Source organism: Pseudomonas sp. 43(2021), from assembly GCF_017490805.1.
GTDB lineage: Bacteria > Pseudomonadota > Gammaproteobacteria > Pseudomonadales > Pseudomonadaceae > Aquipseudomonas.
Genome location: NZ_JAFGYJ010000010.1, coordinates 30058 through 74268 on the forward strand (window position 1 = coordinate 30058; position 44211 = coordinate 74268).

General features: G+C 63.7%; 40 protein-coding genes, 7 tRNA genes and 1 pseudogene. 6 read left to right on the forward strand and 42 right to left on the reverse strand.

Annotated features, from left to right (window positions below; all coding sequences use genetic code 11):
• Nucleotides 1-51: 51 nt before the first annotated feature.
• The 12 genes from J5M71_RS10860 to leuC form a co-directional block, all read right to left on the reverse strand.
• Nucleotides 52-711 carry an SPOR domain-containing protein gene (locus tag J5M71_RS10860; RefSeq protein ID WP_207832166.1) on the reverse strand — a complete coding sequence of 220 codons (660 nt, stop codon included), beginning with the start codon at nucleotides 709-711 and terminating at the stop codon, nucleotides 52-54.
• Nucleotides 695-2002: a bifunctional tetrahydrofolate synthase/dihydrofolate synthase gene (gene folC / locus J5M71_RS10865; RefSeq protein WP_207832168.1), complete on the reverse strand. Its 1308-nt coding sequence runs from the start codon at nucleotides 2000-2002 to the stop codon at nucleotides 695-697. The genes J5M71_RS10860 and folC overlap by 17 nt, the downstream gene beginning before the upstream one ends.
• Nucleotides 2002-2895 (reverse strand): acetyl-CoA carboxylase, carboxyltransferase subunit beta, encoded by an 894-nt coding sequence (accD, locus tag J5M71_RS10870; RefSeq protein WP_063913799.1) that lies wholly within the window; start codon nucleotides 2893-2895, stop codon nucleotides 2002-2004. Before accD ends, folC begins: the two co-directional genes overlap by 1 nt.
• 222 nt (nucleotides 2896-3117) lie before the next feature.
• Entirely contained in the window at nucleotides 3118-3738 is a 621-nt protein-coding gene (locus tag J5M71_RS10875; protein WP_207832170.1) for a phosphoribosylanthranilate isomerase, read from the reverse strand.
• A gap of 61 nt (nucleotides 3739-3799) precedes the next feature.
• Nucleotides 3800-4657 (reverse strand): tRNA pseudouridine(38-40) synthase TruA, encoded by an 858-nt coding sequence (gene truA, locus J5M71_RS10880; RefSeq protein ID WP_063913798.1) that lies wholly within the window; start codon nucleotides 4655-4657, stop codon nucleotides 3800-3802.
• A gap of 212 nt (nucleotides 4658-4869) precedes the next feature.
• The gene (locus J5M71_RS10885; RefSeq protein ID WP_207832172.1) at nucleotides 4870-7566 is read right to left on the reverse strand and encodes a FimV/HubP family polar landmark protein; all 2697 of its coding nucleotides are present in this window, start codon (nucleotides 7564-7566) and stop codon (nucleotides 4870-4872) included.
• A 71-nt stretch (nucleotides 7567-7637) separates the two neighbouring features.
• Nucleotides 7638-8642 (reverse strand): aspartate-semialdehyde dehydrogenase, encoded by a 1005-nt coding sequence (locus J5M71_RS10890; protein WP_207832175.1) that lies wholly within the window; start codon nucleotides 8640-8642, stop codon nucleotides 7638-7640.
• Nucleotides 8643-9122: 480 nt separating this feature from the next.
• Nucleotides 9123-10235: an aspartate-semialdehyde dehydrogenase gene (gene asd / locus J5M71_RS10895; RefSeq protein WP_087502434.1), complete on the reverse strand. Its 1113-nt coding sequence runs from the start codon at nucleotides 10233-10235 to the stop codon at nucleotides 9123-9125.
• Nucleotides 10236-10298: 63 nt separating this feature from the next.
• Nucleotides 10299-11381, reverse strand: coding sequence for a 3-isopropylmalate dehydrogenase (leuB, locus tag J5M71_RS10900; protein WP_015269433.1), 1083 nt, complete (start codon nucleotides 11379-11381; stop codon nucleotides 10299-10301).
• 54 nt (nucleotides 11382-11435) lie between these two features.
• Nucleotides 11436-12200: a class I SAM-dependent methyltransferase gene (locus J5M71_RS10905; protein WP_063913794.1), complete on the reverse strand. Its 765-nt coding sequence runs from the start codon at nucleotides 12198-12200 to the stop codon at nucleotides 11436-11438.
• Between the two features lie 147 nt (nucleotides 12201-12347).
• Nucleotides 12348-12992 carry a 3-isopropylmalate dehydratase small subunit gene (gene leuD / locus J5M71_RS10910; RefSeq protein WP_054901139.1) on the reverse strand — a complete coding sequence of 215 codons (645 nt, stop codon included), beginning with the start codon at nucleotides 12990-12992 and terminating at the stop codon, nucleotides 12348-12350.
• Nucleotides 12989-14422, reverse strand: coding sequence for a 3-isopropylmalate dehydratase large subunit (leuC, locus tag J5M71_RS10915; protein ID WP_013971600.1), 1434 nt, complete (start codon nucleotides 14420-14422; stop codon nucleotides 12989-12991). Before leuC ends, leuD begins: the two co-directional genes overlap by 4 nt.
• Before the next feature lie 130 nt (nucleotides 14423-14552).
• Here leuC and J5M71_RS10920 point away from each other — a divergent pair, with 130 nt between their 5' ends.
• Together J5M71_RS10920 and J5M71_RS10925 are read left to right on the forward strand one after the other, a co-directional pair.
• On the forward strand, nucleotides 14553-15431 hold the full coding sequence (locus J5M71_RS10920) for a LysR family transcriptional regulator (protein WP_063913792.1): 879 nt from the start codon (nucleotides 14553-14555) through the stop codon (nucleotides 15429-15431).
• A 62-nt stretch (nucleotides 15432-15493) separates the two neighbouring features.
• Nucleotides 15494-18790: a bifunctional diguanylate cyclase/phosphodiesterase gene (locus tag J5M71_RS10925; protein ID WP_207832177.1), complete on the forward strand. Its 3297-nt coding sequence runs from the start codon at nucleotides 15494-15496 to the stop codon at nucleotides 18788-18790.
• A gap of 97 nt (nucleotides 18791-18887) precedes the next feature.
• Here J5M71_RS10925 and J5M71_RS10930 read toward each other — a convergent pair whose 3' ends face one another.
• The 12 genes from J5M71_RS10930 to gltX all read right to left on the reverse strand — a co-directional run bounded on the left by J5M71_RS10930 (nucleotide 18888) and on the right by gltX (nucleotide 25150).
• A complete protein-coding gene (locus J5M71_RS10930; RefSeq protein WP_085625304.1) occupies nucleotides 18888-19331 on the reverse strand; it encodes an Hsp20 family protein in 444 nt (147 codons plus the stop codon).
• Nucleotides 19332-19565: 234 nt separating this feature from the next.
• Nucleotides 19566-20537: a tRNA-dihydrouridine synthase gene (locus tag J5M71_RS10935; protein ID WP_063913789.1), complete on the reverse strand. Its 972-nt coding sequence runs from the start codon at nucleotides 20535-20537 to the stop codon at nucleotides 19566-19568.
• 50 nt (nucleotides 20538-20587) lie between these two features.
• Nucleotides 20588-21022, reverse strand: coding sequence for a thioesterase family protein (locus J5M71_RS10940; protein ID WP_207832180.1), 435 nt, complete (start codon nucleotides 21020-21022; stop codon nucleotides 20588-20590).
• Between the two features lie 70 nt (nucleotides 21023-21092).
• Nucleotides 21093-21926, reverse strand: coding sequence for an alpha/beta fold hydrolase (locus J5M71_RS10945; protein WP_207832182.1), 834 nt, complete (start codon nucleotides 21924-21926; stop codon nucleotides 21093-21095).
• 15 nt (nucleotides 21927-21941) lie between these two features.
• Nucleotides 21942-22481, reverse strand: a complete 540-nt coding sequence (locus J5M71_RS10950; RefSeq protein ID WP_207832184.1) for a TetR/AcrR family transcriptional regulator — start codon at nucleotides 22479-22481, stop codon at nucleotides 21942-21944.
• 173 nt (nucleotides 22482-22654) lie between these two features.
• Nucleotides 22655-22730 (reverse strand) — tRNA-Glu (locus J5M71_RS10955).
• A 42-nt stretch (nucleotides 22731-22772) separates the two neighbouring features.
• A tRNA-Ala gene (locus J5M71_RS10960) sits at nucleotides 22773-22848 on the reverse strand.
• Nucleotides 22849-22908: 60 nt separating this feature from the next.
• Nucleotides 22909-22984, reverse strand: a tRNA-Glu gene (locus J5M71_RS10965).
• A 42-nt stretch (nucleotides 22985-23026) separates the two neighbouring features.
• Nucleotides 23027-23102, reverse strand: a tRNA-Ala gene (locus tag J5M71_RS10970).
• Between the two features lie 53 nt (nucleotides 23103-23155).
• Nucleotides 23156-23231: transfer RNA gene (locus J5M71_RS10975), tRNA-Glu, on the reverse strand.
• 72 nt (nucleotides 23232-23303) lie between these two features.
• A tRNA-Ala gene (locus J5M71_RS10980) sits at nucleotides 23304-23379 on the reverse strand.
• Nucleotides 23380-23668: 289 nt separating this feature from the next.
• Complete coding sequence (gltX, locus tag J5M71_RS10985) at nucleotides 23669-25150, reverse strand: glutamate--tRNA ligase (RefSeq protein ID WP_025338230.1); 1482 nt, start codon at nucleotides 25148-25150, stop codon at nucleotides 23669-23671.
• A 105-nt stretch (nucleotides 25151-25255) separates the two neighbouring features.
• Here gltX and J5M71_RS10990 point away from each other — a divergent pair.
• Nucleotides 25256-25414 (forward strand): annotated as a pseudogene (locus tag J5M71_RS10990) (EmrB/QacA family drug resistance transporter); the annotation flags it as partial.
• Nucleotides 25415-25541: 127 nt separating this feature from the next.
• On the opposite strand, the gene uvrB reads toward J5M71_RS10990, so the two are convergent.
• Nucleotides 25542-27557 carry an excinuclease ABC subunit UvrB gene (uvrB, locus tag J5M71_RS10995; RefSeq protein ID WP_207832186.1) on the reverse strand — a complete coding sequence of 672 codons (2016 nt, stop codon included), beginning with the start codon at nucleotides 27555-27557 and terminating at the stop codon, nucleotides 25542-25544.
• Nucleotides 27558-27845: 288 nt separating this feature from the next.
• On the opposite strand from uvrB, the gene J5M71_RS11000 reads away from it, so the two are divergent.
• Both J5M71_RS11000 and J5M71_RS11005 read left to right on the forward strand, forming a co-directional pair.
• On the forward strand, nucleotides 27846-29042 hold the full coding sequence (locus J5M71_RS11000) for an amino acid aminotransferase (protein WP_207832188.1): 1197 nt from the start codon (nucleotides 27846-27848) through the stop codon (nucleotides 29040-29042).
• A 62-nt stretch (nucleotides 29043-29104) separates the two neighbouring features.
• A tRNA-Asn gene (locus J5M71_RS11005) sits at nucleotides 29105-29180 on the forward strand.
• A 59-nt stretch (nucleotides 29181-29239) separates the two neighbouring features.
• Here J5M71_RS11005 and J5M71_RS11010 read toward each other — a convergent pair.
• The 17 genes from J5M71_RS11010 to J5M71_RS11090 form a co-directional block, all read right to left on the reverse strand.
• Nucleotides 29240-29641 (reverse strand): cupin domain-containing protein, encoded by a 402-nt coding sequence (locus tag J5M71_RS11010; protein WP_207832190.1) that lies wholly within the window; start codon nucleotides 29639-29641, stop codon nucleotides 29240-29242.
• 136 nt (nucleotides 29642-29777) lie between these two features.
• Complete coding sequence (locus tag J5M71_RS11015) at nucleotides 29778-30338, reverse strand: DUF1285 domain-containing protein (RefSeq protein ID WP_207832192.1); 561 nt, start codon at nucleotides 30336-30338, stop codon at nucleotides 29778-29780.
• Between the two features lie 10 nt (nucleotides 30339-30348).
• Entirely contained in the window at nucleotides 30349-30954 is a 606-nt protein-coding gene (locus J5M71_RS11020) for a DUF4823 domain-containing protein (protein WP_063911729.1), read from the reverse strand.
• A gap of 66 nt (nucleotides 30955-31020) precedes the next feature.
• Nucleotides 31021-31989 (reverse strand): radical SAM protein, encoded by a 969-nt coding sequence (locus tag J5M71_RS11025; RefSeq protein ID WP_207832194.1) that lies wholly within the window; start codon nucleotides 31987-31989, stop codon nucleotides 31021-31023.
• 188 nt (nucleotides 31990-32177) lie between these two features.
• Entirely contained in the window at nucleotides 32178-32813 is a 636-nt protein-coding gene (locus tag J5M71_RS11030) for a TetR/AcrR family transcriptional regulator (RefSeq protein ID WP_003260720.1), read from the reverse strand.
• Nucleotides 32814-33484: 671 nt separating this feature from the next.
• Nucleotides 33485-34267, reverse strand: coding sequence for a TatD family hydrolase (locus J5M71_RS11035; RefSeq protein WP_207832196.1), 783 nt, complete (start codon nucleotides 34265-34267; stop codon nucleotides 33485-33487).
• 30 nt (nucleotides 34268-34297) lie between these two features.
• Complete coding sequence (locus J5M71_RS11040; protein ID WP_207832198.1) at nucleotides 34298-35284, reverse strand: DNA polymerase III subunit delta'; 987 nt, start codon at nucleotides 35282-35284, stop codon at nucleotides 34298-34300.
• Nucleotides 35277-35909 carry a dTMP kinase gene (gene tmk, locus J5M71_RS11045; RefSeq protein WP_063911726.1) on the reverse strand — a complete coding sequence of 211 codons (633 nt, stop codon included), beginning with the start codon at nucleotides 35907-35909 and terminating at the stop codon, nucleotides 35277-35279. The genes J5M71_RS11040 and tmk overlap by 8 nt, the downstream gene beginning before the upstream one ends.
• 9 nt (nucleotides 35910-35918) lie before the next feature.
• Nucleotides 35919-37115: an endolytic transglycosylase MltG gene (gene mltG / locus J5M71_RS11050; RefSeq protein WP_063911725.1), complete on the reverse strand. Its 1197-nt coding sequence runs from the start codon at nucleotides 37113-37115 to the stop codon at nucleotides 35919-35921.
• A 4-nt stretch (nucleotides 37116-37119) separates the two neighbouring features.
• Complete coding sequence (gene pabC, locus J5M71_RS11055; RefSeq protein ID WP_207832200.1) at nucleotides 37120-37935, reverse strand: aminodeoxychorismate lyase; 816 nt, start codon at nucleotides 37933-37935, stop codon at nucleotides 37120-37122.
• Nucleotides 37935-39179 (reverse strand): beta-ketoacyl-ACP synthase II, encoded by a 1245-nt coding sequence (gene fabF, locus J5M71_RS11060; protein WP_063911723.1) that lies wholly within the window; start codon nucleotides 39177-39179, stop codon nucleotides 37935-37937. The genes pabC and fabF overlap by 1 nt, the downstream gene beginning before the upstream one ends.
• 190 nt (nucleotides 39180-39369) lie before the next feature.
• Nucleotides 39370-39606: an acyl carrier protein gene (gene acpP / locus J5M71_RS11065; RefSeq protein ID WP_063911722.1), complete on the reverse strand. Its 237-nt coding sequence runs from the start codon at nucleotides 39604-39606 to the stop codon at nucleotides 39370-39372.
• A gap of 203 nt (nucleotides 39607-39809) precedes the next feature.
• A complete protein-coding gene (gene fabG / locus J5M71_RS11070) occupies nucleotides 39810-40550 on the reverse strand; it encodes a 3-oxoacyl-ACP reductase FabG (RefSeq protein ID WP_063911721.1) in 741 nt (246 codons plus the stop codon).
• A gap of 15 nt (nucleotides 40551-40565) precedes the next feature.
• Nucleotides 40566-41504, reverse strand: coding sequence for an ACP S-malonyltransferase (gene fabD, locus J5M71_RS11075; RefSeq protein WP_082888261.1), 939 nt, complete (start codon nucleotides 41502-41504; stop codon nucleotides 40566-40568).
• Nucleotides 41505-41757: 253 nt separating this feature from the next.
• Nucleotides 41758-42738 carry a phosphate acyltransferase PlsX gene (plsX, locus tag J5M71_RS11080; protein ID WP_015269409.1) on the reverse strand — a complete coding sequence of 327 codons (981 nt, stop codon included), beginning with the start codon at nucleotides 42736-42738 and terminating at the stop codon, nucleotides 41758-41760.
• A 33-nt stretch (nucleotides 42739-42771) separates the two neighbouring features.
• Complete coding sequence (rpmF, locus tag J5M71_RS11085) at nucleotides 42772-42954, reverse strand: 50S ribosomal protein L32 (protein WP_003247154.1); 183 nt, start codon at nucleotides 42952-42954, stop codon at nucleotides 42772-42774.
• A gap of 13 nt (nucleotides 42955-42967) precedes the next feature.
• Nucleotides 42968-43495: a YceD family protein gene (locus J5M71_RS11090; protein ID WP_114170339.1), complete on the reverse strand. Its 528-nt coding sequence runs from the start codon at nucleotides 43493-43495 to the stop codon at nucleotides 42968-42970.
• Between the two features lie 96 nt (nucleotides 43496-43591).
• Between J5M71_RS11090 and J5M71_RS11095 the strand changes: the two genes are divergently transcribed.
• Entirely contained in the window at nucleotides 43592-44170 is a 579-nt protein-coding gene (locus tag J5M71_RS11095) for a nucleoside triphosphate pyrophosphatase (RefSeq protein ID WP_207832202.1), read from the forward strand.
• Nucleotides 44171-44211 lie beyond the last annotated feature (41 nt).

Consider the following 44211-nt stretch of genomic DNA (forward strand, 5'->3'; position numbering starts at 1 on the left):
CTGTGGGAGCGGGTTTACCCGCGAATGGGCGGCAAAGCCGCCCCGGGGGTATCAGCTGCGTTCAGGCTGGAAGCGCACCACGAAGCCCTTGAGGCTGTTCTGGCGGTTGATGGCGTCACGCACGCGCTCGGCCTCGGCGCGCTCGATCAGCGGCCCGACGTACACCCGGTTCATGCCACCCGCCGAGCGGATATAGGCGTTGTAACCCTGGCTACGCAAGGTTTGCTGGAGTTTTTCGGCACCGGCACGGTTGGACAGGCTGGCCAACTGGATCGCCCAGCTGACCGGCAGGCCATTGACATCGATCTTCGACGGCGCCGCTGGCGCGGCCGGCTTGGCTGCCGGCTGAGGCTCGACCTTGGCCACGGGCGCCTGCGGCTTGGCCGGCTGGGGCTGCACTTGTACCTGGGGCTGGGTCTGCGGCGACGGTGTAATCGGCTGGCTGGGCGTGCTCGCCGGTGCCGTGGACTCGTCCACCACCACCGGTGGCTGTTGCGGCTCAGCCGGAATAGCCTGCGGTTCCGGCACGGCGACCGGCTCCACCTTCACTTCCGGCAAGTTTGGCATGGCCGGTGCCTGCGGGGCCTCGACGTGCACCTGGCGCATCTCGTCCTCGCGGGTGAACAGCATCGGCAGGAAGATAACCGCCAGCGCCACCAGCACCAACGCACCCACCATGCGCTGTTTCATCCCTTTATCCAGCACTGCCATCTACTCCACCCTCCTGGGCGTGCCGCTCCAGCCATTCCAGCGCCTGGGCAACACAGAAAAACGAACCGAACAGCAAGATCTGGTCATCCGCCGTCGCCTGCGCGCATTGCCCTTCAAGGGCGGCGCCGACGCTGGCATAAGACTTCACCGCTGCGCCGACGTTCGTCAAGGCCGTTACCAGTTCCGCAGCCGGGCGGCTGCGCGGGGTATCCAGTGGCGCTACCGCCCAATCGTCGACCAGGCCCTGCAGCGGCGCGACAACGCCACCCAGGTCCTTGTCGGCGAGCAGACCGAACACCGCCAGGCGGCGCCCCTTGAGCGGCCGGGCCGCCAGGCGCCGGGCCAGGTACTCTGCAGCATGCGGGTTGTGCCCGACATCCAGCAACAGCTCCACCGGCTTGCCCTGCCAGCTCAGCAGGCGACGGTCGAGGCGGCCAGTGATGCGCGTATCCAGCAGCGCCTGGCGAATCTGCCCGGCGTCCCAGGGCAGGCCCATCAGCAGGTAGGCCTGCAGGGCCAGCGTGGCGTTTTCCATGGGCAGGTCGAGCAAAGGCAGGTCATGCAGCTCTACCTGCGCACCATCGGCCGCAGTACCCCGCCAGCTCCAGTGGCCATCGGCACTGGCCAGGTCGAAGTCACGCCCACGCAGGAACAGCGGCGCAGCCAGTTCGGCAGCCTTGTCCAGCAGCGGCTGAGGCGGATCCAGGTCACCGCACAGTGCCGGCTTGCCCTGACGGAAGATGCCGGCCTTCTCGAAGGCCACCAACTCGCGGGTATCCCCCAGGTAATCGACATGGTCGACACCGATGCTGGTCACCAGAGCCAGGTCGGCATCCACCACGTTCACGGTGTCCAGACGGCCACCAAGACCCACTTCCAGTACCACGGCATCCAGTTGCGACTGGTAGAACAACCAGAACGCGGCCAGGGTGCCCATCTCGAAATAGGTCAGGGAAATTTCGCCCCGTGCCGCCTCGACGGCGGCGAAGGCTTCGCACAGGCGCTCATCGCTGGCTTCCTGGCCGTCGATCAGCACCCGCTCGTTGTAACGCAACAGGTGCGGCGAGCTGTACACGCCCACCTTGAGCCCCTGGGCTTGCAGTAGCGAGGCCACGAAGGCGCAGGTCGAGCCCTTGCCGTTGGTGCCGGTCACCGTCACCACGCGCTGCGCCAGCTTGCCCAGCGCCAGCCGGGCAAGCACCTTCTGCGACCGCTCCAGGCCCATGTCGATGGCCGAGGGGTGCAACTGCTCGAGGTAGGCGAGCCATTCGCCCAGGGATCGTTGTTTCATCACGCGACGGCAGCCGCCTCACGCGCTTGCTCCGGGGTTTCCTGGCCGGTCATCTGCGCCAGCAGACGGGCCAGACGCGGGCGCAGTTCGCCACGGGCGATGATCAGATCGATGGCGCCGTGTTCCAGCAGGAACTCGCTGCGCTGGAAGCCTTCCGGCAGCTTTTCGCGCACGGTCTGCTCGATCACGCGCGGGCCGGCGAAGCCGATCAGTGCCTTCGGCTCGCCAACGATCACGTCACCGAGCATGGCCAGGCTGGCGGAAACACCACCGTACACCGGGTCGGTCAGTACCGAGATGAACGGGATGCCTTCTTCGCGCAGGCGTGCCAGCACGGCCGAGGTCTTGGCCATCTGCATCAGCGAGATCAGCGCTTCCTGCATGCGCGCACCGCCAGAGGCGGAGAAGCACACCATCGGGCAGCGGTGCTCCAGGGCGTAGTTGGCCGCGCGCACGAAGCGCTCGCCGACGATGGCGCCCATGGAGCCGCCCATGAACGAGAACTCGAAGGCGCTGACCACGATCGGCATACCCATCAAGGTGCCGCTCATGGAGATCAGGGCGTCCTTCTCGCCGGTCTGCTTCTGCGCGGCAGTCAGGCGGTCCTTGTACTTCTTGCCATCACGGAACTTCAGGCGGTCGACCGGCTCCAGGTCGGCGCCCAGTTCGGCACGGCCATCGGCGTCGAGGAAGATGTCGATGCGCGCACGTGCGCCGATGCGCATGTGGTGGTTGCACTTGGGGCAGACATCCAGGGTCTTTTCCAGCTCCGGACGATACAGCACGGCCTCGCAGGCCGGGCACTTGTGCCACAGGCCTTCAGGCACCGAGCTCTTCTTCACCTCGGAACGCATGATCGAAGGGATCAGTTTGTCGACTAACCAGTTGCTCATGCTTTCTTTCTCCAGTATTGGCAGGCATGGGCCGGTGTCGCCGGCCCTGCCCTGCCCTTGAGCTCAAAATCTTTTATGAAACGATGATGGACCGGCCGCCGGGACTTCCAGCGCGCCACCCCACCGCTAATGTATTGTTCTGCCGCCACAGGCTCGGGCGGCTGCCCCGCAGGGCTGCGAAAGCTATGGACGATGGCGCGCAGCCAGCCGTCACATCTGCCATCACGCCTGTTTCACCGCACGCATGAAGGCCTCGATCTTCGCCGCGTCCTTGATGCCCTTGGCTTGCTCCACGCCGCCACTGACATCCACTGCATACGGCCGCACCTGGGCGATGGCCTGGCCAACGTTGTCGGCAGACAGCCCGCCCGCCAGAATGATCGGCTTGCTCAGGCGCGCCGGCACCAGCGACCAGTCGAACGCTTCACCGGTGCCTCCGGGCACACCCGGCACATAGGTGTCCAGCAGGATGCCGCGGGCACCGGCGTAAAGCTGGCAGGCCGCCTCCAGGTCGTCGCCCGGGCGCACGCGCAGGGCCTTGATCCAGGGGCGGTGGTAGCCTTCGCAGTCCTGCGGGGCTTCGTCGCCGTGGAACTGTAGCAGGTCCAGCGGAACCACTTCGAGGATCTCGTTCAGCTCGCAACGCGAGGCGTTGACGAACAGCCCGACCGTGGTCACGAACGGCGGCAGCTCGGCGATGATCGCGCGCGCCTGGCGCACGTCCACGGCGCGCGGGCTCTTGGCATAGAAGACCAGGCCGATGGCATCGGCACCCGCTTCAGCAGCGGCAAGTGCGTCTTCGATGCGGGTAATCCCGCAGATCTTGCTGCGAACATTGCTCATGGACAGCGAACCCTGCTTGTTACGGTGAAAGGCCGGATGTTAGCAAATGACTTTTCGCCCGTCAGTCTGCCAATGCCTCGTAGCCGGTCAAAAAGTGTGGGCCGATGTAACGCTTGGGCAGCGCGTACTCCTCGGGGTACTCCACCTGCACCAGGTAGAGGCCGTACGGGTGCGCCGTGACCCCGCCTTCGCGGCGGTTGCGCCCCTCCAGCACCTCACGCGCCCAGGTGACCGGGCGCTCGCCGGCACCAATGGTCATCAGTACACCGGCAATGTTACGCACCATGTGGTGCAGGAAGGCCGTGGCGCGCACGTCCAGCACGATCATCTGGCCATGGCGGGTGACGCGCAGGTGATAGATGTGCTTGATCGGCGATTTGGCCTGGCACTGGCTGGCGCGGAAGGCACTGAAGTCATGGGTACCGAGCAGAAACTGCGCGGCTTCGGCCATGCGCTCGACATCCAGCGGTCGGTGGTTCCAGGTGACTTCCTCGGCCAGGTGCGCCGGGCGGATCGGGTCGTTGTAGATGACGTAGCGGTAACGCCGGGCGCAGGCCTTGAAACGGGCATGGAAGTCGGCCGGCATCGGCCGCGACCAGACCACGCTGATGTCATGGGGCAGGTTGAAGTTGGTGCCCATGGTCCAGGCGCGTTCGTCGCGCACGGCGCGGGTGTCGAAGTGCACGATCTGCCCGCAGCCATGCACACCGGCGTCGGTGCGCCCGGCGCAGATGACCGAGATCGGCTCGTTGGCCACCTTGGACAGCGCCTGCTCCAGGGCCTGCTGGACACTGGGCACGCCACTGGCCTGGCGCTGCCAGCCACGGTAGCGCGCGCCCTTGTATTCCACGCCCAGGGCGATGCGGGAGTAGCCTTCGGCCGCGGACTCGGCGGCGGTGTCGATGATGTCCAAGAGCATGAAACCTGTGGGGGTGTACGGAATGGCGGGGATTATAACGACAACGGCAGCCGTGTAGGGCTGTGGGAGCGGCCTTGTGTCGCGAAAGGGCCGCATAGCGGCCCCGGCGATATCGGCGGTATGACTGAAATCCTGGGGCCGCTTTGCGGCCCTTTCGCGACACAAGGCCGCTCCCACAATGACCGCGCTGGAGCCAATATTGGCTCCAACTTTCAGACCAACCGGGAGAGCATGTCCTCGGCTTCCTGGCGCTGGCTGTCGTCGCCATCCTTGACCACTTCATCGAGGATGTCGCGCGCCCCCTGGTTGTCGCCCATGTCGATATAGGCGCGAGCCAGGTCAAGCTTGGTGGCCACTTCGTCGCTGCCGGAGAAGAAGTCGAAGTCCAGGTCGTCCAGTGGCTCAGGCTCGGGCTGGGCAGCCGCGTCTTCGCTGGTGAAGTGTGGCTCCAGCGACGGCGACTCGAGGCTCTGCGACAGCTTGTCCAGTTCGGCGTTGACGTCGTCCAGTTCCGAGGCAAAGCTCTTGGCCGCCGGCGAATCGTCTTCCAGCGACAACGACAGGTCGAAGTCGGATGGCAGGTCGAACTCGGAAAGCGGATCGAACGCTGGTTCGCTGTCGAAGGCAGCCAGCTCGGCAGCGACATCCACCGGGGTTTCGTTGACCGCAGCCGGGGCGGCCGGGGCAACCGGTTCGCTGATATCGAGGTCGAAATCGGACAGATCCACAGCAGGCTGTGGCTCGGCCTGGGCCAGCATGGCCTCGAAATCGGCGTCGGCATCGGCCTGTAGCTCGGCATCCACGGCAAACGGCGCTTCTTCCGACTGGGCTGCTCCCAGCGCGGGTTCATCCAGTACCGGCTCGTCGAGTACAGGTTGCTGCGTCACCGGTTCGTCCAGCAGCGGCGCTGCCAGCGGGTCTTCGTCAGGCAGGTCTTCACCCAGGCTCAGGTCGAAGGCACTGTCCAGGCCCTGCTCGTCCAGGCCCGGCGCATCGAGGGTCGGCGCTTCGTCGAAGGCATCCAGCTCAGCATCCAATTCAACTTCAGGCTCGAGCACGGCCTCAGGTTCGGCCTGCGCGACGGCCTCTGGCTCGAACGCCGGCAGTTCCTCGGGCGCCGCCTCGGCAACCACGGGCGTTTCAGGCTGATCCAGCAGCAGTTCCTGCACGTACTGCTCATCCATCTCGGCAGCCAGGGCCGCCGCACCCAAGCCGGCTGCGGCCAGGCCAAGCATGGCCGGGTAGCGCTCTTTCAGCCCGGCAACCGCTGCGCTGTTCTGCTCGCTGGCAGGCAGCTTGCGCTCCTGCTCGACGAACGCGCTCTGGTCACCCTGGCGGGCGTACACGTCCATCAGTTTCAGGCGCAGATCGTCACGCTGTGGCGCGGCGGCAACGGCAGGCTCCAGCAGGTCGGTAGCGCGGTTCAGGCGGCCTTCGGCCACGCATTGCTCGACCTCCGCCAACAGCGCGGCGTGGGGGTCGGCTTGCGCTTCAGGCTGCGCTTCGACGGCGGGTGCCGCCGGTTTTTCCGCGGCGGCTGCAGCGGCAACCGAAGCAGCGACCACGGCCGGCGACAGGGTCACACTCGGGGCCGAGACCTCGACCCCATCGAGGCTTGCGCTATCGCTGTCGAAGCCTGCGCCTTGCTCTTCTTCGAGCGCCCGCGCCATGCGCAGGTGCTTTTCAGCCTCCTGCTGAGCCTTGCGCTTGCGCGCCAGCAACAACAGCAGAAGCAGCAGCACGAGGAAGGCACTACCGGCGATCAGCCCAAGCAACAGCGGGTTGCCCATGATTTCGTCGACCACGCTGCCGGCAGGTGCAACCTCGGCGGCTGGCACCGGCTTGGGTGCGCTATCGACGGCAGCGGGCGCAGGCTTGACCACCGGCTGGACCGGGGCAGCCGCACCCTGGGCTTCAAGGCGGGCCAGCTGGTTGTTCTTCAGCTCGATCAGACGCTGCAGCTTGTCCAGCTGGCTCTGCAGATCGGCCATGCGGCTCTTGAGTTCTTCGTTGTCGCGACGGCTGGTGTCCAGGCTTTCCTGGGCCACCGCCAGTTTGTCGCTGAGGGCCTTGGCCTGGTCGGCACCGGCCTGGTTGCCCGGGCTGACCAGGCGCAGGTTGTCGCCCTGGGCGATACGCGCAGGCGCTGCCTCGGCCGCCCCGCGACGGGTGGCGTCCAACTGGCGGGCCCGCGGCCCCAGGCGGCGGCCTTCACGCCAAGCGGCATACTGCTCGGCCACCTCAGCGGTCGCCTCGCCCTGCGGGATATTCTGGATCTGCTGCTGGTCGGGCAGGCGCAGCACCTGGCCAACCTTCAGCTGGTTGATGTTGTTGCCGATGAAGGCGTCCGGGTTCAGCGCCTGGATCGCGATCATGGTCTGCTGGATCGAGCCACCCTGGGTGTTGCGCGCGGCAATCTGCCACAAGGTGTCACGGCGCTGGGTGGTATAGCTGCCGGCACCGGTCACCGCCGGCGCGACGTTGCCAGCCGCCGGCTTGTCGCCCTGGGCCTTGGCCTGGTCGAGCAACACACTGTAGTCACGCAGCAGGCGCCCCTGCGGCCACATCACCTGGACCAGGAACTTTACCACCGGCCCCGGCAGCGGCTGGCTGGAGGTAACCCGCAGCACGCTCTTGCCGTTGGGGTTGATCACCGGTGTGAAGGTGAGGTCTTCGAGGTAAGTCGGCAGCGCCACCCCGGCCTTGCTGAACTCTTCCGGCGGTGCCAGGCTCGGCGCCACTTCGGCGGCGGTGAGGTCGCGCACGTCGAGCAGCTCGATCTCGGCGTCCAGCGGCTGATTCTGTGCCGACTTGAGAGTCAGCTCCCCCAGGCCCAGGGCATTCGCCATGCCCGACGACAGCGCCGATGCTGCAGCCATGGCCAGAACCAGTTTGCGAATTCGAAGCATGACCTCTTCCCTTGTATGAAGCGTCCTGAAACCTGCATGCGGAGCAGGACAAAAGTGCTCGCCAGTATCTTTTACGGCATGTGTTTAATCAACAATTGCGCCACTTGCACGGCATTGAGCGCGGCGCCTTTTCGTACGTTGTCGGTGGTCAGCCAGAGGTTGAGCTGCTGGTCTTCATCAACACCGTGCCGTACACGACCAACATAGACCACGTCTTGGCCCACTGCGTCGCCAACCGGGGTCGGATAATCATCGCGCTCCACCAGCTCGACGCTGTCGGCCGCCTCGAGGGCCTGGTTGACCGCATCCAGGTCTACCGGGCGACGGCTCTGCACCGCCACACTGAAGCTATCGCCAAAAAACACCGGGACTTGAACGCAGCTCACGGAAATCTTCAGCTCAGGCAGGCCCAGCAGCATACGCAGTTCGCTGACCAGGCGGTGCTCCAGCGCCGTGTGGCCGTGCTCATCGGCGGTGCCGACCTGGGCCAACAGGTTGAACGCCACCTGGCGGTCGAAGAAGCGCGGCTCCAGCGGTCGGGCATTGAGCAGCTCGGCGGTTTGCCGGGCCAGTTCGTTGACCGCTTCACGGCCTTGCGCGGACACCGCCAGCGCGGCCATTACCTGCACCCGTTCGATATCCAGCAGCCCCTTGAGCGGTGCCAGCGCCACGGCCAGGGCAACCGCAGCCGAGCACGGGCTGACGATGCGGGCGGGCAATGCCAGGCCAGCCAGGCGTTCGGCGTTGGCTTCAGGCACCAGGGCCAGGGCGTCGTCCAGGCCAGCGGACAGGTCGATGACCGTGCAGCCTGCCTGCAGCGCCTTGCTGGCAAAGCTGCGGCTGACCGCGGCGCCTGCGGCGAAGAAGGCCAGCTTGACCTGGGCGAAGTCGAAGCTGTCCACTTCGCGCACCTTCAGCTTCTTGCCGGCGAACATCACGCTGCTGCCCGCCGATTCCATGCTGGCCAGCAGGTGCAGGGTGGCGACCGGGAAATCCAGCTCTTCGAGGATCTGCACCAGGGCTTCACCGACGCTGCCGGTGGCGCCGACGACGGCGATGTCCAAAGGGTGTGTCATGGAAGGGATCCTTTTGCTGAAAACGGCGGGGGCGGCACTTTACTTGGATTGTAGGCGTTTGTCTTCGTTGACCCTATGGCGGGTATGACAGGCCCCGCATTTGAATGGGTGATGGCCGCTGGGGGGCGTGAGATATTTGGCGCCTGTTAGATCGAGCGCCGCCCGCGCGGCGCATCGCGAGCGAAGCTCGCTCCTACATTTGTTTCGGGCCAATTTATCCTGTGGGATTTGCGCGCGAATGCTTTGGGCATGACGCGAAATTGTGTCGTACAAACAAGGCGGTCGCGCGCACCTGCCACAGGCTTGACTGGCCCGAAACAAATGTAGGAGCGAGCTTCGCTCGCGATGCGCCGCGCGGGCGGCGCTCGATCTAACAGGCGCTGAAAATGCCGTGGCGAGCACCTTGCAGCCAAAACACTTCCCCAGACCAAAAAAAACCCGCGCTGTCACCAGCGCGGGTTTTCGGTCAAACCGGAACGATCAACGCTCCAGCAGAATCCGCAGCATGCGGCGCAGCGGTTCGGCCGCGCCCCACAGCAGCTGGTCACCGACGGTGAACGCGCCCAGATACTGCGAACCCATGTTCAGCTTGCGCAGGCGGCCAACCGGAATGTTCAGGGTACCGGTAACCTTGGTCGGGCTCAGCTCCTGCATGCTGATTTCACGCTGGTTCGGCACCAGCTTCACCCAAGGGTTGTGCTGGCTGATCATGCCTTCGATGTCGGCCAGTGGCACGTCCTTGTTCAGCTTGATGGTCAGCGCCTGGCTGTGGCAACGCATGGCGCCGATGCGCACGCAGATACCGTCGACCGGGATCGGGCTCTTGAAGCGGCCGAGGATCTTGTTGGTCTCGGCCTGGGCCTTCCACTCTTCACGGCTCTGGCCGTTCGGCAGTTCCTTGTCGATCCACGGGATCAGGCTGCCAGCCAGCGGTACGCCGAAGTTCTCGGTCGGGAACGCTTCGCTGCGCATGGCCTCGGCAACCTTGCGGTCGATGTCGAGGATGGCGCTGGCCGGGTTGGCCAGGTCATCGGCAACGGCAGCATGGGTAGCCCCCATCTGCTTGATCAGCTCGCGCATGTTCTGTGCGCCGGCACCCGAGGCCGCCTGGTAGGTCATGGCGCTCATCCACTCGACCAGGCCGGCTTCGAACAGGCCGCCCAGGCCCATCAGCATCAGGCTGACGGTGCAGTTGCCGCCGATGTAGTTCTTGGTACCGGCGTCCAGCTGCTGGTCGATGACCTTGCGGTTGACCGGGTCGAGGATGATCACCGCGTCATCCTGCATGCGCAGGGACGAAGCGGCGTCGATCCAGTAGCCCTGCCAGCCGGCTTCACGCAGCTTGGGGAAGACCTCGTTGGTGTAGTCGCCGCCCTGGCAGGTCAGGATCACGTCGAGGGTCTTGAGTTCTTCAATCGAATAAGCGTCCTTGAGCGGAGCTGTATCCTTGCCCACGTTCGGGCCCTGGCCGCCAACATTGGAGGTGGTGAAGAACACCGGCTCGATAAGGTCGAAATCCTGCTCCTCCAGCATCCGCTGCATGAGCACGGAACCGACCATACCGCGCCAACCGATCAGACCTACACGTTTCATCGCAACTACACCTTTGCTAAAAGTGGGCCGCCACCGGGAATTTTGGGTGGCGGGCCAGAGAGATTACAGATTCCGCAGCGCTGCGACTACTGCGTCGCCCATTTCCTGCGTACCAACTTTGCGACAGCCTTCGGAGAAGATGTCGCCGGTGCGCAAGCCCTGGTCCAGGACCAGGCTCACGGCCTTCTCGATTGCCTCGGCGGCAGCCGACTGATTGAAGCTGTAACGCAGCATCATCGACACCGACAGGATGGTCGCCAGCGGGTTGGCAATGCCAAGGCCGGCGATGTCCGGCGCCGAGCCGTGGCACGGCTCGTACATGCCCTTGTTGTCGGCATCCAGCGACGCCGAAGGCAGCATGCCGATGGAACCGGTCAGCATGGAAGCCTCATCCGACAGAATGTCACCGAACATGTTGTCGGTCACCATCACATCGAACTGCTTGGGCGCACGCACCAGCTGCATGGCAGCGTTGTCGACGTACATGTGGCTCAGTTCCACATCCGGGTAGTCCTTGGCCACGTCCTCGACCACTTCACGCCACAGCTGGCTGGAAGCCAGGACGTTGGCCTTGTCCACCGAGCACAGCTTCTTGCCACGCACGCGGGCCATGTCGAAGCCGACACGGGCAATGCGGCGCACTTCGCTTTCGCTGTACGGCAGGGTGTCGTAGGCCTGGCGCTCGCCGCCTTCCAGCTCGCGCTGGCCACGCGGGGCACCGAAGTAGATACCGCCGGTCAGCTCACGGACGATGAGGATGTCCAGGCCCGAAACGATCTCTGGCTTGAGCGACGAGGCATCGGCCAGTTGCGGATAGAGGATGGCCGGGCGCAGGTTGGCGAACAGGCCCAGTTGCGAACGGATTTTCAGCAGGCCGCGCTCCGGGCGGATGTCACGCTCGATCTTGTCCCACTTCGGCCCGCCCACGGCGCCCAGCAGCACGGCATCGGCCTTGCGCGCACGCTCCAGGGTCTCGTCGGCCAGCGGCACGCCGTGCTTGTCGATGGCGGCGCCACCGATCACGTCGTGCTCCAGGTTGAAGCCGAGCTGGAACTTGTCGTTGGCCAGCTCCAGCACCTTGACCGCCTCGGCCATGATTTCCGGACCGATACCGTCACCTGGGAGAATCAGAATCTGCTTGCTCATGCTTTCCTCTATCCATTCACGCGGTGCGGCCAAACGGGCCCCACCGAAAAGTTCTTAACGCTCGGCCCACAACACCAGCACATCGGTGCTGAACGAGCCATCGGCCTCGATCTGGTAATACTGCCGTACTTCTTCGCCCATGGCTTGCTGCAATTGGCGGATGGCCACGCGCATAGGCTCGGGGGTACGCATGCGCTCGACCCAACTGCCGAACTCCAGGCGCAGCGGCTGGCGGGTGTGGCTACGTACGTGCAGGCCGGCTTCGCTGACCTGGCGTTGCCATTCGGCGGCGGAGTAGTCGCGCACGTGGCTGGTGTCGCGCAGCACTTCGACCGTTTGCAGGTAGGTGTCGAGCAGCGGGCTGCCCGGCGACATGACGTCGATGAACGCTGCCACGCCACCCGGCTTGAGCACCCGACGCACCTCGCGCAGGGCCAGGCCCAGGTCGCTCCAGTGGTGGGCAGAGTAGCGGCTGAAGACAAAATCGAACGAAGCGTCGGCGAACGGCAGGCGTTCGGCGGCACCGCGTTCGGTGCTGATATTGGCCAGGCCGCGCTCGGCGGCGGCACTGGCGACCACGTCGAGCATGGCTTGCGAGAGGTCGTAGGCGACCACTTCGGCGACCAGCGGGGCGACATGGAAGCTGACATGACCGGCACCGCAGCCCAGGTCGAGCACGCGGGCATCGCCCTGCCCCGCCAGCGCGGCCTGCAGCAGGGCGAATTCACTGCCCTGGGCGTGCACGGCGCTGCTGAGGTAGGCGTTGGCCTGTTCGCCGAACTGGCGTTGGACCACATCGGTGTGCTGGGTGCTGGTCATGTCTCGATCCTTTGTTTTTTTGCTGCCTGTACCGGCCCTTTCGCGGGCGTGCCCGCTCCCACAGGTACAGCGCTGCTCTCAGGGCTGGTGATATCCCTGTGGGAGCGGGCGTGCCCGCGAAGAGGCCGGTACTGTTACCTGCACACTTCAGGCATCACGGAACAGCCAAGGCTGCCCGGCGCGGTGCTTGCCTTCGAAGGCCTTGATCGCATCGCTGTCCTGCAGGGTCAGACCGATGTCGTCCAGACCGTTGAGCAGGCAGTGCTTGCGGAACGCATCGATCTCGAAGTGCAGTACCTTGCCATCCGGGCGGGTCACCGCCTGCGCCTGCAGGTCGATGGTCAGCTGGTAGCCCGGGTTGGCTTCGACCTGCTTGAACAGCTCGTCGACTTCCTCGTCACTGAGGATGATCGGCAGCAAGCCGTTCTTGAAGCTGTTGTTGAAGAAGATGTCGGCAAAGCTTGGCGCGATGACGCTGCGGAAGCCGTACTCGTCCAGCGCCCATGGGGCGTGCTCACGGCTGGAGCCGCAACCGAAGTTCTCCCGTGCCAGCAACACGCTGGCACCCTGGTAGCGTTCGTGGTTGAGCACGAACTCCTTGTTCAGCGGGCGCTTGCTGTTGTCCTGGTAAGGCTGGCCCACGTCCAGGTAACGCCACTCGTCGAACAGATTGGGGCCGAAGCCGGTGCGCTTGATCGACTTGAGAAACTGCTTGGGGATGATCTGGTCGGTGTCGACGTTGGCACGGTCCAACGGCGCGACAAGGCCAGTGTGCTGGGTAAAGGCTTTCATGCTGCGCTCCCTTGGATCAACTCGCGGACATCGATGAAGTGGCCGGTCACCGCGGCGGCGGCGGCCATGGCCGGGCTGACCAGGTGGGTACGGCCACCGGCGCCCTGACGGCCTTCGAAGTTGCGGTTGGAGGTGGACGCGCAGTGCTCGCCGCTCTCCAGGCGGTCCGGGTTCATCGCCAGGCACATCGAGCAGCCTGGTTCACGCCATTCGAAACCGGCTTCGAGGAAGATCTTGTCCAGGCCTTCACGCTCGGCCTGGGCCTTGACCAGGCCCGAGCCCGGTACCACCAGCGCCTGCTTGACGTTGGCAGCAACCTTGCGGCCCTTGGCGATTTCGGCGGCAGCGCGCAGGTCTTCGATGCGCGAGTTGGTGCACGAGCCGATGAATACGCGGTCGAGCTTGATATCGGTGATCGCCTGGTTGGCGGCCAGCCCCATGTACTTGAGGGCACGCTCGATCGAACCACGCTTGATCAGGTCAGGCTCGGCAGCCGGGTCCGGCACGCGCTGGTCGACGGCGAGGACCATCTCCGGCGAGGTGCCCCAGCTGACCTGCGGCTTGATTTGCGCAGCGTCGAGCTCGACCACGGTGTCGAACACCGCGTCAGCGTCGGAAACCAGGCCTTTCCAGGCTTCGACCGCCTGCTTCCACTGCTCGCCCTTCGGCGCGTACGGGCGGCCTTCGACGTAGGCAACGGTGGTGTCGTCCACCGCCACCAGGCCAACGCGGGCGCCAGCCTCGATGGACATGTTGCAGATGGTCATGCGGCCTTCCATCGACAATTCGCGGATGGCGCTGCCAGCAAATTCCATGGCGTGGCCGTTACCACCGGCGGTACCGATCTTGCCGATCACGGCCAGTACGATGTCCTTGGCGGTAACGCCGGCAGGCAACTGGCCTTCCACGCGTACCAGCATGTTCTTCATCTTCTTGGCGACCAGGCACTGGGTAGCGAGCACATGCTCGACCTCGGAGGTGCCGATGCCATGGGCCAAGGCACCGAAGGCGCCGTGGGTGGAGGTGTGCGAGTCACCGCAGACCACGGTCATGCCAGGCAAGGTGGCACCCTGCTCCGGGCTGATGACGTGGACGATACCCTGACGCTCGTCGTTCATCTTGAATTCGACGATGCCATATTCGTCACAGTTCTCGTCGAGGGTCTGCACCTGCAGGCGCGACACCTGGTCGACGATGGCTTCGATACCACCCTTGCGCTCTGGCGTGGTCGGTACGTTGTGGTCTGGCGTGGCGATGTTGGCGTCGATGCGCCAGGGTTTGCGGTTGGCCAGGCGCAGGCCTTCGAAGGCCTGGGGCGACGTCACTTCGTGGATGATGTGGCGGTCGATGTAGATCAAGGACGAGCCGTCATCACGGCGCTTGACCTCATGGGCTTCCCAGAGTTTGTCGTAGAGCGTTTTGCCAGCCATCAGACTGTTCCTCATCAGCGTCTTTCTATGCCAAAGACCCCTTGGCTTGTACGGACGATGCTATGGCGATAGATTGAATAACTCAAATTCATAATTTTCATGCTTTGCATAACCATCAGGAATTCAAGCAATGGACCTGGCCAACCTCAGCGCTTTCATCGCCATCGCCGAAACCGGCAGCTTCTCTGGCGCCGGCGAGCGGCTGCACCTGACCCAGCCGGCCATCAGCAAACGCATCGCCGGCCTGGAGCAGCAGCTGGATGTGCGCCTGTTCGACCGCCTGGGCCGTGAGGTAACCCTGACTGAAGCCGGGCGCGCCTTGTTGCCACGGGCCTACCAGATTCTCAATGTGCTCGATGATACCCGCCGGGCGCTGACCAACCTGACCGGGGAAGTGAGCGGTCGCCTGACCCTGGCCACCAGCCACCACATCGGCCTGCACCGCCTGCCGCCGCTGCTGCGAACCTTCACCCGTCAGTACCCGGCCGTGGCACTGGATATCCAGTTCATGGATTCGGAACAGGCCTACGACGAGATTCTGCATGGCCGCGCCGAGATTGCCGTGATCACCCTGGCGCCCGAGCCGCACCACCTGGTCAAGGCCGTGCCAGTATGGGACGACGCGCTGGACTTCGTCGCCGCCCCCGAGCACCCGCTGGCCAACAACCATGCGGTCAGCCTGGCCGATGTCGCCCGTCACCCGGCCGTGTTCCCCGGCGGCAACACCTTTACCCACCATATTGTCCAGCGCCTGTTCGAAAGCCAGGGCCTGACGCCGAACATCGCCATGAGTACCAATTATCTGGAAACCATCAAGATGATGGTGTCGATCGGCCTGGCCTGGAGCGTGCTGCCGCGCACCATGCTCGACGAACAGGTTGCACCCATCGCCTTGCCGGGCATACAGCTGTCGCGCCAGCTAGGCTACATTTTGCACACGGAGCGTACGCTATCGAACGCAGCCAGGGCATTCATGGCCCTGCTCGACAGCCACGCGGGGCCCGCCTGACCGGTCGTCAGCCCGGTATTGCCACCTCCAAGGACGCGTCATACGCCAAAGGTCTGGTACCGATGCCCAAATCAGTTAACCGCTTTTTGCGCCTGCCGCGTATACCAGCGGCCGACCCCCAGGAGTCGGAACAGGCCTGGCAGAACGCCCCGCAACTGCTGGCCGCGCTCAACGGCGCGCGGCTGGGTGCCTGGCTATGGGATATCGACAGCGGCCGGGTCAGCTGGTCGCGAGGCACCCAGGCCCTGTTCGGCTTCGACCCGCAGCGCCCGCTACCCGCCGATGTCGACTACCTCGACCTGTTGCCCGAGGAAGACCGCGCGCGCACACGCCAGGTGTTCCAGGCGGTGTTCAACGGCGAACCCGTGGAACAGGCCATGCGCCATCGCATCCGCTGGCCGGACGGTAGCCTGCACTGGCTGGAAATCAATGGCAGCCTGACCCACGACCCAAATGGTCGGCCCCAGATGATCGGGGTGATCCGCGAAATCACCCGTCAGCGCGAACGGGAAACGGCGCTGATCAATTCGGAAAAACGCTTCGCCACCCTGTTCCACCTCAGCCCTAATGCCATTTTGCTCACCCGCCGCCACGACGGCATGATCTTCGAGGTCAACCAGCACTTCGAAGACATGTTCGGCTGGCCCGGCAGCCAGGTGATCGGCAAGACCAGCCTGGAGCTGGGCCTGTGGGTCAACCCCGAACAGCGCCACCAGTTGCTGGAGTCGACCCGGGCCAATAGTGGCCCGCTGATCCTGGAAGTACAGTTCCGCGCCGTCAGCGGCAAGGTGCACGACGGCATTCTCTGCACCCAGGGCATCGAGCTGGAGGGTGTGACCTTCCTCCTCAGCACCTTTATCGACACCACCGATCGCAAACGCGCCGAGCAGGCCCTGAAGGACAGCCAGGAGCGCCTGGACCTGGCCCTGGACTCGGCACAGCTGGGGACCTGGGACTGGCATATCCCCAGCGGCATGCTCTACGGCTCGGCCCGCGCCGCGCAGTTGCACGGCCTGCCGCCCATCCCCTTTCACGAATCGTTCGACGCATTTTTCGAAGGGGTACCGGAGCAAGAACGCAACTCGATGCGCCAGGCCTACCGCAGCCTGCGCGAAGGGCCTGCCGGCAACTACCAGATCACCTACCGGGTGCAACTGGAAAACGGCATCTCGCGCTACATCGAAAGCCGCGCCCGACTGTACCGCGACGAGCAGGGCAACCCGCTGCGCATGGCCGGCACCTTGCTCGACATCACTGACCAGGTTGAGCGAGAACAGCGCCTGAGCGCCTCGGAAGAGAAGTTCGCCAGCCTGTTCCAGGTCAGCCCCGACCCGATCTGCGTCACCCGCCAGGACACCGGCCAGTTCATCGAGATCAACCCGGCGTTCACCCAGACCTTCGGCTGGAGCACCGACCAGGTGATCGGCCGCACCGCCGAGGAAATCGGCCTGTGGGCGGAGTCCATCGAGCGCGCACAACGCATCGAGCGGGTAATCCGCGAGCAGGCCCTGAGCAACGTCGCCGTGGTGGTCAACCACCGCAATGGCGCACCGCTGACCTGCGTGATTTCCAGCCGCCTCATCACCGTCGACGACCAGCCCTGCAGCGTCACCACCCTGCGCGACATCACCCAGCAGCAGCGCGCCGAGGCGGCGCTCAAGTCCAGCGAGGAGAAGTTTGCCAAGGCCTTCCACTCCAGCCCCGACGCCATCACCATCACCGAACGCCACAGCGGTCGTTACCTGGAAATCAACGACGGCTTCTGCCGCCTGACCGGCTACGACGCCACCGAAGTGGTCGGCCACACGGTGTACGAGATCGGCATCTGGGCCGACGACAAGCAGCGCGCCGCCCTGCTGGCCGAATTGCGCGAGCGTGGCCGGGTGCACCACCGCGAGATGCTCGGGCGCAACAAGCGTGGCGATATCCTCACCGTAGAGGTTTCGGTGGAGCCGATCACCCTCAACGAGGTGGACTGCCTGCTGCTGACCGCCCGCGATGTCAGCCAGCTGAAAAATGCCCAGGCGCAGATTCGCCACCTGGCCTACCACGACCCGCTGACCAACCTGCCCAACCGTGCCCTGCTGATGGACCGCCTGAGCCAGCAGATCGCCCTGCTCAAGCGCCACAACCTGCGCGGCGCCCTGCTGTTCCTCGACCTCGACCATTTCAAGCACATCAACGACTCGCTGGGCCACCCGGTGGGCGACACGGTGCTGAAGATCATCACTGCGCGCCTGGAAGCCAGCGTGCGCCTGGAAGACACCGTGGCGCGCCTGGGTGGCGACGAGTTCGTGGTATTGCTCAGCGGCCTGGAAGGCAGCCGCGAGCTGGTCGAAGAAAAAGTCCGCGGGCTGGCCGACACCCTGCGCGAACTGCTGGCCGAACCGATGTCGCTGGACGGCCAGCGCCTGCAGGTAACCCCCAGCATTGGCGTCGCGCTGATCCCTGACCACGGCGCCACCCCGGCCGACCTGCTCAAGCGTGCCGATATCGCCCTGTATCGGGCCAAGGATTCCGGGCGCAATACCACTCAGTTGTTCCACACCACCATGCAGAAGGCCGCCAGCGAGCGCCTGCGCATGGAAAACGACCTGCGCCTGGCCCTGGCCCGTGGCGAACTGGCGCTGCACTTCCAGCCACAGGTGGATGCCCGCGACAACCGCATCGTCGGCGCCGAGGTGCTGCTGCGCTGGCATCACCCGCAACTGGGTCAGCAGCCGCCTGCGCAATTCATTCAGGTACTGGAAGAAAGCGGCCTGATCCTTGAAGTTGGCAGCTGGATCCTTGACGAAGCTTGCGATGCCTGCGCGCGCATGCTCGGCGACGGGCTGATCGACGCCGACGATTTCAGCCTGTGCGTGAACATCAGTCCACGGCAGTTCCGCCAGAACGACTTTGTCGGGCGGGTGCTGCGCAGCCTGGACGATTACCGCCTGCCACGGCAGATGCTGAAGCTGGAAATTACCGAAGGGATCGTCATCCAGAACCTGGAAGACACCATCAGCAAGATGCGCGAGCTGAAGCGCTACGGGGTGAGCTTTGCCATGGATGATTTCGGCACCGGCTACTCCTCGCTTACCTACCTCAAGCGCCTGCCGGTGGATACGCTGAAGATCGACCAGACCTTCGTGCGCGATGCGCCGGTGGACCCCAACGACGCCGAAATCGTCCGCGCCATCGTCGCCATGGCCCGCAGCCTGGACCTGACGGTGATTGCCGAAGGGGTGGAGCTGACCGAACAACTGGAGTTCCTGGAGCGGCTGGGGTGCCACCTTTACCAGGGGTACTTGCACAGCCGGCCGCTGCCGCTGACGGAGTTTCGGCAGATGTTGCTGGAGGCGCCGGCGGATTACTGAAACCGATGCGGATGCGCTCCCACAAGGGAGGGGCAGCCTCAGGCGATGAGCACAAAAAAGGGCACCCCGAAGGGTGCCCTTTTTCACATCTGCACGATCAGTTCAGCGCTGGCTTGTCGCCGTTGATCGGAATGCGCTTGGCCTTGGCTTCTTCAGGCACGATGCGCAGCAGGTCGATGCTGAGCAGGCCATTGGCCAGGCCGGCGGCCTTGACCTCGATATGGTCGGCCAGGCGGAACGACAGTTTGAAGGCGCGTTGCGCGATCCCCTGATGCAGGTAGGTCACTTCAGCAGCGCTATTGTCGCGCTTGCCACCCGTCACGGTCAGGACGCCTTTTTCAACCTGCAGGTCGAGGTCGTCTTCCTGGAAACCGGCTGCGGCAACCACGATGCGGTAGTGGTCATCGCCATGCTTTTCAACGTTGTAGGGCGGGTAGCTGCTACCGGCCTCGTTACGTGCCGCGGACTCGAACAGGTCGTTGAAACGGTCGAAACCAACGGAATGGCGGAACAGTGGAGCGAGAGAGAAAGCGGTAGTCATGGTCATGAACTCCTGAGATTCAGCAAGTAAGTCATTACGCGACCCGACTTCGGCATCGCGTACTCAAGAGATATGGCCGAGGGAAATGCTTTCAAGGGGCGAGCAGAAAAAATCTGGATTTCTGCATTGGGCTTGTTGGCCTCTTCGCGGGCAAACCCGCTCCCACAGGGAGCTCACACATTCCAAAACCTGCACCGAACCTGTGGGAGCGGGTTCACCCGCGAAAGGGCCGGATCAGGCAACACAAGCTTCGAAGGAAGCCACCTCAACCCCCAGCAACCGGCTGATCCGCGCACAGTCATCCTCGCGCCGCAACTCGGCAAACAGCACCACCGCTTCGGGATAACTGCGGGTCAGCATCGCCAGCCACTGCTTCATCCGCCCCGGCGCATAGCGCGGCGACAACTTGGCCTGGGCCTGACGCCAGAACTCACGCAGCAACGGCAGCAGATCGTCCCAGCTCATCGGCTGGTACTCCCGCCCATCACGCGCCGCGGCAATCTGCAGTCCCAGGTCGGGGCGCGAGACCAGCCCACGGCCCAGCATGATGTCTTCGGCGCCGCTGACCTCACGACAGCGCCGCCAGTCGTCCACGGTCCAGATCTCACCATTGGCGAACACAGGTACCTTGACCACATCCTGCACCCGCGCCACCCACTCCCAGTGGGCCGGCGGCTTGTAGCCCTCGACCTTGGTCCGGGCATGCACCACCAGGTGTGCCGAGCCGCCTTCGGCCAGCGCCGTGGCGCACTCCAGGGCGCCATCGGGGCTGTCGAAGCCCAGGCGCATCTTCGAGGTGACCGGGATATCCGCCGGTACGGCACGGCGCACCTCACGCACAATGGCATGCAGCAGCTCCGGCTCCTTGAGCAGCACTGCGCCACCACGGGACTTGTTCACGGTCTTGGCCGGGCAACCGAAATTCAGGTCGATCACCGGCGCCCCCAGCTCGCAGGCCAGCGCGGCGTTTTCCGCCAGGCACACGGGGTCCGAGCCCAACAGCTGCACACGCATGGGCACCCCGGCGGCGGTGCGTGCGCCATTGCGCAACTCGGGCGCCAGCTTGTCGAACGAGGAAGGCGGCAGCAGGCGGTCGCACACGCGAATGAACTCGGTGACGCACCAGTCGATACCGCCGACGCGGGTCAGCACGTCGCGCAGGATGTTGTCGACCAGCCCCTCCATGGGGGCCAGGGCAATTTGCATGTCGGGGTCTCGGCGGAAAAGCCGGCAGTCTAACAAAAATTGCCGGTGTTTCAGGCGCCGATCAGCGCCGGGCCATAACCATCGAGGAACTCCGCCGGCATGCGCCTGGGCTTGCCGCTGGACAGCTCGATACAGGCAAAGGTGGTCTGGGCGCGCAGCAAGGTCACGCCGTCGCGCGGGCGCTTGAGCTGGAAGCGCCGGGTCATGCGCAGGCGCTGGTCCCAGTCGATGATCCAGGTGGCCAGTTGCAGCTCATCATCCTCATAGGCAGCGGCCAGGTAGTCGATTTCGTGGCGCACCACGGCCATGGCCCGGTCCAACCGGCGATATTCGGCCAGATCCAGGCCCAGGCGCTGGGAGTGGCGCCAGGCGCAGCGCTCCAGCCAGGTGACGTAGACCGCGTTGTTGGCGTGGCCAAGGCCGTCGATATCCTCGGTTCCAACGCGCAGGTCGATGACGAAGGGTGTTGCCAGGTCCCAACTCATGTTCGCTTCCTTGGAGCAAAAGTGGATTTAGCAGGGACCGCCGGGGGAAAGTCCAGCCCTTCTGCGTAAGTCAGGCACTTTGCCGGGCTGGTGCACCAGCCCGGGCCAGCAGCTCCAGCACCGCTTCACTCAGGCGTGGATCGGACAGCACCCGCTGGTGGCCACCCGCCTCCAGCAGCATCAGGCGGCTATCGAACCAGGCCTTGTGGATCAACTGGGCCTCATCGGCTGCCACCAAGGCATCATCGGCGGCATGCACTACCAGCCCTGGCAACTCCAGCTGGTAACCGGCTACATCCAGCCGCGCAATCGGCATGCCCACATCCCGCTCCACCTGACGAATGAACGCTGCCCGCGCCCGCGCTGGCAGCCCCAGGCGATGGGCAAAGCCCCGCAGTACGCCCAGCAGGCGCGCCGGGGCTGCAATGCTCACCGCCGCTTCCGTGCGCAAACCCATCTGCAGGGCCAGCAATACACTGGCACCGCCCATGGAATGGCCAATCACCGCACGCAGCGGCGGCAGCTCTGCGGCAGCCTCCAGCAGCGCCCGGGCAAACAGCACCACATTTGCCTGCTCGCCGGGCGAACGCCCATGCCCCGGCCCTTCCAGCGACACCACCGTGTGCCCGGCCTGGACCAAGGTTTCGATCAACGCGGCAAACTGGGTCGGGCGCCCTTCCCAGCCATGCATCAGCAGCACGGTCGGCCCCTTGCCCCAGCGCAGCGCCGACAAGCCGAAGCGCAGGGTAATGCGCTCGGCGCTGGCCAGCACGGGCAACTCCCAATCCCGCGGCGGCAGGTTGCGCGGGGTCATGAAGGCACGGCGCATCTTGCCCGCGACGTGCTCGGGGACCAGGTGGCCCAGGGTGCCATTGACACCACGAATCCAGCTCAGGGTAGTCATCGCCATGCTCCAGGGTTAAAGCACCGCCGATTTGGCGGCGCGCAGAATACGATCAGACAGCTCGCTGCTGCCCAGGGCACGGGCCAGCGCCAGGCCGCCAACCATCAGCGCCAGGTCGGCCAAGGCCTTGTCGGCGTCCTCGGGGCGGTCGACCATGGCGGCAGCCATCAGCTCGATGTGCTCGGCCAACACCTCGCGGAAGGCCTCCGGCAGGCGCTGCATCTCGCCCAGCGAGTTAGGCAGCGGGCAGGCGTGCACTTCGGCATCACGGTGCTTGCGCGACAGGTAGAAGGCACTGGCCAGCGCCCGCCGCCCTGCGCCATCGAGGCTCGGGTCGATCTGGGCGAGCAAGGCGCGGCGCTCGCTCAGCAACTGGCGGAATGCTTCGAGCATCAACTCGTCCTTGCTGTCGAAGTGGGCATAGAAACCGCCAACGGTCAGACCAGCCGCACCCATGACCTGACTGACGCTAGGCTCGGCCGGGCCGTGCTGGATCAGCGCACTTCGCGCCGCCTCGAGAATGCGTTCGCGGGTTCTGCTCTTCTTGTCGCTCATCAGGCCACTCGTCGATCAAAATATGATGATCGAAATATTATTCGCATAATATTTTTTGGCAAGCGGAATCTGCAGCCGCCTGTCGGTCGCTGAATTTTGCGGAGGGGAGAAAAACAAAAGGCCCATTCAATAATCGAATGAGCCTTCAAAGTCCCGCAAAACGCGGGTAAACGTGGCGTCCCCTAGGGGACTCGAACCCCTGTTACCGCCGTGAAAGGGCGGTGTCCTAGGCCACTAGACGAAGGGGACGTAACCTTCGTGCCGATCCGCTTGTGCGAACCGCGGCAGAAATGGTGGAGCTAAGCGGGATCGAACCGCTGACCTCCTGCATGCCATGCAGGCGCTCTCCCAGCTGAGCTATAGCCCCGAAACAAAAGGCTCATCAGTAATCGACGAGCCTTTAAAGCCCTGCAAAACGCAGGAAAAGTGGCGTCCCCTAGGGGACTCGAACCCCTGTTACCGCCGTGAAAGGGCGGTGTCCTAGGCCACTAGACGAAGGGGACGTAACCTTCGTGCCGATCCGCTTACGCGAACCGCGGCAGAAATGGTGGAGCTAAGCGGGATCGAACCGCTGACCTCCTGCATGCCATGCAGGCGCTCTCCCAGCTGAGCTATAGCCCCGGATTTATAGCCTCTCGGCCCAGCGACATCATGAAACATCGCTTGTGCAAAACTGGCGTCCCCTAGGGGACTCGAACCCCTGTTACCGCCGTGAAAGGGCGGTGTCCTAGGCCACTAGACGAAGGGGACGAACCTTCTTACCTTCAAGACCCGGTTGCTGGACCCGGTCTTGCCCGACAGCCTTGGCTGCCAAGCGGAATTTGGTGGAGCTAAGCGGGATCGAACCGCTGACCTCCTGCATGCCATGCAGGCGCTCTCCCAGCTGAGCTATAGCCCCACAATGTCGCTTTGAACCGAAGCGCTGGCTGGGTGCCTGGCGTTTCGTTTTCGTTCATCGCTGTGGACGGGGCGCATATTAAGATCGGATTGCAGGGCTGTCAAACGAATTTTTCAAAATATTCAAAAAAATTTTCACAGATAACAATCACTTACTGCCCTGCCCTTACCAAAACTGAACAGTGGGCCATGTGGGAGCGGGTTTACCCGCGAATGCGCCGTTACACGCACCATCGTATTCGCGGGTGAACCCGCTCCCACAAGTTCGGCTTATAGCCCCAGGACCACTGTCAGGCGATCGAAGCCAGCAGCTTTTCCCACTCTTTGTTTTCTTTCTTCGACACACCACCCAGCAGGTCCAGGGCCTGGCGCAGGCGGTAGCGGGTCAGGTCCGGGCCAAGGATTTCCATCGCGTCCAGTACCGAAACCGAACTGGCCTGGCCGGTAATGGCGGCAAACATCAGCGGCATGGCGTCACGCAGCTTCAGTTCCAGCGCCTCGACTACCGCCTGGATGCAACCGGTGATGCGCTCCTTTTCCCACTGACGCAGGCTTTCGAGCTTCCAAAGGATCAACTGGATCACCTGGCGCACCTGGTCGGCCGACAGTTTCTTGCTTTCGAACAGCTTGGCATCCAGCTTCAGCGCGCCTTCGAAGAAGAACCCGCCCAGCGGAGCAACCTGGCTGAAGGTTTCCACCCGGCCCTGCACGTGTGGGGCAATCTTCATCATGTAGTCGCTGTTGAACGCCCACTTCTGCAGGCGCGCGGCGAACTCCTCGACCGGCAGTTCACGCAGCCACTGGCCGTTCAGCCAGGACAGCTTCTCGATGTCGAAGATCGGGCCGCCCAGCGAGATACGCGACAGGTCGAAGTGCTCGACCATCTCGGCCAGCGAGAACTTCTCGCGCTCGTCCGGCATCGACCAGCCCATGCGGCCCAGGTAGTTGAGCATCGCCTCGGGCATGAAGCCCATGCGCTCGTAGAACGTCACCGAGGTCGGATTCTTGCGCTTGGACAGCTTGGACTTGTCCGGGTTACGCAGCAGCGGCATGTAGCACAGCTTGGGCTGCTCCCAGCCGAAGTATTCGTACAGCTTGATCAGCTTGGGTGCCGATGGCAGCCACTCTTCGCCGCGCAGCACGTGGGTGATACCCATCAGATGGTCGTCGACCACGTTGGCCAGGAAGTACGTCGGCAGGCCGTCGTTCTTCATCAGCACCTGCATGTCCATGCGGTCCCACGGGATCTCGACATCACCACGCAGCATGTCCGGCACCACGCACACGCCTTCGCTCGGCACTTTCATGCGGATCACGTGCGGCTCGCCAGCGTCCAGACGGCGCTGCACTTCCTCGGCGCTCAGCAGCAGTGCGCGGCCGTCGTAGCGCGGGGTTTCACCACGGGCTTGCTGTTCGGCGCGCATCTGCTCCAGCTCTTCGGCGGTGCAGAAGCAGTAGAAGGCATGGCCGGCGTCAACCAGTTCCTTGGCGTACCTGGCGTAGATTTCGCCACGTTCGCTCTGCCGGTACGGGCCGTGCGGGCCGCCGACGTCCGGCCCTTCGTTCCATTCGATGCCGAGCCAACGCAGGGCATCGAAGATCTGCTGTTCCGACTCGCGCGTGGAGCGCAGCTGGTCGGTGTCTTCGATGCGCAGGATGAACTCACCGCCGTGCTGCTTGGCAAAGCAGTAGTTGAACAGGGCGATGTAGGCGGTGCCGACATGGGGGTCGCCGGTAGGCGATGGCGCGATACGCGTGCGTACGGTGGTCATGGAGGGTCTCGAACGAAAGATGAAACAAAGGCGGGATGTTAGCAGGAGGCAGGCACCGGGCTCCAGCGATGGCGCGAACGTCACCTGTATCCAGATCATCCGTGCCTGGTGCCGAGCAACTCGCAGGTGGCGGAGCGGCTGGGTAATGACAATGCGGCGCTGGGCAAGTTGAGCGAGATTACTCACCAGCAGGCGCTGAGCATGGTGGCGGTGTTATTGACGCGGAAGTTGCCAGAGGGACTGAAAGCGGAAGAAGCACATTGAGGCTATTTCAGATTTTATGCGGTCCCTGTGGGAGCGGGCGCGCCCGCGAACACCGGCGCAGCCGGTGCCAGCCACCGCGTTGATTTCTTCGCGGGCACGCCCGCTCCCACAGGGCCCGCGTCAGCCTTCAGCTGGAAATCAACCGCTCGCGCAGCTGGGCAATTTCGTCGCGCAATTGCGCCGCGGCCTCGAACTCCAGGTCGCGGGCAAACTGCATCATCTTCTCTTCCAACTGCTTGATGCGCTTGGTGATTTCACCCGGCGTGCGCAGCTCGGCCTCGTAGCGGGCGCTCTCCTCCGCCGCCTTGGCCATGCCCTTGCGCTTCTTGCTGCGTGCGCCAGGCACGGTGGCGCCTTCCATGATGTCGGTGATGTCCTTCACCACGCCCTTGGGCACGATGCCATTGGCCTGGTTGAAGGCGATCTGCTTCTCGCGACGGCGCTCGGTCTCGTCGATGGCGCGCTGCATGGAACCGGTGATGTTGTCGGCATACAGGATGGCCCGGCCATTGAGGTTACGCGCCGCACGACCGATGGTCTGGATCAGCGAGCGCTCGGAGCGCAGGAAACCTTCCTTGTCGGCATCGAGGATCGCCACCAGCGACACCTCGGGCATGTCCAGGCCTTCACGTAGCAGGTTGATACCCACCAGCACGTCGAAAGTACCCAGGCGCAGGTCGCGGATGATCTCCACCCGCTCGACGGTGTCGATGTCCGAATGCAGGTAACGCACCCGCACGTCATGGTCGGCCAGGTAATCGGTCAGGTCCTCGGCCATGCGCTTGGTCAGCGTGGTCGCCAGCACCCGTTCGCCCTGCGCCACGCGCTTGCGGATTTCCGACAGCAGGTCATCCACCTGGGTAAGCGCCGGGCGCACCTCCACCTGTGGGTCGACCAGGCCGGTGGGGCGCACCACCTGCTCCACCACGCGCCCGGCGTGCTCAGCCTCATAGGGGCCCGGGGTGGCGGACACGAAGATGGTCTGCGGGCTGACATCTTCCCACTCGTCAAAACGCATCGGCCGGTTGTCCAGCGCCGAAGGCAGGCGGAAGCCGTATTCGACCAGGGTTTCCTTGCGCGAGCGGTCGCCCTTGTACATGGCGCCGACCTGCGGAACGCTGACGTGGGATTCATCGATCACCAGCAGCGCATCCGGCGGCAGGTAGTCGTACAGGGTGGGTGGCGGTGCCCCGGCCGGGCGCCCGGACAGGTAGCGCGAGTAGTTCTCGATGCCGTTGCAGTAACCCAGTTCCAGGATCATTTCCAGATCGAAGCGGGTGCGTTGCTCCAGGCGCTGGGCTTCGACCAGCTTGTTGGCCTTCTGCAGGTATTCCAGGCGGTCCTTGAGTTCCTCCTTGATGCCTTCCACCGCCTCCAGCAGGGTTTCCCGCGGGGTGACATAGTGGCTTTTGGGGTAGAAGGTGAAACGCGGCAGCTTGCGGAAGACCTCGCCGGTCAGCGGGTCGAAGGCAGCGATGTTCTCCACTTCGTCATCGAACAGTTCGATGCGGATGGCCTCAAGGTCCGATTCTGCCGGGAATATGTCGATCACATCGCCGCGCACGCGGAAGGTGGCGCGGGCGAAGTCCATCTCGTTGCGGGTGTATTGCAGGTCGGCCAGGCGGCGCAGTAGCGCACGCTGGTCGAGCTTGTCGCCGCGATCCACGTGCAGGACCATTTTCAGGTAGGTCTCCGGGCTACCCAGGCCGTAGATGCACGACACGGTGGTGACGATGATTGCGTCGCGCCGCTCCAGCAGCGCCTTGGTCGCCGACAGGCGCATCTGCTCGATGTGATCGTTGATCGACGCGTCCTTCTCGATGAAGGTGTCGGACGACGGTACGTAGGCTTCAGGCTGGTAGTAGTCGTAGTAGGAAACGAAGTACTCCACCGCATTGTTGGGGAAGAAAGCCTTGAATTCGCCATACAGCTGCGCGGCCAGGGTCTTGTTCGGCGCCAGCACCAGGGTCGGGCGCTGCACCTGCTGGATGACGTTGGCGATGCTGAAGGTCTTGCCCGAGCCCGTCACCCCGAGCAGTGTCTGGTGCGACAGCCCCGCCTCGATGCCTTCGACCATCTGCCGGATGGCCTCGGGCTGGTCGCCGGCCGGCTGGAAACGGGTGACGAGCTGGAACTCGGACATGACGGACCTCGCGGTGCTGCAGTAACTGTAAATTTAGCCAGTAGTCTATACCCAAATGCGCCTGTCGGGGGGCGCTTTCAAGGCACAGTCGTGAGCGCTTGTTACGGTGGACCCGGCATTTAGACCAATGGTAGAAAAATATTTGCGCAAATGACCGGAAAAGGTGCGCCAGACTGTCGCGGTGACCGGTCGGTATCACTATACTGACTCCCCGTTTGTGCACCGCTTCAGTGCATTCGGGCTGGAGCGGGTACGTCCTATCACACTCCAATCAGAGCCAAAGTAACAATGAGCCTGTTTTCCGCTGTCGAGCTGGCACCCCGCGACCCTATCCTGGGCCTCAACGAAGCATTCAACGCCGACCCACGTACCGACAAGGTCAACCTGGGCGTGGGCGTGTACTGCAATGAGGAAGGCCGCATTCCGCTGCTGCGCGCCGTGATCGAAGCCGAGACCCAGCGTGCCGCCCAGCACGCCTCGCGCGGCTACTTGCCGATCGACGGCATCGCCACCTACGACCAGGCTGTGCAAAAGCTGCTGTTCGGTGCCGAGTCGCCGCTGCTGGCCGCTGGCCGCGTGGTTACCGTGCAGGCCGTCGGCGGTACCGGTGCGCTGAAGATTGGTGCCGACTTCCTCAAGCGTGTGTCGCCGAACGCCGTGGTTGCCATCAGCGACCCTAGCTGGGAAAACCACCGCGCGCTGTTCGAGTCGGCCGGCTTCCCGGTGCAGAACTACCGCTACTACGACGCGCCGACCAACGACGTCAACCGCGCCGGCATGCTCGAAGACCTGAACAACCTGCCGTCCGGCTCGATCGTGGTGCTGCACGCCTGCTGCCACAACCCGACCGGCGTCGACCTGAGCCTGGATGACTGGAAAAACGTCCTGGAAGTGGTCAAGGCCAAGGGCCATGTGCCGTTCCTCGACATGGCCTACCAGGGCTTCGGTGACGGTATCGCCGAAGACGCCTTCGCCGTGCGCCTGTTTGCCGAGTCGGGCCTGGAATTCTTCGTTTCCAGCTCGTTCTCCAAGTCGTTCTCGCTGTACGGCGAACGCGTCGGTGCGCTGTCGATCGTCACCGCCTCCAAAGACGAGAGCACCCGTGTGCTGTCGCAGGTCAAGCGCGTGATCCGCACCACCTACTCCAACCCGCCGACCCACGGTGCAACCATCGTCGCCACCGTGCTGAACAGCGCCGAACTGCGCCAGATGTGGGAAAGCGAACTGGCCGAAATGCGCGAGCGCATCCACGGCATGCGCAAGCAGATGGTTTCGCTGCTGGCCGAATATGGCGCCAACCGCGACTTCAGCTTCGTTGGCCGCCAGGTCGGCATGTTCTCGTACTCGGGCCTGACCGTTGAGCAGGTCGCCCGCCTGAAGAACGACTTCGGCATCTATGCCCTGGACACCGGCCGCATCGCCGTTGCCGCGCTGAACCAGAGCAACATCCACGTGGTCACCAAGGCCATCGTCGAAGTACTGTAACTGCTTGATTTGTCAGGGGGTGGCTTGACTTCCCCCTGACAATCAGTAAGATACGCACAGATTCCGCGATAGCTCAGTCGGTAGAGCAAATGACTGTTAATCATTGGGTCCCTGGTTCGAGTCCAGGTCGCGGAGCCAAACATTGAAAAAGCCCCCGGGTGCGCAAGCAACCGGGGGCTTTTTCGTTATGTTCACAATCAGTTCTTCAGTGGCTCGGTCACGGGCTTGCCTTCCTCCACCAGGCTCCATACCAGCAGCTTGGCTGGCCGGGTCTGGCTGGCGTTGCGTGACACGCTGTGTACGGTGCCTGGCGCCTCGTACCAGTATTCGCCGGCCTTGTAGGTTTTCTCCGACTCGCCGTTGAGCTTCGATAGCACTGCCCCTTCCAGCACGTAGGCCATCACCGCGCCAGGATGTTGATGCGCGGGTGACGCCTGGCCGGGGGCGTAGCTGACGGTGAGCATCACGGCGTTCTTGCCGGGGGCGTTCGAGGGTTGTTGCTGCTGCAGGACCTTGACCTGGTCGGCAGCGTCGCCATGGGCCCAGACAGGGGATTGGGCGGCGAGCAGGGCAAAGAGGATGATGCTCAGGGGTTTCATGGTGGGCTTCTCCTGGATGGCAATTGCCTGCAGGTTAGGCCTGTGGGGCAGAGAGACAAATGGCCAATTCGGGGAAAAACCAAGAGGCCGATCGTTGCCTGTGCCCGCGAAGAGGCCGGCACAGGCAACAGGGAACTCAGCTGCTACGCCCGATCGGGTAAAACTCACCCTGGCTCCACACCCCAAGCCACTGCTCACCCTCGATCTCACGCGGTACCGCCAGTTCCACCAACTGGTAGAACACATTGCGATGAATCAGCGCTTCAAGGTTGCTGCGCATCAGCACATACGGCGATGGCTCCTGCGTCACCGGGTCGATCACCACGCGCAGGGGATTGGCCGGCCCGGCCTCGACCTGGTCCTCGACATTGCTGGTGAAGCGCAGCACCTGCTGCTCCCCCTCCCCCACCACGTCCAGCGCCACCGCTACGAACGGCGCATCATCAACGCGGATGCCCACCTTCTCCACCGGAGTAATCAGGAAGTAGTCATCGCCATCGCGGCGGATGATGGTGGAAAACAGCCGCACCATCGGCTTGCGGCCAATCGGCGTACCCAGGTAGTACCAGGTGCCATCACGGGCGATGCGCATATCGATGTCACCGCAGAAGTCCGGGTTCCACAGATGCACCGGCGGCAGGCCCTTGGCCTTGGGGATCTGCGCCAGAAGATCATTGGCCTTGCCGGAATCGCTCATCACGCTTGCCTCATTCACTCACACCCAGAAGGCTACGAGCGTACTCGCGCATCGGCGCGCCAAGCAAATCCTCCGGGGTGTTATCGTGGAACGTCAACAAACCGCCACGGCTCTTGATACGCGCTGTGTCGATCAGGTAGCGGGTGCTGGTTTCGATCAGCATCATCTGCACCACACCGGTGTCCCAGCCCAGGCGGTCGACCGCCTGTTCGTCATACCACTCGTCGCCATTGCCGATTCGGTCGTCGGTACGGGCAAAGCGGGTGTACAGCACGTAGTCGGCCCCCACCGAACGCGCCTGGGCGATGGCCTCTTCCAGACCCAGCGGGCCCTGGGCGCGACGCACCAGCGGGAAATACTCGACAAAACTCTTGAAGGCTTGCTCGGCCACCACGTTCTGCCGTGGCACCGGCCCCTTGCCCGGTGGCACGAACGCACCCTGGCCGATGAAGATGAACGAATCGGGCTGCAGGCGGATCGACAGGGTGCGACGGGTATCGCTGTGGTCCAGCAGACCGGCATCGCTCATGTGATAACGAACGCCCTCGCCCATGTCGCTGACATTCATGCAACCGCCCAGCGCCATCAGCGCCAGCAGCAAAACCAGGCTACGCATCTTTCCTCCAGTGGCCGGCGACGAAAAACCGGCGAATAGCCGGCGGATGCAGCTTTTGCGCCAGCTTCAGCCACCGATCACCTTCATCACCATCACACCACCGGAAAACGCCAGATCCTGCTTGTCTGCCAAGGCCTTCACCAGCAAGCGCTGCAGGGCCGGTAGCGCCTGATGACGCGGCTTTTCCAGCAGGTCGCCGACGAAATGGCGATTGCCCGACGACAGGCAGCCATGCAGCCAGCCCGTGGAGGACAGGCGCAGCCGCGAGCAGGTGCGGCAGAACGGTACGCTTTCGTTGGCGATCACGCCGAAGTGGCCTTTGCCAGGGATCTGATAACGCAAGGCGGTGGCGTCCAGCGGCGCGTCGACCTGGGCATAGGCATGCTTGCCAGCGATCAGTGCGAGCAACTGGTCGAGGCCGACGAACTGTTGCAGGAAGGCGTTGTGGTCACGGGCCAGGTGGCCCATGCGCATGAGTTCGATGAAGCGCAGTTCGAAGCCGCGCTCAAGGCAGTAATCCAGCAGTGGCAGCACCTGCTCGAGGTTGTGCCCGCGCATCGGCACCATGTTCACCTTGATTTGCATGCCCAGGGCACTGGCCTGCTCCATACCCGCCAGCACACTGGCCAGATCGCCACCCCGGGCAATGCGGCGGAAGGCCTGCGGGTCGAGGGTATCGAGGGAAACGTTCAGCCGGCGGATACCGGCCGCCTGCAACTGGGGCAGCTTGCGCGCCAGCAGCTGGCCATTGGTGGTCAGCGAGATATCCTCAAGGTCGAGCTTGGCCACGGCAGCCAGGAAGGCATCCAGGCGCGGGCTGACCAATGGCTCACCGCCGGTGATGCGCAAGCGCTCGATGCCGGCGGCTTCGATCAGGTAGGCCACGCCACGGGCCAGGGCATCCGCCGGCAGCTCGTCCTGCGCTGCCACCAGGCGCTTGCCGTCTGGTACGCAGTAGGTGCAGGCATAATTACAGGCAGCCGTCAGGCTGACGCGCAGGTTGCGAAAACGCCTGCCTTGACGATCGACGATCATGAATGACTCCGGCATGGATGATGAGGGCTGGCAAAACCTGACTCATAAATCAGGTTTTTGCAAGCCCCTATCCTTTTTGCCGCTGTCGGTGTCGCCGTGCCGTCACGGGAGCAGGCTTGTCAGTCATGGGGCTGCTGCACAGCCCCAATAACGCTGACTGGCAGGCTTCAGGGAGAGCCTGCACTATCTCAGTTGGAAGGTTCGGGATCGCGCTTGCGCTTGTTGCCCATGCGCACGCCAATGTCCATCAGGAACTGGAAGAAGCCTTCCTGATCCTCCAGCACATTGCTCCAGAACGGCGAGTGGTACAGCGCCACGGCACCGTGCACCAGCGCCCAGGCGGCGCAATAGTGGAAGTACGGCGGCACGTCTTCGAGCTTGCCTTCGCTGATACGGCCCTTGATCAACTGGGTCAGGCGGTCGAAGTTGGAGGCACGAATGCTGTGCAACTGCTCGACCATTTCCGGCACCTGGTTGCCCTTGACCACCTTTTCTTCCAGGCGGTCGAACAGCCGGTAACGCTGCGGGTCGCGCATGCGGAACTCGAAGTAGGCTCGCGACAGGGCTTCCTTGTCGCGGTCGACGTCGGCCGAATGCAACAGCGCGTTCAGGTCACGCTCGTAGTCGAGCATCAGGCGCAGGTAGATCTCCGCCTTGGACTTGAAGTGCTTGTAGATCGTGCCTTTGCCGATGCCCACGGCGTCAGCGATCATCTCGACGGTGACGCTGTCTTCACCCTGTTCGAGAAACAGCTTGAGCGCGGTGTCGAGGATTTCCTGTTCGCGGCGGCGAAACTCACGGACCTTACGAGGTTCTTTCTGCATAGGAAGGACTGGATGACAATCGAAGCGGTTTATTATGCCTAACTTGCGGGAAATTGCACGGATCATCCACGCATGTCTGTGTTTCACGATGCATACGGCCATGCGCTGCGGGAGGAATGAAACGTCGGCGTATTCCAAATCTGTTTAAAAAACGACCAATATGCACTGGCACTGCGCCAAACCTGACCAATACTTGAAGTGTTGGCGCGGCGCATCCCCCCCAAGTGGCGCGCCGATAAAGGTGCTCAGGGACCGCGTACCTTTGTTTTACTCCTAATGGTCTTAACCCGGATTCCCCCCCCAGAACCCGGGTTTTTTTTGGGTGTTTCGAGGAGGATTGCAGGCGGGCTACCAGGTGCCTGCCTCAAGTTTTGCAGCGCCTGTGAAATCGAGCGCCGCCCGCGCGGCGCATCGCGAGCGAAGCTCGCTCCTACATCTGTTTCGGGCCAGCATCGCCTGTGCCAGCGCGCGCGACCGCCTTGTTTGTACGACGCGATATCGAGCCATGCGCCAAGGCGTTCGCGCGCAAATCCCACAGGAATAATTGGCCCGAAAAAATGTAGGAGCGAGCTTCGCTCGCGATGCGCCGCGCGGGCGGCGCTCGATCTCACAGGCGCTAAAACTGCTATGGCGAGCCCCTGGTGGCCCTCACGCAATACCAACCCTGCGAATCAGCCCACCCGCGCCAACGGGAACAAGCGCTTGAAATTCGCCGTTGTCTGCTCAGCCAACTGCTCATAACTGGCCCCGCGCAACGAAGCGACGTACTCCGCCACCTCACGCACGTACTGTGGCAAATTCGGCTTGCCCCGGTGCGGAATCGGCGCCAGATACGGCGAATCCGTCTCCACCAGCAACCGATCTACCGGTACCTGCCGCGCCACTTCACGCAGGGCATCGGCATTGCGGAAGGTAACGATGCCAGACAACGAAATGTAATACCCCAGGTCAAGCGCCGCCTTGGCCATGTCCCAGTCTTCGGTGAAGCAGTGCAGCACGCCAGCCTGCGGCAGGTTGGCCTCGCGCAGCAGCGCCAAGGTATCGGCACGCGCCGCACGGGTGTGCACGATCACAGGCTTGCCGGTCTGTCGCGAGGCCTCCAGATGCAGGCGGAACGACGCCTGCTGCAGCTCTGCAGCCTCCGGCTCGTAGTGGTAATCCAGCCCGGTTTCACCAATGGCCACCACATGTGGGTGAGCCAGTTCGCGCAGCAGCCATTCCAGCGCCGGCGTTTCGCCCGGCGCCAGGTCCAGCGGGTGTACGCCCACCGAGCAATCGACATCGGCGTACCGCTCGCTCAGCGCCTTCACCGCGCCAGCATTCTCGGCACTGACGCCAATACACAGAAAATGCCCGACCCCGCGCTCACGCGCCGCCTGCAGGGCAGCATCAAGGGAGCCCTGATGGGCGCTCAGGTCAAGACGGTCGAGGTGGCAATGGGAATCTACGAGCATGGGATAACAACACACATGAAAAATGGGAAATCAGCGGGCGCCCGGCAGTTGCAGCCAATGGGCCAGCAACGATTCAAGCAACAACGCACGGTTGAGGTTGGCCTTGCCCAGCACCTTCTGGCGCTGTTCCAGTATCCACGCCTGCACCTCCAGCACCTTGGCCTGGCGGCTCTTCTGCGCCAGGTACTGCACCACCTTGCGCATATCGGCCAAGCCTAGCCCCTCCTCGTCCTGGGTCAATTGGTAGCGCAGGATCAGGTGCGCCCAATCGCAGAACCAGTCGAACAGCAGCAACAGCGGCACACCGCTCCAGGCATCGGCGAGCTGGCTGGGCGATTGCTGCTGCTTGAGCAGCTTCTTCACCCCGTCGGTGACCAGCGCGCGCTGCTCGCGCACGCCTTGCGCCTGCAGGCTGACGGCCATCAGCGGCGAACCGGCCGCCAGGGTCAGCAACTCGTCGCGCTCGGCCTCGTCACTGTCGGGCAGCGCGCCGGCCAGCCAGGCCTGGCTCTGGGCCAGGCTGGGCTGCGGGCAGGCCACCTGCTGGCAACGGCTCTTGATGGTCGGCAACAGGCGGCTGGGCTGGTGGGTGACCAGCAGCAACACGGTATCGCCAGAGGGCTCCTCGAGGCTCTTGAGCAGGGCGTTGGAGGCGTTGACGTTCATCGCCTCCACCGGCTCGATCAGCACCACCTTGCGCCCACCCAGCTGCGCAGTCTGCACCACGAAGGCCACCAGCTCGCGCACCTGGTCGACCTTGATCGGCTTGTCGGCTTCTTCGGGCTCGAGGACAAAGTTGTCCGGGTGGCTGCCGGCCTTGAGCAGCAAGCAGGACTTGCACTCGCCACAGGCCTCCAGGCCTTGTGGGTGCTGGCACAGCAGGCGGGCCATCAGGCGCTCGGCCAGGGCGCGCTTGCCAATCCCCTGCGACCCATGCAGCAGGTAGGCGTGAGCGTGCTGGCTACGGCCGGCCAGTTGCTGCCAGAGGGCCTCCTGCCAAGGATAGGCCTCAGCCACGGCAACGCTCCACGATGCCTGGCAGCAGCGCATCGATGGCACGCTGCACGGCTTCCAGAGGCTGGGCGGCATCGAGCAGGCTATAGCGCTGCGGTTCCCGCCCGGCGCGTTGCAGGTAGGCCTGGCGCACCGCTTCGAAGAACCCCTGGCCTTCCTGCTCGAAACGGTCCAGGCGGCCACGGGCGGCGGCACGGGCCAGGCCCACCTCGACCGGCAGGTCGAAGACCAGGGTCAGGTCCGGGCGCAGGTCGCCCTGGACGAATTGCTCCAGAGTAGCGATACGCTCCACTGGCAAACCGCGCCCGCCTCCCTGATAGGCGTATGTGGCATCGGTAAATCTGTCACACAAAACGACAGCCCCGCGGGCCAGCGCCGGACGAATCACCTGGGCCAGGTGCTGTGCACGCGCAGCGAACACCAGCAGCAACTCGGTGTCGGCCGCCATGCTTTCGTCGCTGGGCGCCAACAGCAGCTCACGCACCTTTTCGGCCAGCGGCGTACCGCCGGGTTCACGGGTGAGCACCACGTCCAGCCCCTGCTCACGCAGGCGTGCAGCCAGGTAGTCGCGGTTGGTGCTCTTGCCCGCGCCTTCGGGGCCTTCCAAAGTAATAAACAAGCCGCTCACGGGCAGTCCTTAATGTTGTTCGTCAGGCATCGGCCGTTCGGCCGCTTGCGCGCCGCCGGCAGGGGCGTCCTGCACAGGCGGCTGATCGGGCGCTGGCTGCGCAGTAGAATCGTCCTCAGGCGCCTCGGGCTGTTCGGCCTCGCCGGCACCCGGCTGTGGCTCTGGCTGCGATTGCGGCGCAGGGCTGGAGCGGTAGTCCGCACGGCGCTTGAGCTGGAACTCGCGCACCGCCGAGTTGTGGTCGTCGAGGTCGTCGGAAAACACATGGCTGCCATCGCCACGGGCGACGAAGTACAGGCTGGTGCCATCGGACGGGTTGAGCGCCGCGTGAATCGCCTCGCGGCCGACCATGGCAATCGGGGTCGGCGGCAGGCCGGTGATGGTGTAGGTGTTGTACGGCGTCGGCTCGCGCAGGTCGGCGCGGGTGATCTTGCCATTGTAGCGCTCACCCATGCCGTAGATCACCGTCGGGTCGGTCTGCAGCATCATGCCCAGGCGCAGGCGCCGTACGAAAACCCCGGCGATCTGCCCGCGCTCCTGGGGAATGCCGGTTTCCTTCTCCACCAGCGAGGCCATGATTAGCGCCTGGTACGGGTCACGGTATGGCAGGTCGGTGGTGCGCTCGGCCCACTCCTTGGCCAGCACTTCATCCAGGCGCATATAGGCCTGCTGCAGCAACTCGACATCGCTCATGCCGCGCACGAAGCGGTAGGTGTCCGGGAAGAAGCGCCCCTCGGGGAACACGCCGGTATGGCCGAGCTTGTCCATGACTTCCGCGTCGGACAGGCCGTCCAGGGTGTGCTTGATCTTTTCATGCTTGGCCACAGCCGAGCGCACCTGGCGGAAGGTCCAGCCTTCGACCAGGGTCAGGTTGTACTGCACCACATCAGCCCGACGCCAGGCATCGAACAGCTGCTCCACGGTCATGCCGGGGGTCAGGCGGTACTCGCCGGTGTGCAGGGGCGTGCCGGCCATGTTGAAGCGCCAGTACAGGCGCAACCAGACGGCGTCGTCGAGCAACCCTTCGTTCTGCATGCGATAGAACATGCGGTTGGGGGTGGTGCCATTGGGCACGTCGAGCAGGCGCTCCTGCGTGACGTGCAGGGGCTGCTCCAGGACCGAGTTGACCTTCCAGGCCGACCAGCCCACAGCCAGGCCGGCGAGGATCAAGCCCATTTCCAGCAGCAGCAGGAATTTACGTCTCACGAATTCAGGTTTCCAGTAACGTACGGGCAACGGCCTGCAGTTTACGGGTGAGCGGGCCCGGCGACCAGTTTAGCGCGGCAACGCCACGCACAGGCCAGACACCGTAGACGCTATTGCAAACAAATACTTCATCTGCCTGCTCCAGCGCGTCGAACGGCAAGTCGCAGACCTGCACCGGGATGCCTTGCAGCGCTGCCTGTTCCAGCAACGCAGCCCGCATCACGCCAGCGACGCCACAGCGGCTGAGATCGGCCGTGAGCAGTACGCCATCGCGCACCAGGAACAGATTGCTGTACACCCCTTCGATCACCCTGCCCTGCCCGTCACGCATCAGGCCTTCGGCATGTTCGCTGTCCTGCCATTCGGCACGGGCCAGTACCTGCTCCAGGCGGTTGAGATGTTTGAGGCCAGCCAGCAGCGGTTGTTCCCCAAGCCGGGTCTGGCACGGGAACAAGCGCACGCCGCGTTCGGCATGTTCGACAGGATAGCTGGGCAACGGGCTGCCCTGCAGGATACGTCGCGGCGCGACACCGGCAACCGGGGCGTAACCGCGCTGGCTGTCGCCACGGGTAATGATGAGTTTGGCCACACCATCACCGAGCTGGCTGGCATAGCGCAGGAGTTCGTCGCGCACCAGCGCCAGGTCGGCGCTGATCGCCAGGCGCTGGCAACCCAGCGCCAGGCGTGCAAGATGGCCGTCCAGCAGGCTGGGCCGGCCGCCGCGCACGGCGATGGTCTCGAACAGGCCATCGCCGTAGGCCAGGCCGCGGTTCTGCAGGTTGACTGCAGCCGCCGGCTGGCCATCGATCCAGCTGTGCATCAACCGGCGAACCGGCGGAATACCAGCGAACCGTTGGTGCCACCAAAGCCGAACGAGTTGGACAGCACCACATCGATCGGCATGCTGCGCGCCTGGTGCGGCACGAAGTCGAGGTCGCAGCCTTCGTCCGGCTCGTCCAGGTTGATGGTGGGCGGAGCCATCTGGCTGTTGATCGCCAGCACGCTGAAGATCGCTTCCACGGCACCGGCGGCGCCCAGCAGGTGGCCGGTCATCGACTTGGTCGAGCTGACCGCCAGCTTGTAGGCATGCTCACCGAACACGCGCTTGATCGCCGCCACTTCGGCCACGTCGCCCGCCGGGGTCGAGGTGCCGTGGGCGTTGATGTAGCTGACCTCTTCCGGCTGGATGCCGGCATCGCGCAGGGCGTTGGCCATGCAGCGGGCAGCGCCTTCACCGGTGTCGGGTGGCGAAGTCATGTGGTAGGCGTCGCCGCTCATGCCAAAGCCGACCAGCTCGGCATAGATGGTCGCGCCGCGTGCCTGGGCATGCTCCAGCTCTTCGAGCACCAGGGCACCGGCACCGTCGGACAGCACGAAGCCGTCACGGCCCTTGTCCCATGGGCGGCTTGCCCGGCTTGGCTCGTCGTTGCGGGTGGACAGTGCACGCGAGGCACCGAAACCGCCCATGCCGAGGCCGCAGGCGGCCATTTCGGCGCCGCCGGCGATCATCACGTCGGCTTCACCGTAAGCGATGTTGCGCGCAGCCATGCCGATGCAATGGGTGCCCGTGGTGCAGGCAGTGGCAATGGCGTAGTTCGGCCCTTGCAACCCCAGGTGGATCGACAGGAAGCCGGAGATCATGTTGATGATCGAGCCTGGCACGAAGAACGGCGAAATACGACGCGGCCCCGAATCGTGCAGGGTGCGGCTGGTTTCTTCGATGTTGGTCAGGCCACCGATACCCGAGCCCATGGCCACACCAATACGCTGGCGGTTGGCGTCGGTGACTTCCAGGCCGGCATTACGCACCGCCTGGAACCCTGCCGCCAGGCCGTACTGGATGAACAGATCGAGTTTGCGGGCCTCTTTGGCCGACAGGTATTGCTCGACCTCGAAGCCTTTCACCGAGCCGCCAAAACGGGTGGAGTAGGCAGACAGGTCCGTGTGTTCGATCGGACCGATGCCACTGCGGCCAGCCAGAATGCCCTGCCAGGTGCTCGGTACATCGGTACCCAGTGGCGACAGCATACCCATACCGGTGACCACGACGCGTCTACGCGACACAGTACTCTCCTTTTTCTAATCACAGAGTTTCTTGCCATTGCATTACAAGCAATGGAATGAAATGGCAACAAGCTCTAGGTGCTCGGTGAACGAGGCCGACCTGCAAAATGCAGGGCGCTCGCAAAGAAAAAACCGCACGCCGGCAAAGGCAGTGCGGTTTTTCCCGACAAGAAGCGTCGACTACAGCGTCTTAGGCCTGGTGGCTTTTGACGTAGTCTACAGCAGCTTGAACGGTAGTGATCTTCTCGGCTTCTTCGTCAGGGATTTCGGTCTCGAATTCCTCTTCCAGAGCCATCACCAGCTCAACGGTGTCAAGCGAATCGGCACCCAGGTCATCGACGAAGGACTTCTCGAGAGTCACTTCCTCTTCCTTGACGCCCAGTTGCTCGGCGACGATTTTCTTGACGCGTTCTTCGATGGTGCTCATACCTAGTTTTCACTCCTAATGGACATATGTCAGGCAGCTGGCCGGTGGCTAATTTTATAGAAAGACGTTCGCTTTTCAAGCTAAACGCACTTTCACACCAGTCACCACACCCGCTGCCTGGAATCTGGTTGCAGCTTTATAACGGATTTTAGGCTCGCAGTATGACTCTTTTTTTACGAAATCCGTCACATTGAGTTGCAGTGTTACATGTACATCCCGCCGTTGACCGGCACGGTGGCGCCGGTAACGTAGGCTGCGCCGTCGGATGCCAGGAACGAAACCACCTTGGCAATTTCGTCGGCCTGGCCCAGGCGGCCCAGCGGGATCTGGGTCTGCAGGGCTTCGCGCTGCGCTTCTGGCAGCTCGCGGGTCATGTCGGTGTCGATGAAGCCCGGAGTCACCGAGTTGACGGTGATGCCACGCGAGCCCACTTCACGCGCCAGGGCGCGACTGAAGCCTTCCAGGCCGGCCTTGGCGGCCGCGTAGTTGGCCTGGCCGGCGTTGCCCATGGCACCGACGACCGAGCCGATGCTGATGATACGACCCCAACGCGCCTTGGTCATGCCGCGCAGCACACCCTTGGACAGACGGTAGAGGCTGTTCAGATTGGTATCGATCACGTCGAACCACTCGTCGTCCTTCATGCGCAGCATGAGGTTGTCGCGGGTGATACCGGCGTTGTTGACCAGGATGGCCGGTGCGCCGAACTGCTCACCGATGGCGGCCAGTACAGCCTCAACCGATTCGGCGCTGGTCACGTTCAGTTCCATGCCAGTACCGGCGATGCCGTGCTCTTTCAGGGTGGCAGCAATGCGCTCGGCGCCGGAAGCCGAAGTGGCGGTGCCGATCACGGTCGCGCCCTGGCGACCCAGTTCGAGGGCGATGGCCTGGCCAATGCCACGGCTGGCGCCGGTGACCAGTGCAACTTTACCTTGCAGGCTCATGCAAGCTTCTCCAAATCAGGCCAGTGCCGCGCGGGTGGCGGCAACGGCGTCAGGGGTATTGAGGTTGTAGGTGGTCACGCCGTCGGCGCAACGCTTGTTCAAGCCCGCCAGAACCTTGCCCGGGCCGCACTCGACCAGGTTGACCGCACCGTTCGCGGCCAGGGTCTGCACGCATTCGACCCAGCGCACCGGCTGGTACAGCTGTGCCAGCAGGTCGTGCTTGAGGGCGCCGAGATCAGCGGCAACGGCAGCGGTGACGTTCTGCACCACAGGAATTTGCGGAGCCTGCCATTCGATGGCGTTGACCGCCTCGGCAAAGCGCTCGGCAGCCGGTTTCATCAGCGCGCAGTGCGACGGCACGCTGACCGCCAGCGGCAGGGCGCGCTTGGCACCCTTGGCCTTGCACAGCTCGATGGCGCGATCGACGGCGGCCTTGTTGCCGGCGATGACCACCTGGCCTGGCGAGTTGAAGTTGACCGCGCTGACCACTTGGTCCTCGGCCGCTTCGGCGCAGATTTCCACGACCACGGCGTCATCCAGGCCGAGAATGGCGGCCATGGCGCCATGGCCGGCCGGCACGGCTTCCTGCATCAGCTGACCACGGCGCTCGACCAGGCGCACGGCATCCTTCAGGCTCAGGCTGCCAGCGGCAACCAGGGCGCTGTATTCACCCAGGCTGTGACCAGAGACGAAGGCCGGCCTGGCACCGCCCTCTTCCAGCCACAGGCGCCACAGCGCGATGGACGCGGTGAGGATGGCCGGCTGGGTCTTGTCGGTCTGGTTGAGTTGCTCTTCCGGGCCTTCCTGGACCAGCTTCCACAGGTCGTAACCGAGTGCCTCGGACGCTTCCTTGAAGGTTTCGATGATCACTGGCTTCTCGGCGCCGAGCTCGGCGAGCATGCCCAGCGACTGGGAACCTTGACCGGGAAAGACGAATGCGAGAGATGCAGACATTGAACAAGCCCTTATGATCTTGTCGTCGGATAGGGTGCGCCAGGCCCTGGGCCAGGCGCGGAATCTGAAAGCTTGGATGGATACGCAGACCAAGCGGTCACATTTAAGCACTTCATCAGCGATATGCCTAAGGTCTTTGTTCCTTCAGTGACGGCCCTTTCGCGGGTGAACCCGCTCCCACAGGGTTACCCCAGGCCTGAAGGTCGTGGGGCACCTGTGGGAGCGGGTTTACCCGCGAAGGTGTCGGCACAGGCTACAACAGCAAATCCTCCAGCCGCCCATGCAAGCGCTGCGGCAGGTTTTCCTGGATCTCGATCAACGCCCGCTGGATGGCACTCTGGAAGCCCTGCACCCCCGCCGAGCCATGGCTCTTGATGACGATGCCCTGCAACCCCAGGAAGCTCGCACCATTGTGCCGCGCCGGCGCCAGGTCGGCCTGCAGGCGCTTGAGCAGTGGCATGGCCACGGCCCCGGCTGCCCGCGACAACACGCCGCCCTTGAACAACTGCTCGATGCGCGCACCGATCATCGTCGCCAGCCCTTCACTGGACTTGAGCAGGATGTTGCCGACGAACCCGTCGCACACCACCACATCGGCTTCGCCGCGATACAACCCGTCACCTTCGACGAAGCCTATGTAGTTGAGCCCGCGGGCGTTCTGCAACAGGCTGGCCGCCAGCTTGACCTGCTGGTTGCCCTTGATGTCTTCAGTACCGATGTTCAATAGCGCCACGCGCGGCCGCTGCACACCCAGGGCCTGGGCGGCCACCGAGCCCATCACGGCGAACTGGTAGAGGTTTTCAGCGCTGCAGTCGACATTGGCGCCCAGGTCGAGCAACTGGCAGTAGCCGGTCTGGGTCGGGATCGCCGCCACCATCGCCGGTCGGTCGATACCCGGCAGCGTCTTGAGCACGAAACGCGACAGCGCCATCAGCGCCCCGGTGTTGCCGGCACTGACGCAGGCCTGGGCCTTGCCGTCGCGCACCAGTTCGAGGGCGATGCGCATCGACGAGTCCGGCTTGCCGCGCAGCGCCTGGGATGGCCGTTCGTCCATGCCGACCACCTCGCTTGCGGCCACGATCTGCAGGCGCGCGCGATCCGCAGCCGCAAGGCCGCTGACAAGATCTTCTAGGAGGGAGGGTTGACCGACGAGGGTCAGGTGCAGCGAGGGGGTAGCCGAAAGGCAGGCAATGCTAGCCTGGACAATGCTGCGGGGACCGAAGTCCCCGCCCATTGCGTCGATCGCGATGATCTGAGCGGACAAGGATTACTCGTCAGCGCCCTTGTCGACCACTTTGCGACCACGGTATACGCCTTCTGGCGAAACGTGGTGACGCAGGTGAACTTCACCGGTGGTTTTCTCTACCGACAGCGCGTTTTCCGACAGGGCGTCGTGCGAACGGCGCATGTCACGGGCAGAGCGGGATTTTTTGTTCTGCTGAACAGCCATAATTGATTAACTCCTAAACGTTTGGGTCACGCTTTAACTGCGCCAAAACACTGAACGGGTTGGACCGCGATACCTCGTCCTTGCTCGATTCGGGCTCGTCTGCGCCCGCCGGCTGCTGGCATTCTTCCGGATGGTGAGCAGGCACGATTGGCAAGGCAAGCAAAAGCTCTTCCTCGACCAATGCCTGCAGATCCAAAGGATCTTCGCCCAGTTCCAGCACGTCATAGCCTTTCGGCAACGACTGGGTATTCGCACCCTCCTTCACCACGGCGTACGTACATTCGCTGTGGATCGGCAGGGTGACCAGCTCAAGACAACGCTGGCAAACCATCTTGACTTCGACGTCCAGCTCGCTGTGGATAACCACCACGTGCTGTTCATCTCGTTCAAAATCGAACTTCGCCTGCACCGTACCGACATTGTCGGAAAGCGGGTCGCAGAGTCTTTCCAAATCAGCGAGTTGCAGCGAACCGTTAATGGTTACGCCACGATCGGCTAATTTGCGCGGGTCAACGTGAGGTGGAATCGGGTCATTCAACATAGGCGCAGCATTCTAGGGATGCCCCCCGCCCCTGTCAAAGGAAATTCGGCGGCATCGTGCGTGATAGAATTTGTTCAACTGATTCAGGAGTCTACCATGCTTCCTCTGTTACTGGCTTCCAGCTCTGCCTATCGCCGCGAACTGCTCGCGCGCCTGCGCCTGCCCTTCACCTGGGCAAGCCCCGACATAGACGAGCGGCGCCTGGATGACGAACCCGCGGTGGAGCTGGTGCGCCGGCTGGCCAGGCAAAAAGCCGAAGCCCTGGCGGGCAGCCACCCCGAGCACCTGATCATCGGCTCGGACCAGGTTGCGGTGCTAGGCGAACAGGTACTGGGCAAACCACATACGTTCGAGCGGGCCTGCGAGCAGCTGCTGGAGTGCAGCGGGCAGCAGGTGAGCTTCCTGACCGGGTTGGCATTGCTGAACAGCGCCACCGGGCACTGCCAGGTGGACTGCGTGCCGTTTACCGTGACCCTGCGCGAACTGGACCGGGAGCGGGTGGAGCGCTACGTGGCGGCAGAACAGCCGCTGGACTGCGCCGGGAGTTTCAAGGCGGAGGGGCTGGGGGTGAGTTTGTTCCAGAGCACACACGGGTGCGATGCGACCAGCCTGATTGGGCTGCCGCTGATTCGGCTGGTGGATATGTTGACCAAGGAAGGGGTGGTGATTCCGTAACCCGCCTTGAGATTTTTAGCGCCTGCGAGATCGAGCGCCGA

What these genes read in the sequence shown, in the direction of transcription:
- J5M71_RS10860 (WP_207832166.1), bottom strand. Translation starts at nt 711, where the DNA reads ATGGCAGTGCTGGATAAAGGGATGAAACAGCGCATGGTGGGTGCGTTG.
- folC (WP_207832168.1), bottom strand. Translation starts at nt 2,002, where the DNA reads ATGAAACAACGATCCCTGGGCGAATGGCTCGCCTACCTCGAGCAGTTG.
- accD (WP_063913799.1), bottom strand. Translation starts at nt 2,895, where the DNA reads ATGAGCAACTGGTTAGTCGACAAACTGATCCCTTCGATCATGCGTTCC.
- J5M71_RS10875 (WP_207832170.1), bottom strand. Translation starts at nt 3,738, where the DNA reads ATGAGCAATGTTCGCAGCAAGATCTGCGGGATTACCCGCATCGAAGAC.
- truA (WP_063913798.1), bottom strand. Translation starts at nt 4,657, where the DNA reads ATGCTCTTGGACATCATCGACACCGCCGCCGAGTCCGCGGCCGAAGGC.
- J5M71_RS10885 (WP_207832172.1), bottom strand. Translation starts at nt 7,566, where the DNA reads ATGCTTCGAATTCGCAAACTGGTTCTGGCCATGGCTGCAGCATCGGCG.
- J5M71_RS10890 (WP_207832175.1), bottom strand. Translation starts at nt 8,642, where the DNA reads ATGACACACCCTTTGGACATCGCCGTCGTCGGCGCCACCGGCAGCGTC.
- asd (WP_087502434.1), bottom strand. Translation starts at nt 10,235, where the DNA reads ATGAAACGTGTAGGTCTGATCGGTTGGCGCGGTATGGTCGGTTCCGTG.
- leuB (WP_015269433.1), bottom strand. Translation starts at nt 11,381, where the DNA reads ATGAGCAAGCAGATTCTGATTCTCCCAGGTGACGGTATCGGTCCGGAA.
- J5M71_RS10905 (WP_063913794.1), bottom strand. Translation starts at nt 12,200, where the DNA reads ATGACCAGCACCCAGCACACCGATGTGGTCCAACGCCAGTTCGGCGAA.
- leuD (WP_054901139.1), bottom strand. Translation starts at nt 12,992, where the DNA reads ATGAAAGCCTTTACCCAGCACACTGGCCTTGTCGCGCCGTTGGACCGT.
- leuC (WP_013971600.1), bottom strand. Translation starts at nt 14,422, where the DNA reads ATGGCTGGCAAAACGCTCTACGACAAACTCTGGGAAGCCCATGAGGTC.
- J5M71_RS10920 (WP_063913792.1), top strand. Translation starts at nt 14,553, where the DNA reads ATGGACCTGGCCAACCTCAGCGCTTTCATCGCCATCGCCGAAACCGGC.
- J5M71_RS10925 (WP_207832177.1), top strand. Translation starts at nt 15,494, where the DNA reads ATGCCCAAATCAGTTAACCGCTTTTTGCGCCTGCCGCGTATACCAGCG.
- J5M71_RS10930 (WP_085625304.1), bottom strand. Translation starts at nt 19,331, where the DNA reads ATGACTACCGCTTTCTCTCTCGCTCCACTGTTCCGCCATTCCGTTGGT.
- J5M71_RS10935 (WP_063913789.1), bottom strand. Translation starts at nt 20,537, where the DNA reads ATGCAAATTGCCCTGGCCCCCATGGAGGGGCTGGTCGACAACATCCTG.
- J5M71_RS10940 (WP_207832180.1), bottom strand. Translation starts at nt 21,022, where the DNA reads ATGAGTTGGGACCTGGCAACACCCTTCGTCATCGACCTGCGCGTTGGA.
- J5M71_RS10945 (WP_207832182.1), bottom strand. Translation starts at nt 21,926, where the DNA reads ATGACTACCCTGAGCTGGATTCGTGGTGTCAATGGCACCCTGGGCCAC.
- J5M71_RS10950 (WP_207832184.1), bottom strand. Translation starts at nt 22,481, where the DNA reads ATGAGCGACAAGAAGAGCAGAACCCGCGAACGCATTCTCGAGGCGGCG.
- gltX (WP_025338230.1), bottom strand. Translation starts at nt 25,150, where the DNA reads ATGACCACCGTACGCACGCGTATCGCGCCATCGCCTACCGGCGACCCC.
- uvrB (WP_207832186.1), bottom strand. Translation starts at nt 27,557, where the DNA reads ATGTCCGAGTTCCAGCTCGTCACCCGTTTCCAGCCGGCCGGCGACCAG.
- J5M71_RS11000 (WP_207832188.1), top strand. Translation starts at nt 27,846, where the DNA reads ATGAGCCTGTTTTCCGCTGTCGAGCTGGCACCCCGCGACCCTATCCTG.
- J5M71_RS11010 (WP_207832190.1), bottom strand. Translation starts at nt 29,641, where the DNA reads ATGAAACCCCTGAGCATCATCCTCTTTGCCCTGCTCGCCGCCCAATCC.
- J5M71_RS11015 (WP_207832192.1), bottom strand. Translation starts at nt 30,338, where the DNA reads ATGAGCGATTCCGGCAAGGCCAATGATCTTCTGGCGCAGATCCCCAAG.
- J5M71_RS11020 (WP_063911729.1), bottom strand. Translation starts at nt 30,954, where the DNA reads ATGCGTAGCCTGGTTTTGCTGCTGGCGCTGATGGCGCTGGGCGGTTGC.
- J5M71_RS11025 (WP_207832194.1), bottom strand. Translation starts at nt 31,989, where the DNA reads ATGATCGTCGATCGTCAAGGCAGGCGTTTTCGCAACCTGCGCGTCAGC.
- J5M71_RS11030 (WP_003260720.1), bottom strand. Translation starts at nt 32,813, where the DNA reads ATGCAGAAAGAACCTCGTAAGGTCCGTGAGTTTCGCCGCCGCGAACAG.
- J5M71_RS11035 (WP_207832196.1), bottom strand. Translation starts at nt 34,267, where the DNA reads ATGCTCGTAGATTCCCATTGCCACCTCGACCGTCTTGACCTGAGCGCC.
- pabC (WP_207832200.1), bottom strand. Translation starts at nt 37,935, where the DNA reads ATGCACAGCTGGATCGATGGCCAGCCGGCGGCTGCAGTCAACCTGCAG.
- acpP (WP_063911722.1), bottom strand. Translation starts at nt 39,606, where the DNA reads ATGAGCACCATCGAAGAACGCGTCAAGAAAATCGTCGCCGAGCAACTG.
- fabG (WP_063911721.1), bottom strand. Translation starts at nt 40,550, where the DNA reads ATGAGCCTGCAAGGTAAAGTTGCACTGGTCACCGGCGCCAGCCGTGGC.
- fabD (WP_082888261.1), bottom strand. Translation starts at nt 41,504, where the DNA reads ATGTCTGCATCTCTCGCATTCGTCTTTCCCGGTCAAGGTTCCCAGTCG.
- plsX (WP_015269409.1), bottom strand. Translation starts at nt 42,738, where the DNA reads ATGGGCGGGGACTTCGGTCCCCGCAGCATTGTCCAGGCTAGCATTGCC.
- rpmF (WP_003247154.1), bottom strand. Translation starts at nt 42,954, where the DNA reads ATGGCTGTTCAGCAGAACAAAAAATCCCGCTCTGCCCGTGACATGCGC.
- J5M71_RS11090 (WP_114170339.1), bottom strand. Translation starts at nt 43,495, where the DNA reads ATGTTGAATGACCCGATTCCACCTCACGTTGACCCGCGCAAATTAGCC.
- J5M71_RS11095 (WP_207832202.1), top strand. Translation starts at nt 43,592, where the DNA reads ATGCTTCCTCTGTTACTGGCTTCCAGCTCTGCCTATCGCCGCGAACTG.